The sequence below is a fragment of the Erythrobacter sp. NAP1 genome (assembly GCF_000152865.1).
Classification (GTDB): Bacteria; Pseudomonadota; Alphaproteobacteria; order Sphingomonadales; family Sphingomonadaceae; genus Erythrobacter.
In genome coordinates this window covers 2,087,468-2,139,713 of record NZ_CH672390.1, presented here as the reverse complement: position 1 = coordinate 2,139,713, position 52,246 = coordinate 2,087,468, and the positions used below count along the sequence as shown (strand labels likewise).

General features: G+C 61.1%; 61 protein-coding genes, 1 tRNA gene and 1 riboswitch (1 of these 63 only partly in view). Of the genes, 26 read left to right on the top strand and 36 right to left on the bottom strand.

Annotated elements, in window-relative coordinates; all coding sequences use genetic code 11:
- A protein-coding gene (locus tag NAP1_RS10155) for an acyl-CoA dehydrogenase family protein (RefSeq protein WP_007165199.1) crosses the window boundary here: on the bottom strand, positions 1 to 857 show its 5' portion. 289 nt of this gene lie to the left of the window's left edge; only the first 857 of its 1,146 coding nucleotides appear in the window; the start codon lies at positions 855 to 857; its stop codon lies beyond the left edge, outside the window.
- Between the two features lie 137 nt (positions 858 to 994).
- Between NAP1_RS10155 and NAP1_RS10150 the strand changes: the two genes are divergently transcribed.
- A complete protein-coding gene (locus tag NAP1_RS10150; protein WP_007165198.1) occupies positions 995 to 1,402 on the top strand; it encodes a hypothetical protein in 408 nt (135 codons plus the stop codon).
- A gap of 4 nt (positions 1,403 to 1,406) precedes the next feature.
- Here the strand turns inward: NAP1_RS10150 and NAP1_RS10145 are convergent, their stop codons facing one another.
- Genes NAP1_RS10145 through NAP1_RS10130 form a run of 4 tightly spaced genes read right to left on the bottom strand, consistent with a single transcriptional unit; the run spans position 1,407 to position 4,113 of the window.
- The gene (locus NAP1_RS10145) at positions 1,407 to 1,793 is read right to left on the bottom strand and encodes a RidA family protein (RefSeq protein WP_007165197.1); all 387 of its coding nucleotides are present in this window, start codon (positions 1,791 to 1,793) and stop codon (positions 1,407 to 1,409) included.
- Positions 1,794 to 1,803: 10 nt separating this feature from the next.
- On the bottom strand, positions 1,804 to 2,115 hold the full coding sequence (locus NAP1_RS10140) for an I78 family peptidase inhibitor (RefSeq protein WP_007165196.1): 312 nt from the start codon (positions 2,113 to 2,115) through the stop codon (positions 1,804 to 1,806).
- Between the two features lie 31 nt (positions 2,116 to 2,146).
- Complete coding sequence (locus tag NAP1_RS10135; RefSeq protein ID WP_156777244.1) at positions 2,147 to 2,614, bottom strand: hypothetical protein; 468 nt, start codon at positions 2,612 to 2,614, stop codon at positions 2,147 to 2,149.
- A 5-nt stretch (positions 2,615 to 2,619) separates the two neighbouring features.
- Positions 2,620 to 4,113, bottom strand: coding sequence for a CoA-acylating methylmalonate-semialdehyde dehydrogenase (locus tag NAP1_RS10130; RefSeq protein ID WP_007165194.1), 1,494 nt, complete (start codon positions 4,111 to 4,113; stop codon positions 2,620 to 2,622).
- A gap of 182 nt (positions 4,114 to 4,295) precedes the next feature.
- Between NAP1_RS10130 and eda the strand changes: the two genes are divergently transcribed.
- Together eda and NAP1_RS10120 are read left to right on the top strand one after the other, a co-directional pair.
- Positions 4,296 to 4,934 (top strand): bifunctional 4-hydroxy-2-oxoglutarate aldolase/2-dehydro-3-deoxy-phosphogluconate aldolase, encoded by a 639-nt coding sequence (gene eda / locus NAP1_RS10125; RefSeq protein ID WP_007165193.1) that lies wholly within the window; start codon positions 4,296 to 4,298, stop codon positions 4,932 to 4,934.
- Positions 4,935 to 4,996: 62 nt separating this feature from the next.
- Positions 4,997 to 5,070 (top strand) — tRNA-Gly (locus tag NAP1_RS10120).
- Positions 5,071 to 5,089: 19 nt separating this feature from the next.
- Here the strand turns inward: NAP1_RS10120 and NAP1_RS10115 are convergent.
- Positions 5,090 to 5,884 carry an SDR family oxidoreductase gene (locus NAP1_RS10115; RefSeq protein WP_007165192.1) on the bottom strand — a complete coding sequence of 265 codons (795 nt, stop codon included), beginning with the start codon at positions 5,882 to 5,884 and terminating at the stop codon, positions 5,090 to 5,092.
- 297 nt (positions 5,885 to 6,181) lie between these two features.
- Between NAP1_RS10115 and NAP1_RS10110 the strand changes: the two genes are divergently transcribed.
- The 4 genes from NAP1_RS10110 to NAP1_RS10095 all read left to right on the top strand — a co-directional run bounded on the left by NAP1_RS10110 (position 6,182) and on the right by NAP1_RS10095 (position 8,548).
- Complete coding sequence (locus NAP1_RS10110; RefSeq protein WP_007165191.1) at positions 6,182 to 6,745, top strand: hypothetical protein; 564 nt, start codon at positions 6,182 to 6,184, stop codon at positions 6,743 to 6,745.
- A gap of 129 nt (positions 6,746 to 6,874) precedes the next feature.
- A complete protein-coding gene (locus tag NAP1_RS10105; RefSeq protein WP_007165190.1) occupies positions 6,875 to 7,354 on the top strand; it encodes a Dps family protein in 480 nt (159 codons plus the stop codon).
- A gap of 70 nt (positions 7,355 to 7,424) precedes the next feature.
- Complete coding sequence (locus tag NAP1_RS10100; RefSeq protein WP_007165189.1) at positions 7,425 to 8,063, top strand: 6-phosphogluconolactonase; 639 nt, start codon at positions 7,425 to 7,427, stop codon at positions 8,061 to 8,063.
- Positions 8,051 to 8,548, top strand: coding sequence for an NUDIX domain-containing protein (locus NAP1_RS10095; RefSeq protein ID WP_007165188.1), 498 nt, complete (start codon positions 8,051 to 8,053; stop codon positions 8,546 to 8,548). Before NAP1_RS10100 ends, NAP1_RS10095 begins: the two co-directional genes overlap by 13 nt.
- A 3-nt stretch (positions 8,549 to 8,551) precedes the next feature.
- Here the strand turns inward: NAP1_RS10095 and dinB are convergent, their stop codons facing one another.
- Positions 8,552 to 9,703: a DNA polymerase IV gene (gene dinB / locus NAP1_RS10090; RefSeq protein WP_007165187.1), complete on the bottom strand. Its 1,152-nt coding sequence runs from the start codon at positions 9,701 to 9,703 to the stop codon at positions 8,552 to 8,554.
- A 128-nt stretch (positions 9,704 to 9,831) separates the two neighbouring features.
- Between dinB and NAP1_RS10085 the strand changes: the two genes are divergently transcribed.
- Positions 9,832 to 11,088, top strand: a complete 1,257-nt coding sequence (locus NAP1_RS10085; RefSeq protein WP_007165186.1) for a multidrug effflux MFS transporter — start codon at positions 9,832 to 9,834, stop codon at positions 11,086 to 11,088.
- Here NAP1_RS10085 and NAP1_RS10080 read toward each other — a convergent pair.
- From NAP1_RS10080 to crtY, 8 genes are all read right to left on the bottom strand, one after another.
- Positions 11,085 to 12,635 (bottom strand): acyl-CoA carboxylase subunit beta, encoded by a 1,551-nt coding sequence (locus NAP1_RS10080; RefSeq protein WP_040464922.1) that lies wholly within the window; start codon positions 12,633 to 12,635, stop codon positions 11,085 to 11,087. The two genes, NAP1_RS10085 and NAP1_RS10080, sit on opposite strands and share 4 nt — an antisense overlap.
- Before the next feature lie 142 nt (positions 12,636 to 12,777).
- Positions 12,778 to 14,646 carry an acetyl/propionyl/methylcrotonyl-CoA carboxylase subunit alpha gene (locus tag NAP1_RS10075; protein ID WP_007165184.1) on the bottom strand — a complete coding sequence of 623 codons (1,869 nt, stop codon included), beginning with the start codon at positions 14,644 to 14,646 and terminating at the stop codon, positions 12,778 to 12,780.
- A complete protein-coding gene (locus NAP1_RS10070; RefSeq protein ID WP_007165183.1) occupies positions 14,643 to 15,113 on the bottom strand; it encodes a hypothetical protein in 471 nt (156 codons plus the stop codon). Before NAP1_RS10070 ends, NAP1_RS10075 begins: the two co-directional genes overlap by 4 nt.
- A gap of 33 nt (positions 15,114 to 15,146) precedes the next feature.
- A complete protein-coding gene (locus tag NAP1_RS10065) occupies positions 15,147 to 16,157 on the bottom strand; it encodes a phytoene/squalene synthase family protein (protein WP_007165182.1) in 1,011 nt (336 codons plus the stop codon).
- Entirely contained in the window at positions 16,154 to 16,735 is a 582-nt protein-coding gene (locus tag NAP1_RS10060; protein WP_007165181.1) for a TIGR00730 family Rossman fold protein, read from the bottom strand. The genes NAP1_RS10065 and NAP1_RS10060 overlap by 4 nt, the downstream gene beginning before the upstream one ends.
- Position 16,736: 1 nt before the next feature.
- Positions 16,737 to 17,171: a hypothetical protein gene (locus tag NAP1_RS10055; RefSeq protein WP_007165180.1), complete on the bottom strand. Its 435-nt coding sequence runs from the start codon at positions 17,169 to 17,171 to the stop codon at positions 16,737 to 16,739.
- The gene (locus NAP1_RS10050) at positions 17,168 to 18,679 is read right to left on the bottom strand and encodes a phytoene desaturase (RefSeq protein WP_040464921.1); all 1,512 of its coding nucleotides are present in this window, start codon (positions 18,677 to 18,679) and stop codon (positions 17,168 to 17,170) included. The genes NAP1_RS10055 and NAP1_RS10050 overlap by 4 nt, the downstream gene beginning before the upstream one ends.
- 74 nt (positions 18,680 to 18,753) lie before the next feature.
- Positions 18,754 to 20,031 carry a lycopene beta-cyclase CrtY gene (gene crtY / locus NAP1_RS10045; protein ID WP_007165178.1) on the bottom strand — a complete coding sequence of 426 codons (1,278 nt, stop codon included), beginning with the start codon at positions 20,029 to 20,031 and terminating at the stop codon, positions 18,754 to 18,756.
- Positions 20,032 to 20,230: 199 nt separating this feature from the next.
- Between crtY and NAP1_RS10040 the strand changes: the two genes are divergently transcribed.
- A complete protein-coding gene (locus tag NAP1_RS10040) occupies positions 20,231 to 21,211 on the top strand; it encodes a MipA/OmpV family protein (protein WP_007165177.1) in 981 nt (326 codons plus the stop codon).
- Positions 21,212 to 21,306: 95 nt separating this feature from the next.
- Here NAP1_RS10040 and NAP1_RS10035 read toward each other — a convergent pair whose 3' ends face one another.
- On the bottom strand, positions 21,307 to 23,379 hold the full coding sequence (locus NAP1_RS10035; RefSeq protein WP_007165176.1) for a S9 family peptidase: 2,073 nt from the start codon (positions 23,377 to 23,379) through the stop codon (positions 21,307 to 21,309).
- A gap of 164 nt (positions 23,380 to 23,543) precedes the next feature.
- Here NAP1_RS10035 and NAP1_RS10030 point away from each other — a divergent pair, with 164 nt between their 5' ends.
- Together NAP1_RS10030 and NAP1_RS10025 are read left to right on the top strand one after the other, a co-directional pair.
- The gene (locus NAP1_RS10030; RefSeq protein ID WP_007165175.1) at positions 23,544 to 24,875 is read left to right on the top strand and encodes an amidohydrolase family protein; all 1,332 of its coding nucleotides are present in this window, start codon (positions 23,544 to 23,546) and stop codon (positions 24,873 to 24,875) included.
- Positions 24,872 to 25,858, top strand: a complete 987-nt coding sequence (locus tag NAP1_RS10025; RefSeq protein ID WP_007165174.1) for an MBL fold metallo-hydrolase — start codon at positions 24,872 to 24,874, stop codon at positions 25,856 to 25,858. The genes NAP1_RS10030 and NAP1_RS10025 overlap by 4 nt, the downstream gene beginning before the upstream one ends.
- A gap of 13 nt (positions 25,859 to 25,871) precedes the next feature.
- On the opposite strand, the gene NAP1_RS10020 is transcribed toward NAP1_RS10025, so the two are convergent.
- Entirely contained in the window at positions 25,872 to 27,446 is a 1,575-nt protein-coding gene (locus NAP1_RS10020) for a YadA-like family protein (protein WP_007165173.1), read from the bottom strand.
- A 175-nt stretch (positions 27,447 to 27,621) separates the two neighbouring features.
- On the opposite strand from NAP1_RS10020, the gene NAP1_RS15960 reads away from it, so the two are divergent.
- Positions 27,622 to 28,494: an MBL fold metallo-hydrolase gene (locus tag NAP1_RS15960; RefSeq protein WP_007165172.1), complete on the top strand. Its 873-nt coding sequence runs from the start codon at positions 27,622 to 27,624 to the stop codon at positions 28,492 to 28,494.
- A gap of 570 nt (positions 28,495 to 29,064) precedes the next feature.
- Here the strand turns inward: NAP1_RS15960 and NAP1_RS10005 are convergent.
- The 4 genes from NAP1_RS10005 to NAP1_RS09990 all read right to left on the bottom strand — a co-directional run bounded on the left by NAP1_RS10005 (position 29,065) and on the right by NAP1_RS09990 (position 31,537).
- On the bottom strand, positions 29,065 to 30,381 hold the full coding sequence (locus tag NAP1_RS10005; protein WP_007165170.1) for a hypothetical protein: 1,317 nt from the start codon (positions 30,379 to 30,381) through the stop codon (positions 29,065 to 29,067).
- A gap of 87 nt (positions 30,382 to 30,468) precedes the next feature.
- Positions 30,469 to 30,969: a RidA family protein gene (locus NAP1_RS10000; RefSeq protein ID WP_007165169.1), complete on the bottom strand. Its 501-nt coding sequence runs from the start codon at positions 30,967 to 30,969 to the stop codon at positions 30,469 to 30,471.
- Between the two features lie 53 nt (positions 30,970 to 31,022).
- Positions 31,023 to 31,238 (bottom strand): hypothetical protein, encoded by a 216-nt coding sequence (locus tag NAP1_RS09995; protein WP_007165168.1) that lies wholly within the window; start codon positions 31,236 to 31,238, stop codon positions 31,023 to 31,025.
- A gap of 83 nt (positions 31,239 to 31,321) precedes the next feature.
- Positions 31,322 to 31,537, bottom strand: coding sequence for a cold-shock protein (locus NAP1_RS09990; protein WP_007165167.1), 216 nt, complete (start codon positions 31,535 to 31,537; stop codon positions 31,322 to 31,324).
- A gap of 269 nt (positions 31,538 to 31,806) precedes the next feature.
- Between NAP1_RS09990 and NAP1_RS09985 the strand changes: the two genes are divergently transcribed.
- The 3 genes from NAP1_RS09985 (at position 31,807) to NAP1_RS09975 (ending at position 33,621) form a co-directional block, all read left to right on the top strand.
- Entirely contained in the window at positions 31,807 to 32,262 is a 456-nt protein-coding gene (locus NAP1_RS09985; RefSeq protein WP_007165166.1) for a YaiI/YqxD family protein, read from the top strand.
- 140 nt (positions 32,263 to 32,402) lie between these two features.
- Positions 32,403 to 33,053, top strand: a complete 651-nt coding sequence (locus tag NAP1_RS09980) for a DUF5343 domain-containing protein (RefSeq protein WP_040464912.1) — start codon at positions 32,403 to 32,405, stop codon at positions 33,051 to 33,053.
- A complete protein-coding gene (locus tag NAP1_RS09975; protein WP_007165164.1) occupies positions 33,037 to 33,621 on the top strand; it encodes a Swt1 family HEPN domain-containing protein in 585 nt (194 codons plus the stop codon). Before NAP1_RS09980 ends, NAP1_RS09975 begins: the two co-directional genes overlap by 17 nt.
- 19 nt (positions 33,622 to 33,640) lie before the next feature.
- Here NAP1_RS09975 and NAP1_RS09970 read toward each other — a convergent pair whose 3' ends face one another.
- Both NAP1_RS09970 and thiC read right to left on the bottom strand, forming a co-directional pair.
- Complete coding sequence (locus NAP1_RS09970; protein ID WP_007165163.1) at positions 33,641 to 34,207, bottom strand: hypothetical protein; 567 nt, start codon at positions 34,205 to 34,207, stop codon at positions 33,641 to 33,643.
- Positions 34,208 to 34,210: 3 nt separating this feature from the next.
- Positions 34,211 to 36,103: a phosphomethylpyrimidine synthase ThiC gene (gene thiC, locus NAP1_RS09965; RefSeq protein WP_007165162.1), complete on the bottom strand. Its 1,893-nt coding sequence runs from the start codon at positions 36,101 to 36,103 to the stop codon at positions 34,211 to 34,213.
- Positions 36,104 to 36,140: 37 nt separating this feature from the next.
- A riboswitch (TPP riboswitch) is annotated at positions 36,141 to 36,253 on the bottom strand.
- A 52-nt stretch (positions 36,254 to 36,305) separates the two neighbouring features.
- Between thiC and NAP1_RS09960 the strand changes: the two genes are divergently transcribed.
- Positions 36,306 to 37,283 carry a glutathione S-transferase family protein gene (locus tag NAP1_RS09960; protein WP_007165161.1) on the top strand — a complete coding sequence of 326 codons (978 nt, stop codon included), beginning with the start codon at positions 36,306 to 36,308 and terminating at the stop codon, positions 37,281 to 37,283.
- Between the two features lie 6 nt (positions 37,284 to 37,289).
- On the opposite strand, the gene NAP1_RS09955 is transcribed toward NAP1_RS09960, so the two are convergent.
- Positions 37,290 to 37,889 carry a hypothetical protein gene (locus NAP1_RS09955; protein ID WP_007165160.1) on the bottom strand — a complete coding sequence of 200 codons (600 nt, stop codon included), beginning with the start codon at positions 37,887 to 37,889 and terminating at the stop codon, positions 37,290 to 37,292.
- Positions 37,890 to 38,082: 193 nt separating this feature from the next.
- Between NAP1_RS09955 and NAP1_RS09950 the strand changes: the two genes are divergently transcribed.
- The 3 genes from NAP1_RS09950 to NAP1_RS09940 are packed head-to-tail and all read left to right on the top strand — an operon-like array spanning position 38,083 to position 39,448.
- Positions 38,083 to 38,427 (top strand): HPF/RaiA family ribosome-associated protein, encoded by a 345-nt coding sequence (locus tag NAP1_RS09950; protein ID WP_007165159.1) that lies wholly within the window; start codon positions 38,083 to 38,085, stop codon positions 38,425 to 38,427.
- Positions 38,428 to 38,429: 2 nt separating this feature from the next.
- On the top strand, positions 38,430 to 38,960 hold the full coding sequence (locus NAP1_RS09945) for a hypothetical protein (RefSeq protein WP_007165158.1): 531 nt from the start codon (positions 38,430 to 38,432) through the stop codon (positions 38,958 to 38,960).
- Between the two features lie 50 nt (positions 38,961 to 39,010).
- A complete protein-coding gene (locus NAP1_RS09940) occupies positions 39,011 to 39,448 on the top strand; it encodes a DUF6491 family protein (protein ID WP_007165157.1) in 438 nt (145 codons plus the stop codon).
- A 3-nt stretch (positions 39,449 to 39,451) separates the two neighbouring features.
- On the opposite strand, the gene NAP1_RS09935 is transcribed toward NAP1_RS09940, so the two are convergent.
- Together NAP1_RS09935 and NAP1_RS09930 are read right to left on the bottom strand one after the other, a co-directional pair.
- A complete protein-coding gene (locus tag NAP1_RS09935) occupies positions 39,452 to 40,420 on the bottom strand; it encodes a patatin-like phospholipase family protein (RefSeq protein WP_007165156.1) in 969 nt (322 codons plus the stop codon).
- A gap of 80 nt (positions 40,421 to 40,500) precedes the next feature.
- Positions 40,501 to 41,739, bottom strand: a complete 1,239-nt coding sequence (locus NAP1_RS09930) for an FAD-binding domain-containing protein (RefSeq protein WP_007165155.1) — start codon at positions 41,737 to 41,739, stop codon at positions 40,501 to 40,503.
- Between the two features lie 152 nt (positions 41,740 to 41,891).
- On the opposite strand from NAP1_RS09930, the gene NAP1_RS09925 reads away from it, so the two are divergent.
- The 4 genes from NAP1_RS09925 to NAP1_RS15955 all read left to right on the top strand — a co-directional run bounded on the left by NAP1_RS09925 (position 41,892) and on the right by NAP1_RS15955 (position 44,455).
- Positions 41,892 to 42,467 (top strand): fasciclin domain-containing protein, encoded by a 576-nt coding sequence (locus NAP1_RS09925; RefSeq protein ID WP_007165154.1) that lies wholly within the window; start codon positions 41,892 to 41,894, stop codon positions 42,465 to 42,467.
- A gap of 135 nt (positions 42,468 to 42,602) precedes the next feature.
- On the top strand, positions 42,603 to 43,052 hold the full coding sequence (locus tag NAP1_RS09920) for a COG3650 family protein (protein ID WP_007165153.1): 450 nt from the start codon (positions 42,603 to 42,605) through the stop codon (positions 43,050 to 43,052).
- 333 nt (positions 43,053 to 43,385) lie between these two features.
- Complete coding sequence (locus NAP1_RS09915) at positions 43,386 to 44,075, top strand: HWE histidine kinase domain-containing protein (RefSeq protein ID WP_050750426.1); 690 nt, start codon at positions 43,386 to 43,388, stop codon at positions 44,073 to 44,075.
- Positions 44,018 to 44,455, top strand: coding sequence for a response regulator (locus NAP1_RS15955; RefSeq protein ID WP_371170068.1), 438 nt, complete (start codon positions 44,018 to 44,020; stop codon positions 44,453 to 44,455). Before NAP1_RS09915 ends, NAP1_RS15955 begins: the two co-directional genes overlap by 58 nt.
- 16 nt (positions 44,456 to 44,471) lie before the next feature.
- Here the strand turns inward: NAP1_RS15955 and NAP1_RS09905 are convergent, their stop codons facing one another.
- Entirely contained in the window at positions 44,472 to 45,926 is a 1,455-nt protein-coding gene (locus NAP1_RS09905; protein ID WP_040464909.1) for a S41 family peptidase, read from the bottom strand.
- 267 nt (positions 45,927 to 46,193) lie between these two features.
- Between NAP1_RS09905 and NAP1_RS09900 the strand changes: the two genes are divergently transcribed.
- A complete protein-coding gene (locus NAP1_RS09900; RefSeq protein WP_007165149.1) occupies positions 46,194 to 46,784 on the top strand; it encodes a YbhB/YbcL family Raf kinase inhibitor-like protein in 591 nt (196 codons plus the stop codon).
- Between the two features lie 27 nt (positions 46,785 to 46,811).
- Entirely contained in the window at positions 46,812 to 47,063 is a 252-nt protein-coding gene (locus tag NAP1_RS09895; RefSeq protein ID WP_007165148.1) for an SWIB/MDM2 domain-containing protein, read from the top strand.
- A 16-nt stretch (positions 47,064 to 47,079) separates the two neighbouring features.
- On the opposite strand, the gene NAP1_RS09890 is transcribed toward NAP1_RS09895, so the two are convergent.
- From NAP1_RS09890 to NAP1_RS09880, 3 genes are read right to left on the bottom strand one after another with little or no spacing between them, the layout of a single operon-like run.
- Positions 47,080 to 47,340: a DUF3253 domain-containing protein gene (locus NAP1_RS09890; RefSeq protein WP_007165147.1), complete on the bottom strand. Its 261-nt coding sequence runs from the start codon at positions 47,338 to 47,340 to the stop codon at positions 47,080 to 47,082.
- The gene (locus tag NAP1_RS09885; RefSeq protein WP_007165146.1) at positions 47,327 to 47,767 is read right to left on the bottom strand and encodes a DoxX family protein; all 441 of its coding nucleotides are present in this window, start codon (positions 47,765 to 47,767) and stop codon (positions 47,327 to 47,329) included. The genes NAP1_RS09890 and NAP1_RS09885 overlap by 14 nt, the downstream gene beginning before the upstream one ends.
- Entirely contained in the window at positions 47,764 to 48,234 is a 471-nt protein-coding gene (locus NAP1_RS09880) for a cupin domain-containing protein (RefSeq protein WP_040464908.1), read from the bottom strand. Before NAP1_RS09880 ends, NAP1_RS09885 begins: the two co-directional genes overlap by 4 nt.
- A gap of 50 nt (positions 48,235 to 48,284) precedes the next feature.
- Here NAP1_RS09880 and NAP1_RS09875 point away from each other — a divergent pair, with 50 nt between their 5' ends.
- Positions 48,285 to 49,610 (top strand): dipeptidase, encoded by a 1,326-nt coding sequence (locus NAP1_RS09875; protein WP_007165144.1) that lies wholly within the window; start codon positions 48,285 to 48,287, stop codon positions 49,608 to 49,610.
- Between the two features lie 13 nt (positions 49,611 to 49,623).
- On the opposite strand, the gene NAP1_RS09870 is transcribed toward NAP1_RS09875, so the two are convergent.
- From NAP1_RS09870 to dapD, 6 genes are all read right to left on the bottom strand, one after another.
- Positions 49,624 to 49,806, bottom strand: coding sequence for a hypothetical protein (locus NAP1_RS09870; protein ID WP_040464395.1), 183 nt, complete (start codon positions 49,804 to 49,806; stop codon positions 49,624 to 49,626).
- 72 nt (positions 49,807 to 49,878) lie between these two features.
- A complete protein-coding gene (locus tag NAP1_RS09865) occupies positions 49,879 to 50,214 on the bottom strand; it encodes a DUF3140 domain-containing protein (protein WP_156777243.1) in 336 nt (111 codons plus the stop codon).
- A gap of 2 nt (positions 50,215 to 50,216) precedes the next feature.
- On the bottom strand, positions 50,217 to 50,414 hold the full coding sequence (locus NAP1_RS09860) for a DUF3008 family protein (protein WP_007165141.1): 198 nt from the start codon (positions 50,412 to 50,414) through the stop codon (positions 50,217 to 50,219).
- A 3-nt stretch (positions 50,415 to 50,417) separates the two neighbouring features.
- Positions 50,418 to 50,645: a DUF2945 domain-containing protein gene (locus NAP1_RS09855; protein WP_007165140.1), complete on the bottom strand. Its 228-nt coding sequence runs from the start codon at positions 50,643 to 50,645 to the stop codon at positions 50,418 to 50,420.
- A gap of 75 nt (positions 50,646 to 50,720) precedes the next feature.
- Positions 50,721 to 50,882: a hypothetical protein gene (locus NAP1_RS16585; protein WP_193353878.1), complete on the bottom strand. Its 162-nt coding sequence runs from the start codon at positions 50,880 to 50,882 to the stop codon at positions 50,721 to 50,723.
- Positions 50,883 to 50,990: 108 nt separating this feature from the next.
- Entirely contained in the window at positions 50,991 to 51,827 is an 837-nt protein-coding gene (gene dapD, locus NAP1_RS09845) for a 2,3,4,5-tetrahydropyridine-2,6-dicarboxylate N-succinyltransferase (RefSeq protein ID WP_007165138.1), read from the bottom strand.
- Positions 51,828 to 52,246 lie beyond the last annotated feature (419 nt).

Sequence of the window (52,246 nt, the reverse complement as noted above, 5' to 3'; positions counted from 1 at the left end):
GCGAGGGTGAACTGGGTGTTCTGGAATTCGGCCACCGGCTTGCCGAACTGCGAGCGTTCCTTTGTGTAACGGACCGCTTCATCCAGGCAGCGTTGTGCACCGCCGAGCGAGCACGCGCCGATGTTGAGGCGCCCACCGTCGAGGCCCATCATCGCAATGCGGAAGCCTTCGCCTTCGCCGCCGACGAGGTTTTCGACCGGCACACGAACGTCCTCAAGGATAAGCTGTGCCGTGGGCTGCGAGTGCCAGCCAAGCTTCTTCTCATTCGCTCCAAAGCTAACGCCTTCGAAGTCCTTCTCGATCACCATGCATGTGATGCCTTTCGGCCCGTCTTCGCCGGTGCGTACCATCGCGACATAGACCTCATTCGAGCCTGCGCCGGAAATAAACTGTTTGGTGCCGTTGAGAATGTAGTGGTCGCCGTCGCGCTTGGCCGTGGTCTTGAGCGCTGCTGCATCAGAGCCGCTCGACGGTTCGGTCAGACAGTAGCTTGCGATCTTGTCCATTCCCACGAGATCGGGAAGATACTTGTCCTTCACCGTCTGCGATCCGAAGCGGTCGATCATCCATGCGGCCATGTTGTGGATCGAGATGAAGGCACTGGTCGACGGGCAGCCATAGGCCATGGCTTCCATGATCAGAGCCGCCTCAAGGCGTCCAAGGCCAATTCCGCCGCTTTCCTCCGACACGTAGATCGCGCCAAAGCCGAGTTCGGCGCTCTGCTTGATTGTATCGATAGGGAAGATGTGCTTCTCGTCCCATTCGCCTGCATGCGGCGTGATGTTGTCGGCGGTGAAGCGCTGCGCCATTTCCTGGATCGCGAGCTGGTCGTCGGTGAGTGCAAATTGTCCTGTCATGGGAGGCCATTTAGCCCCTGAGCGCGGCTTAGAAAAGTGCGATCCGCGCAAGAGCTCAGAGTGGTTCTTTTCGCGCGCTCAGTGCAAAAATCACGCAATCATGTAACTAATTGTGCGATGGCGACGTATCTTTCCATATGACCCAAAAGCGAACTCGTCTGCTGCTCGTCTACAACGCTGACAGCGGCATCATAAACGCGCTTAAGGATGCGGTCTGGAAGATCGCTTCTCCCAAGACCTATCCGTGCTCGCTCTGCGCGATAACCTATGGTGCCGTCTTGATGCACAACGAATGGCGACGGTTCCTAGATAGCTTGCCGATGGAGGTGGTTTTTCATCACAAGGATGACTTCGAAGAAACCTTTTCCGGTCACCGGATTGCCTTGCCAACGATCGCAATCGATACGGGTGACGAGTATCCTGAGGTGATAATCTCAAACGAAGAACTCGTTCGTATCGAGACGACGACAGAGCTGATGGAACGGGTTCGGCAAGCGCTCGTCTCGGCGCATTTTCGGGCGCCTGAACTGAGGATCGTAGCCTAAGGCATCAATCAAGTAGCGCTTCGGCTTCGATCTCTACTTTCCATTCTTTCCGGCACAACCACGAAACGCCCGCCATGGTCGCAGCAGGCTTTGCATCTCCGAAGAAGCGCGCGTGAACCGCGCCCACAGCTTCCTGATCCTCGAAATCGGTAAGCAGCATCCGGGTACGGACAACGTCGCGTGCCGAACCGCCCAGTTCCTCGATTGCAGCAACAATCAGTTCGCAGCAACGCGCGGCCTGTTGAGCTGCGCCGCCTGGCGTTGTCGAGCCATCCTCTTCAATCGGACCGGTTCCTGCGACAATGATCCGGTTGCCTTGGCGCACCGCGCGGCAAAAACCGAATTGTGCTTCGTATGGTGATCCGGAAGTGGTGCGATGACGGGTCGGCATTGTCGACGCCCTATCCGCAGGTGATCGCTGTGATAACCATGTTCGTGTCGTAGCGAACATTCACACGGTCATCGCGGTAATCCATCGTCCAGGCACTGTCAGGCGGCCCCCAACGAAGGGCGCGCGCGCCGCTGGCAGATCGAATGGCAATGCCGCTTTGCTGGTTAGCCATCTCGCCCACATAGCTTTGCACAGCTGAGGCATCGCAATTCCCCGCAGGCGGGCGCAGCGGTTCCGGCGATGAAGCGGGCGGTTGCTCCGTCATTGTGGCGCAGCCGGAGAGCAGAGAGAAAAATCCAATCGCCGCGATCGTCTTTCTCATCACAATAACCCCTTCATGCCATGCAGTTTTACTATGGGCAGCGTTTGCTTGGATGCTCGTCAACGGTGGGAGGCAGATCGCCATCGGAAGTGAGCAGCCGCTCATCGCTTCCTTGACCCTCGATCATGAGCTGGGTGCGCTGCTGCCAGGTTTCGCCTTCGCCTTCCATAGCGAGATCGACGATGACCGCATCGCCTGCAGCTTCGGCTGCGGTGACGATCCCGACCGATTCGTAGAACAGAATCTCGCTGCCGCTGATCTCCATGCGCATGTCAGAGGCAAGGTCGCATGTGCCGCCGACGTAGTCCCATGCGCCATGAAAGCGCGTGGGGATGCGATTTGCGAGAACGTCCTCGGGTAGCGGACCGGCTCCATCGCCAATCCCTCCATCAGGTTCGACCGGCATCGGGGTTTCGACGGCTTCAGGTTCATTCGGGGCCGGATCGCTGCCGCAAGCAGCAAGCGCGAATGCACTGACCAAGACGAGAGCGGTCCGCATTGCCGTCATCCCATCGTCGGAATGATGAAGGCGTTCGATCCGTCGCCGCCGCCATCGGGCCAGCGTTGGGTGATCTTCTTCTTCTTGGTCCAGAATTGCAGGCCCTCGGTGCCGTACTGGTCGATGTCGCCAAAGCCCGAGCGTTTCCAGCCACCAAATGTGTGGTAGCTGACCGGCACCGGGATCGGAACGTTCACGCCGACCATCCCGACATTGACCCGGCTCGCGAACTCTCGCGCCGCGTGGCCGTTGCGCGTGAAGATGGCGACGCCGTTTCCGTATTGGTGCTCGCTCGGGAGGCGCACGGCCTCTTCGAAGTCCTTGGCGCGCACGATTTGCAAGACGGGTCCGAAAATCTCTTCCTTGTAGGACGACATGTTCGGCGTCACGTGGTCGATCAGGGTCGGGCCGACGAAGAAGCCATTCTCATGGCCCTGGAGCGAGAAACCGCGACCGTCGACTACGATTTCGCCGCCTTCACGCTCTGCCGTGGTGATCCACTGCTCGATCCGCTCCTTGTGCTGCGGCGTGACAACGGGACCATAGTGCGCATCGGGATCGGTAGAGACGCCGACGCGGAGTGCGTTGATTGCGGGGATCAGTTTTTCGCGCAGCTTGTCGGCGGTCTCATCGCCGACTGGAACGACGACAGGCAGAGCCATGCAACGCTCGCCGGCTGAACCAAACGCAGCACCGGACAGGTCGTTGACGACCTGGTCGAGGTCAGCGTCAGGCATCACGATGCCGTGGTTTTTGGCGCCGCCAAAGGCCTGAACGCGCTTGTGGAATTCGGCGCCGCGACGGTAGATGTAGTGTGCGATGTCCGAAGAGCCGACAAAGCTGATTGCGGGAATGTCGGGATGCTCAATCATGGCATCGACCATCTCCTTGTCGCCGTGGACTACCTGAAGCAGTCCTTCGGGAGCGCCTGCCTCGACAAACAGTTCGGCGAGGCGAACCGGAACGGACGGATCGCGCTCGGAGGGTTTCAGGATGAAGGCGTTGCCAGCGGCAATGGCCATGCCGAACATCCACATCGGGATCATCGCAGGAAAATTGAACGGTGTGATGCCCGCACCAATGCCAAGGGGTTGGCGCATCGAATAGACATCAATGCCGGGCCCAGCGCCCTGCGTGTATTCCCCTTTCAGGACCTGCGGGATGCCGCAGGCAAACTCGATGACTTCGAGCCCGCGTTGCACATCCCCTTTCGCGTCATCGACGACCTTGCCATGCTCGGAGGACAGGAGCTCTGCCAATTCCTGCATGTTCGCCTCGATCAGTTCCTTGAACCGGAACATGACGCGGGCGCGTTTTTGCGGATTGGTCGCCGCCCAGGCTGGCTGCACTTCCTTGGCGGTCGCAACCACGCGTTCGAGGAGGTCGCGGTCACCCAGTGCGACTTCGGCCTGAACTTCGCCGGTCGACGGGTTCCAGACATTTGCCTTGCGGGTAGGGGCTGGGCGCTCGCCTACGATAAAATGGTCAACCTGACGCATGGTTACTTGAAACTCCTCTCCAGTTGCGCCTCACATGACGCGGCGTTTGACGCGTTGCAAGAGCATGGTCGCGAGTATGCAAAATCGTGCGCGTAGAGCTTTCCTCGTGACGCATTCGTCGCGTGATTGCTGGCGCGGCCAAAACTTTCTATCGCGGGGCATAACACATCAGGAGACCGGCATTGAGCACTGACCTTACCACGCGACTTGAAGCGGCGCCTGTCGTGCCTCTCATTGCCGAGGATGACGCTGCAAAGGCGGTCGAGATCACGCGGGCCGTTGCCGCCGGTGGTCTTAGCGTGATCGAGGTGGTGATGCGCAGCGCGAATGCGCAGGCGGGTATGGAAGCCATCATTGACCAGACGGACGATCTTGTCGTCGGCGCGGGCACTGTGCTCACGCTTGATCAGGCGAAGTCGGTCCTCGCAAGCGGTGCCCAGTTCATCGTTTGCCCCGGTCTGGTCGACGAGATCGCAGAGTATTGCCTTGCCGAAGGGGTCCCGATCTTTCCCGGCACGATGACTGCTGGCGAGGTTCAGCGCGCTTATGCGATGGGCCTGAGAGAAGTGAAGTTCTTCCCGGCCAGCCTTGCAGGCGGGGTGCCTATGCTCAAGGCGTTCTCATCGGTGTTTCAGGCCATGCGTTTCATGCCGACCGGCGGCGTCTCGGCCAGCAACCTTGCCGAGTTCCTCGGTGTGCCTAGCGTCATCGCCTGCGGTGGGAGCTGGCTCACGCCCAAGGATGCTGTGGCTCAAGGCCGTTTCGATGAAGTGACCGCGCTCGCCGCTGAGGCTCTCGCGATCGCGAAAGGCGCGCGCTGATTTCCCATTGACGCGCAGCGATAGCGGGGACATTGGCACCACCGCGACAGCGTTCGAGACATGCGGGTGTAGCTCAATGGTAGAGCAGGAGCTTCCCAAGCTTAAGACGAGGGTTCGATTCCCTTCACCCGCTCCACGCCCTGTCAGCAGCGCTCCTATTTCGGCGGCATCCTGATGGCGCCATCAAGGCGGAACTGGTGACCGTTGATGTAGGAGTTGCGCGCAATCTCGCAGATCAGCGATGCAAACTCTTCAGGCTCGCCAAGCCGCTTGGGGAAAGGGACGCTCGCGTTGAGTTGGTCCCACATCTGCGGATTGCGATCCTTCATCCCGAGCATCAGCGGAGTCGCGAATATGCCGGGCATGACCGAGTTCACCCGGATGCCAAGGTCCATCAGGTCACGGGCCATCGGGAGCACCAAGCCGTTTACCCCGGATTTGCATGATCCATAGATGACTTGTCCGATCTGGCCATCCTGCGCCGCTACGCTGGCCGTCAGCGTGATCGACCCGCGCTCCCCATCGTCATTCAAAGGCTCTGAATTGGCCATCCCGAGAGCCGAGATGCTCGCGACCCGGTAGCTCGCGACCAGAATGCCTTCGGCGCCGAACGCGTAGTCTTCTGTCGGCAGGCGCTTATATCCACCCTTTTCCTTGTCCCAGCCAAGCGTCTTGCCACGCTTGGATGCCATGGCGCAGTGCACTGTCACCCGTTCCTGACCATTGGCTGCGCGAGCGGCTGCGAAACCGGCTTCGACGCTGTCCTCATCCATGATGTCGACATGGTGGAAAGTCCCGCCGATCGCGGCAGCGTGTTCTTCACCCGCCTCATCATTGATATCGAAGATCGCCACCTTGAGCCCGGCTTCGGCAAGTGCTGCAGCGCTCGCCCGGCCAAGTCCTGATGCGCCGCCCGTTACAACTGCTGCCATTCCCGTTTCGAGTTTCATCGCTCGCCTCTCCCTGTTGGTATCTGGCTTTGCCTACGCGCCATAGCCGGTCATGGCTAGCGGCATGAGATAGTGCAACATGGACCGCATGTTACACGGTCCTGGACGCAAAATACCCGCCTTCCCCAAGGCGAGTGACAGTCGGGCAAAATTGGCGGAAAACCAAGGCATAGCGAGACCCTTAACGCAATGTGGGCGAGTAGGAAAACGACGCTTTTCGTGGACCTTGTAAAGGAAGCGCGCACCGCGTCTTGCCAAGCGACTGGCGCACCCCGGCAACAATGCTAGAGCTCTCGCATGGACGCCTTTCTTCTAGCCATGATCCTCACTTTCGTGATAGCTTTCGGCGGGCGAGAGCAGAGCATTGTCGCGATCTTTTCGTCGCAGCTTGACCGAAACGTACCACTGCTCTTGATCGCCGGCGCATGCGCCATCGCGAGCGCTGCGGTGATGGCTTATGCGGGCGCGAGCATCGCTGCCATCCTGCCACGGCGCGCTGCGGAGATGCTGGTTGCTTTCGCGCTCGCGCTCGCGGCTTTCGAACTGGCGTGGCCGGTCAAGCTTAAGCGCATGAAAGAGCCGACCCGCTCCTATGTCGCAATCGGAGCGGTGCTTGTGTTTCGCCAGATTGGAGACGCTGCGCGGTTCGTGATCTTTGCGCTCGCTGCCTGGGCGATCTACCCGACGACCGCATTGCTTGGCGGAGCCGTTGGAGGAGTTGCGGCGGTTGGGCTTGGATGGGGTCTGGGCCTTGATCGACTGCAGAAGTTCCCTTTGCGGGCTCTGCGCATGGGGCTCGCTGTGTGTTCTTTTCTTGCAGCGCTCATGATCGGGTTGAATGCTCGTTACACATTCTTGTGATCGATTAAGGCGATCAGGCTGATTGCCGATTTCTCGAAACGATTTCGCAGTTCGCGGGTTGGTTGAGTGTAACATTCGGAAAGCGATGCTTTGCGAACAGTTCGCATTATAAATTAGGAGAAACCCCCGATGGCAGACACGAACGACAATTCGAAAACCGCACTCATCACCGAGCTCAATGGACTGCTGGCAGACCACTTTGCGCTCTACACCAAGTCGAAGAATTTCCACTGGCATATCAAGGGCCCGCGCTTCCGCGACCTGCACCTGCTGTTTGACGAACAGGCCATCGAAATCCGCGACCAGATCGATGGGATTGGTGAGCGCGTGCGCAAGATTGGCGGCGAAACGCTGACTTCGATCGGCTCGATCACCAAGCACACCAACATCAAGGATCAGGACTCAGCCAGCCTCGATCCCGACGCGATGGTTCGCGAACTTCGCGACGACAACAAGAAAATGGTCGACCGCCTCAAGGGCATGAAGCCGCTCGCGGAAGACGCCGGTGACAATGCAACCGATGGCCTCATCGACGACTGGACCGACATGGCCGAAGAGCGCGTGTGGTTCCTGAGCTCAATCCTGGGCGAAGAGCCGACGGCCGCGTAATTCTCGGCACTCATGCGAATACTGGGCCGTTTCCGCTTTGCGGGAGCGGCCCTTTTGCTATGCGGGTGCGATGAGCACGATCGACATCATCGAAGGCGCTGACAACCAAGCAATCGCCCAATGGCTTGGCGAGTGCATGGCTGCCGCTGAGGCCGCCCACGAGGGCGGCTATTTCATCACCATGCCTGGCGGATCGACGCCTTTTCCGATCCTCGAAGGGTTGATCGCGGCCGATCCGGGGCCGTCCTGGGAGCGCGCCAATTTCATTCCCAATGATGATCGCATCGTGCCGGAGGATCATGAGGCATCCAACACGGGCAAAATGCGCGCACTTCTCCAACCGACCGGCGCGGGCATCACTGCGCTCGGCGATCTTGAGAAGGTGCCTGAGTTTGCGTTGACCTGGCTCGGCATGGGAGCGGACGGCCATATCGCCTCGCTCTTCCCAAACACCGACCCGCAGGTGGACGATGCACAGGCCATCCGCCGCATCACGCCTGATCCGTTGCCAGCAAACGCGCCTTTCGACCGGATCACGCTGACACTGCCTGCGCTTCTCATGACGCGGCAAGTGGTGCTTACCCTTGGCGGATCTGCTGAGAAGGCTGCAGTCTTCCAAGCTGCGGTGGCGGGAGAAAACGACCTGCCGATCGCGCGCCTCCTTGGTGCAGCAAAGACCAGAGGTATTCCGGTGACATGCTTCACCTGATCGCGAGCATTGCAGAGCGCCTGCTACCTAAGCCACTGCACCGGGCCTTGCTCCCGATCGCTCATTCGGTTCGACACAGATGGCGCAAGTTTTCAGGCGCACCGATTGCCGGGACAAGCGTGATCGTCACCAACCTTTCCGGCGATATCCTGTTGCTCAAGCACTCTTATGGCCCTGACGTCTGGGCGCTTCCCGGTGGAGGGATCAAGCGCGGCGAAGACCCGGAGGAAGGCGCGCGCCGCGAAGTGATGGAAGAAGTCGGCATTGCGCTTGCCGAAATCGAGACGCTGGGTGCCTTGACCGAGAGCATCTCAGGTTCTCCTCACACCGCGTACCTGTTTCACGCGATCTGCGATACGCGGCCCAAGCCGGATGGAAGGGAAGTCGTTGATGCGCGCTTTTTCCCCTCCCACTCGCTTCCCGAGCCTCTAGGGCGAGTCACTCGCAGGCGGATCGAGCAGTGGAAGGCGGGCAACCGAAAGTGATCGCTATAGCAGGCTGAGCTGCGCGTCCTCGCGTTGCTCCTTGCCGCGATCCTGCGCGCCTTCAAGATTGCTCAGCGTCAGTCCCATCAACCGGATCGGCATCGGAAGTGGCAGCGCTTCTTCGAGCAGTTCGCGCGACAGGCGGGCAAACTCCTGCTTGTCCTCGATCCAGTGCGGGACTGACTTCGCGCGCGACATGATCTGGAAATCGGTGAACTTCACCTTGAGAGTGATTGTGCGCCCGCGAGTGGGCTTGTCGTCTTTGGAGGCATTCTCGATCCGGCCCCAGACGATCTCGATGATGTTCTCCAACGTGTCGCGCAGCGCCGCCCCGCTTGAGATATCCTCGCTGAAAGTGCGCTCCCCACCGACCGACTTGCGGACGCGGTGCGCGCGCACCGGGCGCAGGTCGATCCCACGCGCGGCGCGGTAGAGGTAGTCGGCGAAGGAGCCGAAATTGGCGCGCAGGAACTCGATGTCCTTTGCAGCAAGATCGGCGCCCGTTTCGATGCCTAGGCGTTTCATCTTCTCCTCGGCCTTTGGCCCCACGCCATGAAAACGCCGGATCGGCAGGCCGGCCACGAAGTCAGCGCCCTGACCCGGACGTATGACACACAATCCGTTCGGCTTGTTCTGGTCGCTAGCCAGTTTTGCGAGGAACTTGTTGTAGCTCACCCCCGCACTCGCCGTCAGCTTGGTCTTCGCGCGGATTTCCTGTCGGATGAGTTCAGCGATCCGGGTCGCGCTGCCGATGCCGAGCCGGTCTTCGGTCACGTCGAGATAGGCCTCGTCGAGGCTAAGCGGTTCGACATGCGGCGTGTGGTGCTCGAAGATGCGGCGGATCTGGCGGCTCGCTTCCTTGTAGGCATCGAAGCGGTGGCGCACGAAGATCAGGTCGGGGCACAGCCGCTTGGCCGTGACCGATGGCATGGCGCTGCGCACCCCGAACTTGCGGGCTTCATAACTTGCCGCAGCCACCACGCCGCGTCCGCCTGATCCTCCGACGGCCACCGGCTTTCCGCGCAATTCCGGATCGTCGCGCTGTTCGACGCTCGCGAAGAAGGCGTCCATGTCGACGTGAATGATCTTGCGCAGCCCTCCGCTGCCCGAGGCTTCGGCCTCGTCTTCTGCATCGTTGGAGGGGTCTTCGGACATGCCTCACGAAATAGTCGCTTCATTGCTGCGAAGAAAGCATTGCTGGAACTTTCCGCGAACACAGCGATTTTGTGCATATGCGAAAAGAACAGTGGTCATCGGGTGAGCCTCAGGGCAAGGGAGCGGCAATGGCAACCGCTGCCCCCATCTCTGCGCCCACCAAACGTCTCGGCGAGACCGAGATGATCTGGATGATGGCCCTGCTCATGGCGCTCCAGGCGTTCGGGATCGACGCGATCCTGCCTGCGCTTGACGAGCTTGCGGTGTCGCTGTCCGTCCAAGGCAATGATCGTCAGTTCGTGGTCGGCGTCTACCTGCTGACCGCGGGCATCGGGGCGCTAATCCCCGGCGCATTGGCGGACCGGTTTGGTCGCCGCCCGATCCTCCTTGGGTCGATCGCTGTCTATATTGTCCTTTCCATCGCAAGCGCACTTGTGACCACTTACGAGGCATTGATCGCCGTTCGTGCGGCGCAGGGCTTTTTCGGTGCGGGCATTGTCGCTCTGCCGCCGGCGATCATTCGCGACCGGGTGGGCGGCGACAAGATGGCGCGCATGATGAGCCTGATTTTCGTGATCTTCCTGATGGTCCCCGCCATCGCCCCCAGCATCGGTGAGGTTATCCTGCTTATCGGCGACTGGCGCATGATCTTCGGCGCGATGGCGCTTCAGGGGCTCATCATCGGAGCATGGGTCTATTTCCGCCTGCCGGAAAGCCTCACCGAAGAGAACCGTCAGGAAATCCGCCCCCGCGTGATCGGCGGCAACATGCTGCGCGCGGTGAGCATGCCGAGCATTATCGGTTACGTAATCGGATCTTCGCTCGTCTTCGGGGCACTGTTTGGCTTCATCAATTCCTCGCAGCAGCTCATCTCCGAAAGCTTCGGTGCGCCGGATCTTTTCCCGATCATATTCGGGATCTGCGCAGGCTCGATGGCATTCGCCAGCTGGTCGAACTCGCGCATTGTGGAGCGTTTCGGCGCGCGCCGCGTGAGCCATACCGCGCTGCTCACCTTCATCTTCGTTGCCAGCCTGCAGGTCTATTTCGCTTTCCAGCCAAACGAGACCCTGTGGCAATTCGTGCCGCTGATGGCGATCAACATGATGCTGCTCGGCTTTATCGGCAGTAATTTCGGTTCAATCGCGATGAACCCGTTTTTCGACATCGCAGGTGCGGCAAGCTCGGTTCACGGCTTTATCCGCCTGACTGTCGCGGCCCTGTTGGGCGCAGCGGTGGGCTACGCCTATGACGGCACACCGCAGCCACTCGCGCTTTCGCTACTGGCCGCCGGGCTCGCCTGCCTTGCGCTCGTCCTGTTCAGCGAAAAGGGCAAGCTGTTTGGTCCGCCCGAGCCTGAAATGGGACTGGGCGCGAAGGAAGCCTAGGCCTCCGCCTCAAGCTTGCGCCATGCAAGCTGCGCAAATTCGCACAGCAATGGCCGCGTATCGCGCGGGTCGATGATATCCTCGACATTGAAACGCTCGGCTGAGCGGAACGGCGAGGTGACTTTCGCCAGCCTTTCGCGGATCGCGGCGAGTTCGGCTTCGGGGTCTTGCGACGCTTCGAGCTCGGACTTGTAAGCGACCTCGATCCCGCCTGCGATGGGCAGGCTTCCCCAGTCTCCGCTCGGCCAGCAGAAGCGATATTGGAAGCGCTCGGCATTGCTCATCGCGCTGCCCGCAATGCCGTAGGCACGGCGCAAGACGATGCTCGCCAGTGGCACGCTCGCCTTGTAGATCGCGTTCATCGCCTGCACGCCGTAGCGGATTGTCCCCGCTACTTCCGCCTCGCGTCCGATCATGAACCCGGGATTGTCGACGAGGTGAACGATAGGCAGGCGGAATTGATCGGCGAGCTTAACGAAACGCTCGACCTTCTCGCTGGTCTTTGCCTCCCAAGAGCCGCCCAGATAGCTGGGATCACTCGCGACCACCGCAACCGGCCAGCCATCGAGCCGGGCAAAGGCGGTGATGGCGGCGCGTCCCCAGTTCTTGCCGATCTCGAAAACAGTGCCCTGGTCGAGCACCATCTCCATCGCCTGCCTCATGGAATAGACTTGGCGTGGATCGCGCGGGACAAGGCTGAGCAGCGCCTCTTCGCGGCGGTCCACCGGGTCGGTGTTCTCAGCGCGGCGGGCAAGCTGGCCGACATGTTCGGGCATGAAGGAGAGGAAGTAGCGCGCGCGGGCGAAAGCCTCGGCCTCGCTTGCGACTTCGTCATCGACCACGCCGTTGCGCGTGTGAATGTCGACGCCGCCAAGCTCTTCTTTTGCTTGCTGGTGGTCCTCGGCGCTCTTGTATGCTGCGCCGAGGCCGTCGACCACGGCAGGGCCAGCGGCAAACAATTGCGATAGTCCGCGCACCATGATCGAATAGTGGCTGGCGACCGTCCGCGCCGCGCCAAGGCCGGCCGTGGGCCCAAGAGCAAGCGCGACCACCGGCACTGTGTCGAGATTTTCAACCACGGCCCCCCAACCCGGGACCGCCGGAATGTAGGTCGCGCCGATTTGTTCGAGGGTCTTGACCGAACCCCCGCCGCCCGTGCCGTCGATCATGCGGATGATTGGCAGCTTGAGTTCGTTCGCCATGGTCTCGGCCTGCACCATCTTGCGCGCGATCCCGGCGTCTGCTGCGCCGCCGCGAATGGTGAAGTCGTCCGCGGTGGCGACCACCGGGCGACCATTGATCGTGGCCTTGCCGAAGAGGAACGGGGCAGGGGTGACGCCGGTCAGGTCGCCGTTTTCGTCGTAATGGCCCTTACCTGCGATCTTGCCGATTTCGCGGAAGGAACCCGGATCGCATATCGCATCGAGCCGCGCGCGCGCATCCATCTTGCCACGACCATGCTGCTTGGCGACCTTGTCCGTGCCGCCCATCTGATCGGCGAAGGCTTCGCGCTGGCGCAGTTCTTCGAGTTCTTTTTCCCAACCCATCTCTATCTCGTCATTGCGAGCGTAGCGAAGCAAGCCATGGACGACTCATCGCGGCCACAACAACGGCAATTGTGTCGGGCAAGAATTGGTCCATGGATTGCCGCGTCGCCTGCGCCTCCTCGCAATGACAAGGAAACCCGGATCACTCCGAAGGCTCCACCACACAGAGGACCGCTTCGACCTGCACCTGTCCGCCGACGCTCGCTTCGAGGCCGGTGACAGTCCCGTCGAAGGGCGCGGTGAGGGCGTGCTCCATCTTCATCGCCTCAAGCACCATCAGGCGCTGGCCAGCGGTGACTGCGTCGCCTTCGGAGACGTCAACCGCGATGACCTTGCCCGGCATCGGCGCCAGGATCGCGCCGTCTGCAGCGGAAGCGTGGCCTGAGCCTCTCACGGCGGTTTCAAATTCGAAGGCCTGTCCCGACGAAAACAGGAGCACACGCTCGCCATCGACAATGCCCGTTGCCTCGATATCCGCGTCTGCTCCGGTCACCGGGACATCACGGCCCTCGCCCTTATGGGCGAGGTGCACCGACAGACGCGGCGCAGCATTAAGACGCAGGCCAGTGGGCAGGTTTTCGTGGTCTTCGCTGGCGGCAAGAAGCGCAAACTCGCTCGCCGTCTGCCAGGCCGCATCGCTCGGCAAGGGATCGGGAACGAGCGTGTCCATCTTGCGCGCAATGAACCCGGTTTCGAGATTTGCGTCGACAAAATCATCGTCGAGCAGGGCGCGCGCGATAAAACCAGCATTGGTGCGCACCGGCCAGACCTCGACCTCTTCTGCAATGTCGGCGAGCAGGTCTATCGCTTCGTCCCGGTCCTCACCCCACGCGATCAGCTTGGCGACCATCGGGTCGTAAAATGGGGAAATCTCGTCGCCCTGTTCGACCCCGGTTTCGATCCGCCCCTCTTCGCCCAAGTCGAAATGGTCGAGCGGGCCGGTCGAGGGGAGGAAATCGGTCGCTGGGTCTTCTGCGTAGAGCCGCGCCTCAATGGCGTGGCCGTCGATGCTGAGTTCATCCTGTGTCAGCGGAATCGCCTCGCCGCTCGCCACGCGCAGCTGCCACTCCACCAGATCCACTCCGGTGATTTCTTCGGTCACCGGATGCTCCACCTGAAGGCGCGTGTTCATTTCCATGAAGAAGATGCGGTCGGCGCGCAGGCCTTCGCTGGCGTCGGCGATGAATTCGATCGTGCCTGCGCCCTCGTAATCGACCGCCTTCGCGGCGCGCACGGCGGCGGCGCAGATTTCCTCGCGGGTCGCCTCGTCCATGCCGGGGGCGGGGGCTTCCTCGATCACCTTCTGGTGACGGCGTTGGAGCGAGCAGTCGCGCTCGAAGAGGTGGACGACGTTGCCGTGGCTGTCGCCGAACACCTGCACTTCGATATGGCGGGGTGAGGTGATCCACTTTTCGAGCAGCACCTCGTCATTGGAGAAGCTCGCCTTGGCCTCGCGCCGACAGCTTTCGAGCGCGGCTTCGAAATCCGCCGCAGCATCGACCTTGCGCATCCCCTTGCCGCCGCCGCCCGCGACCGCCTTGATCAGCACAGGATAGCCGATGTCGCCCGCTTCTTTGGTGAGCCGTTCAACGGACTGGTCCTCGCCAAGATAGCCGGGTGTAACGGGCACACCGGCTGCGATCATGCGTTCCTTGGCGGCGTCCTTCAGGCCCATTGCCTCGATGCTTTCAGGCTTGGGGCCAACCCAGATCAGCCCGGCATCGATCACGGCCTGCGCGAACCCGGCGTTTTCCGACAGGAAGCCGTAGCCCGGATGGATCGCCTCAGCGCCCGTCTCCTTTGCCGCCGAGATGATCTTCTCGCCGACCAGATAGCTCTCGGCAGCAGGCGAGGCGCCGATATGCACCGCCTCGTCAGCCATGCGCACATGCAGCGCCTTGGCATCGGCGTCCGAATAGACCGCAACCGTTGCCACGCCCATTTCGCGGGCCGTGCGCATGATGCGACAGGCAATTTCGCCGCGATTGGCGATGAGAAGCTTGGAGATCATTGCGGCGCTCCTTCGCAGCCTTCTTCACGGTGCGAATAAGCAATCCCGGCGATTTTCCACACGCCTTCGACCCGCACGAGGTTGAGGATGTTGGTCCCGCAATGCGAGCGCTCTCCATCGACGAGGAATTCGTAATCGGCGAGCACGGTCGCAACCGGGCCGTCTTCGACCGAGCGCAAATTCCAAATCGGCTCTGCTAGATCGTTTTGCGAAGCTGCGATGGTTGCAACCAGGCCGTCGAGCGGGACGGCGCGCACGCGGTCCTCACCTTCACGTTCTTCGATCACGGTGACGCTTGTGCCCTCGATGATATGAGCGCGCATTGCCTCTGCATCCTGCGCGTCAAAAGCGGTCATGAATGCGGTGACGGCGGCCTCGGGACCCGCGGCTTCGTCATGAGCTTCGGCAAGCGCCGGAGTGGCGACGAGCGCAAGTGCACTGGCAGCGATTGTGTGAAATCCTCTCATGCCTCGCAGCGCTACGCCGCAAGCGCGCGCGCTTCAAGCCGGATCGGGTCGATAATCCGCGATACCCCAGTCGATTGGCTGATCAGGCTCGTGCGGGCGATTGATGACAGCCGAGACGAAACCGCGCACGCCGTACCACGCCTTTTCCCAGCGCGGGACGTATGTGCGCGAATTCCAAGCCTCGATACCGCGCTTCCTGACCTTGCGCCCGATCGCGCCGTAAATACGCGCTGCCGAGAGTACCGCCCAGCGGCTGCGAAAAGGTAAGCGTGCTGCGCCAACGCGGGCGGCGGCCTCGTGCTTTTCGACAAGATCGACGAGGCGCGCTGCCATTTCGGCAAGTTCCTCGCGGTGGTGCGGCTTCGTGTGCTGGCCGGGTTCGATGTCCTGCTCCACCAGCCACATTTCAGGGAGGTAACAGCGGCCCGCGGCATCATCCTCGACAATATCGCGGGCGATGTTCGAGAGCTGAAACGCCAGGCCCAGATCGTTGGCCCGGTCGAGCGTGTCCTTGTCCTTGGGGTCCACCCCCATAACAACCGCCATCATCACCCCGACCGCGCCAGCCACGTGGTAGCAATAGCGCATCATGTCGGCCTCGGTGCGAGGCCGCCAGTCTGCGGCATCGAGCTGAAAGCCTGCGATGACGTCTTCGGCCATCTGTTCGGTCAGGCCAACTTCGGCAGCGACCAAGCCGAAAGCATCAAAAGCAGGATCGGCGGTGGGAAGGCCATCGAGTGCGCGGCGTGTCAGCAGACGGATGGACTTGAGGCGATCTTCGGCGTTTGACTGATCGCCGAGCTCACCGCCCATGTGCTGATTGTCGGCAATGTCATCGCATCTGCGGCACCATGCGTAGAGCAGCCATGCGCGTTCACGCGTGGTCTTGTCGAACAGGCGCGCGGCCGCATGAAAGCTGTGCGAGCCTTCGCGAATTGCGATCCGGGACTTTTCGACCAATGCCTCGCGTTTGCGCCCGCCGCCGGGGACGTTGGGCGTATCCCGCCGGTCCTTCAGGAAAAGCGGGCGCGGCTTGGTGCTCACAAATCTTCGGCTTTCATCTTGAAGATCGGGGTGTGCGGTTTGTAGGCCGCCATCTTGTCGAGCAGATCGGGCAGGCGATCTGCATGGATCAGGATATTCTGGTGGGCAGGGCGGACGAAGCCGACGTCCGCCATGCGAGCGTTGAACTTGATGAGGTCGTCGTAAAAGCCGAAGGCGTTGAGCAGACCAACAGGGTCCTGATGATAGCCAAGCTGCGCCCAGCTCATTGCTTCCCAGAGCTCGTCCATCGTTCCCACTCCGCCCGGGATCGTGACGAAGCCGTCCGAGAGGTCGGTGAACTTCTGCTTGCGCTCATGCATGCCGCGAACGGTGTGAAGCTCGGTGCAGTCGTTGTTGGCAACTTCGGAATTGGCGAGCGCCTCAGGTATCACCCCGATCACCTCGCCGCCCTCCTGCAAGGCGCCCTTGGCCACCGCGCCCATCAGCCCGAGCCTTCCGCCACCATAGACAACCCCGATCCCGCGCTGGGCGAGGGCAGCGCCGACATCTTCGGCGAGTTCGATATAGCGCGGATCGGCAGGGGTGGCGGAGCCGCAATAGATGGCGAGGCGTTTCATGTCAGTCGGTCACTTCCAATTCCACCTGCGCTCCGTCTGGCAGGTCGCTTATCTGACGAGCCACGTCGCCGGTCACACGGATCAGCTCTTCGAGTGGCCAAGTCCACATGTTTTCTGGCGAGTAACGCCCTTCGATCATGGCAGGCAATTCCAGATTGAGAACATAGCCTTGCGGCGGTTCGCCCAATCGCTCGAGCGCCTTCGAGTATAGCTCGCCACCGAACCAAAGCTCCTTGGCCTCATCAGTGCGGAGATGTGTTTGGGCTTGGTCGTTGCTACCGAGCGCGATCACCGCCATTCCATCGGGATCGAGATAGAAGAACTGCTCCTCGCGATCAGAGACAACGAGATGACCCATCGGACTTTGGGCGCGGATTCGGTTGATCGAGATACCCGTCCAGGCCCAGCTATCATTCACTGCATTGACAAGGTTCATGCGGTCGCTTTAGCGGCCAAGTCCTCCAGCACAATACCTGCCGTAGCCTTCGCGCTGCCGACCACGCCCGGAATGCCTGCGCCTGGATGGGTGCCTGCGCCGACGAGATAGAAATTCTCGATCACGTCGTCGCGGTTGTGGCCGCGCAAGTAAGCGCTCTGCCACAGGACCGGTTCAAGGCTGAAGGCGCTGCCCATATGGGCGGAAAGGTCCTGCTTGAAATCCTTGGGTGCGTAGCTGAACTTGGTGACGATCCGGTCGTGGATGTCAGGGATCAGGCGGCGCCCGATTTCATCGAGGATCGCCTTTTCAAGCTGCGGGCCAACCGCGTCCCAATCAACCGCAAGCTTGCCCATGTGAGCGACGGGGACAAGCGCGTAGAACGTGCTCTTGCCCTGCGGTGCCATGCTCGGGTCGGTGACGGTCGGGTGGTGCAGATAGATCGAGAAATCCTGCGGCAGCACACCGTGCTTGTAGATGTCGTCGACAAGCCCGTGATAGCGCGGGCCGAACAGGATCATGTGGTGCGGGATGCCCGGCCACGTTCCCTCAAGCCCGAAATGCACCACGAACAACGACGGGCTGTAGCTCTTGCGCGCGAGCGACTTTGCGTATTTGGGGCCACGCTCCGAACCTGAGAGCAGGTCCTTGTAGGAGTGCATGATGTCGGCGTTCGAGGCGACCGCATCGAAGCGTTCCTTCCACCCCGACTTGGTTTCGACCTCGCTCGCGCGAGTGCCGATCGTGTGAACCTGAACCACCGGATCGCCGACGCGCATTGTGCCGCCGAGGCGCTCGAAGTGTCGCACCATGCCGGCGATCAGGCGGTTGGTCCCGCCGCGTGCCCACCAGACGCCCCCATCTTTCTCAAGCTTGTGGATCAGCGCATAAATGCTCGACGTCTTCATCGGGCTTCCGCCGACAAGCAGCGTGTGGAAGCTGAATGCTTCGCGCAGCTTTTCGCTTTTGATGTATTTCGACACCATGTCGTAGACGCTGCGCCAGGCCTGCTTCTTGATGAGGGCAGGCGCGGCTTTCAGCATCGACTTGAAATCGAGGAACGGCACAGTGCCAAGCTTGAGATAGCCTTCTTCGTAGACTTCCGCCGAATATTCGAGGAAGCGCTGATAGCCGACCACGTCATCGGGGTTCAGCTTGGCGATTTCAGCGGCGAGCTGTTCCTCGTCGTTCGAATAATCGAAGTTTGTGCCGTCCGGCCAGTTGAGGCGATAGAAGGGCATGACCTTCATCAGCTCGACATCTTCGGCAATGTCGTGGCCGGTCAGTTCCCACAGCTCCTTCAGGCACGGCGGGTCGGTGATGACGGTCGGGCCAGCGTCGAAGGTGAAGCCTTCTTTGTCCCAGAAATAGGCGCGGCCACCGGGCTTATCGCGCGCTTCCACGACCGTTGTCTCGATACCATGCGATTGCAGCCGGATCGCAAGCGCCATCCCGCCAAAGCCCGCACCGATGACGCAGGCGCGCTTGCCTGCATACTTTTCGGCCATAGCCGGATTGATGCCTTTTTCGCGGCCCGATGGCGGGTTGAGGTCAAGCCCGCCCTGGATAGTCGAATTGACGTTCATGCCTCATTCTCCGCTGGAATTTCGTTTTGTGCAAACTCAGAGTGTCCAAACTCCGTTTGCGCATCTGTTTTGAGAGGCGCGCCGCGTTTAAACATGGCGGTGATCGCGCTTGGGATAGGTACGGGAGGCTCGCCCCACAGGACGCGGACCTTGTCAAAAGGATTTGAGCGGGCCGCGTAAAAGCGTTCGATCAGCCCTTCGCGCAGCCGGTAGAAGCGCTGAAAGACCTTGACCCGCCGCTCTGGCCGGGCGGCGAAGAACAGGAAGCGGGCGAGCAGGCGATAATAGCCGGTCTTGCGCCAGTGGCGGCGTGCGCGAACCTCGAACAAAGCTGCGAGTTGCTCACCCGAAAGATCGGCGTTGTCAGCAACTGCGAGCGCATTTTCAACCGCGACACACATCGTGTAGCTGGTCAGCGGGTGAGTGAAGCCGCCGCGAGCGCCCGCAACTGCGACGCCAGGAATGCGGATAGTATCCTGATAGGCTGAGAAATCACCGCCGGTCAGGACCGGGAGCACGCCTGCCTCGTGTCCAACGATTGCGCCATCCTGCCAACCGTGTTTGCTGGCATATTGATCGATCCGGCCCGACAGCGCGCTGCGATCGAGCATCGGATCGTCGGCGTAATAGGTATCTTCGAGGAAGACGTCGTGCGCGCCCAATGGCAGGACATAGACGAACCGATAGGCCGAACCGTTGCCATGCGGCGCATGCTGGTCGACCGTCGCATCCATGATTACCGGACGCTCCTGCCCGTGCGGTTCGCTCAAACGGATGTGGCGGCCAAGAAAGACCTGCCAGCCACCATTGAGATGCGGGCTCGGCTTGAAGCTGCGGCAGTCGATCACGCTGCGCGCATTGAGTCGCTCGGGTTCTCCGAATTCTGGCGCCGCAAGATCGACGCCGCTCGCATCGAGACCCACCGCCTTGCGACCAAGATAAAGCGCGCTTTCAGGCAGTTCGCGCAAAAGCCCTTCATGGAAATCGGCCGATGCCATTGAACGGTAGGCCGTCTTGAGCTTGCGGCGATACTTTGGAAAGCGGACCTCATATCCGTCGTCCCAGCCGGTTTGACGAAAGGCGGAGAGCAATTCGCGGCCCTTCGCGGAAAGGTCGCTGTCGAACCAGCTCCAGCGATGGTTGCCGCCCACCACGCGACCCGCTTCGACGAGGGCGATGCGATAATTGGGCCGCGCCTTGTGCAGCGCAAGCGCGATCAGCCCGCCAGCAAGGCCTCCGCCAACAATGACGCAATCGAATTGTGAGTCGCTCATCTGTTTCAAGGCCCTAGGCGCTGGTGAGGGCAGGGGCAATGACGCGCTGGATTTTGATCCCGGCAGGCCTTGCGCACGGTGTGCTCGGGGTGTCATGCAACCGGAACCGCTCGCCTCTAAGTGCATTGTGTGCATCAATTCTCGCGCGCACTCTACACCCTATCCCCGACTGGAGACACCCTTGTACCCCGCTCCCCGAATGCTCGCTGTACCCGCTCTCGCGCTTTCGGCCCTCTTTGCGGCCCCTGCGGCGGCCGAAACTGGCGATGATCTGACCGGTTTCGACCTTGCCGATGCTGCCAGCGAGCCAGAAGATACCGCACCAGAAAGCGCTGAGGGTGTTCCCCAGCAGGAGCGTCCACCCCAGGGGCCAGTGACGAGCGGCCCGCCGTCGGGCGTTGCGCCATTCAAGTTCGTATTCGACGAAACATGGGCGACCGTGGGGATCGGGGCAGGGCTTGTTCCAAGCTATTCGGGATCGGACGATTACGTCGTTTTCCCGCTACCGCTGATTGTCGGGCGCGTGGCCGGTGTCGGGATCAGCCCGAACGGTCCCGGCTTCAATCTCGACCTGCTTTCACAGGGCCCTTCGCTGATGCCGCCCGAGACAAGCTTCTCGTTCGGCCCGTCCTTCCGTTTTCGCAATGACCGGGCAAACCAGATCGAAGACGAGGTGGTCGAGCTTGCAACCGAGCTCGATGTGGCAATCGAAGTGGGCGTCAATGGCGGCGTGAGCTTTCCCGGGATCTTCGCAGAGCGCGACAGTATCACCCTCAACGCGCAGGTTCGCTGGGATGTTCTCGATGCACATAACGGCATGCTGTTCGAACCCGGTATCAGCTATTTCAGGCCGTTCGGGAACAGCGCCGCCCTGCAATTGAGCGTCAATGCAAGCTTCGTCGACGATGACTTTGCCGACTATTATTACACCGTCACGCCCGCCGATGCGGCAGCGACGGGGCTTGCCGAGTTTACCGCCGATGGCGGGCTGAACAGCGTCGGTTCAATCGCGATCCTCACCTTCGACCTCGATGGCAATGCTTTGAACGGCGGCCTGAACATTTACACCGTCGCTGGCTACACGCGGCTTGTAGGCGATGCCGCTGACACCCCGTTCACCGTAGACCGTGGCAGCGCCAACCAGTTCATCGGCGGCATCGGGCTTGGGTACACGTTCTAATCTGTGAGCGCCCTTCCGGGCCGATTTGCTTGAGCTCAAAAGGCGAAAGGGCCGCCTAGCCGGGCGGCCCTTCCTTTATCTGACTTCGACGGCGATCAGTCCTCGCTGTCGTCCTCTTCAGCACTAGCGCCCTTGGCGCCTTCGGCCAGTTGCGGGCGCGCAGGCGGCATTTCAGCGTCGCGGTCGCCGGTCTTCAGATAGGTGTCGAACCATTCCATCATGCGCAGGTTATAGTCATAGCGGTGCGAAGCCATCCGGTTGCCGTGCCCTTCGCCAGGGAAGAACACGAGACGCAGCGGCGTGTCGGGCTTACGCACCTTGATGAAGCGATAAAGCTCCATCGACTGAGACGGATCGACGCGCGTGTCTTCTTCGCCGTGCATGATCAGCAGCGGGGTTTCAGCACGGTCGGTGTAGTAGATCGGCGAAACCTCAAGCATCTTCTGCCAGTTGTCCCACGGCCATGCGAGACTGTGAACGTTGTACATCTCGTAAGGGATGTCGGTGGTGCCGAACTTGCTGATCTGGTCCGAGATGCCGACGAACATGACGCTCGCTGCGAACTCAGCCGAATAGTAGGTCGCACCCCAGGCGCTTGCATAACCGCCATACGATCCGCCGGTGATGCCGGTGCGATCGGGATCGGTGATGCCGTCAGCGGCAAGCGCATTCTTCGCATCGACGATGTCGCGGAATTCCGGGTCGGTGTAGCGGCCCTGGTGCTGCTTCGAGAAAGCGGTGCCATAGCCGGTCGAGCCGCGATAGTTCGGCAGGAACACGGCATAGCCCTGACCCGCGGCAACATGGCCCGGCTTCGAATAGGCGGTCTGCCAGCCGTTCGAATCGTGCGCTTCCGGCCCGCCATGGACATTCATGATCGTCGGGGCGCCGCCTTCGGGAACGCCGCCGACCGGCAGGATCAGCACGCCTTCGACTTCCTGGCCGTCGGTCGCGGTGAAGGTGTAGGCGCGCTGTTCGCCGAAGGTGATCTCGGACAGCCACTCATTATGCTCGGTCCAGCGTTCGAAAGCGCCGTTGTTCCAGACGAAGAGCTCGGTCGGATGTTGCGGGGCATTGGCGGTGAAGGCGACGTGGTCGCCTGCTGCTTCGACCCCGGTGAGGATCAGCTCGCCCGGATCGATGACTTCAGCGAGGGTGCCATCGGCATTGTGGACGTGCACCTCGGACTGAACACCGCGGTGCACGACCGTCATCAGTCGTCCGTCGGACAGCCATTCAGCATCGACAGTGGCAAGCGGCTCGCCCGCGTTGATTGCGCGAAAATCGCCAGTGGCTGTATCGACGAGGTGCAGCGTCGTTGCAGCCGGATCGTTCATGTCGACCCCAGCAATCAGCGAAAGCTGCGACCCATCCGGCGAAATCTCGACGTCGCCGAGCTTGCCCGGCGTTTCTACAACCGCGCGCACATCGCCGCTTGCAAGGTCGATGACGTTCACCCGCTTTGAGGTGTAGCTGTCGTCGACCAGCGGGGTCGGCGTTGTCTCGATGATGCCGAACGATCCGTCAGGCGCGATGTCGAATGCCGAGACGTAGCCAGGCAGCGCGATCTCACGCGGCTCCTCGTCGATCTCGCCATCCATCATGATGTTTGCGGCGAACATGCGAGCAGGGCGGAATTCTTCCTCGTAAACCTTGCTCGTGAAGCCGCCCTTGGCTTGCGCCTCGCGCTGTTCGTCCTTGGCCGGGCCGACCATCATGTAGATCGTGCGGCCATCCGGGCTGAAGCGGTAATCGCGAACGCCGCTGTCCTTGACCGCAGCGAGTTTCATGTAGGTGCCGCCATCGACAGGCACGCCCCAAACGGCGGTGTCCTCGTCATCCTTCGACCAGGTGAAGGTGAGCATCCGGCCATCGGGCGAGAACGAAACATCGCCCGGCGACACGTCTTCGGGCAGGAATTGGCGCGCGATATCGGGGCCGGTGGCAATGCTGAGCTGCGACTTGAATCCACCATTGTCCTCGCCTTCGGTGACGTCGGGCAGGCTGCCGGTGGTGTAGGCGATGCGCGTGCCGTCGGGCGAAATGGCGATGGCGCCAACGCTTTCGATCTTAGCGACGTCTTCGGGAGTCATCGGGCGGGCATGTGCGGTGGCGGTCAGCGAAGCGGTCGCGAACAGCGCGGCGGTAGCAACGGTCAGTCGGTTCATGGGTTTGTCGTACAGTCCTCTCAAATTCCAGACAATGCGCGCCGTAATAGCGACCACCGGATGAATCGCAAATGTCGAGCGCGCTTAACGGGCAGGGGTTGTCAGCACGGCTGGACAGCGGCATCACCTGCATTTCGGGGATCAAGAGAAGCAGGGAGAGAGATATGGGACTGCTCAAGACCATTCGGAGCGCGCTTGTAGGAACCGCCGTGGGCCTCGCGACGATGGCCGCGTCGCCGGCCTTTGCCGAAACGCTGATCGATGCTGGCAGCGTCATCACCGATGCGGCGAGCGAGCCGTCAGGGCCCAGCTATATTATCGTGAAGGACGGTCGCATCCACGACATCGTTGCTTCGGACAGCGATCAGGCGCGCGGCTACGAAGCAGCAGCCACGAATGAGGCGGGCGAATGGGTGTGGGACTATGTCGATCTGTCCGACAAGACCGTGTTGCCCGGCCTGATCGACCTGCACACTCACCTTTCTGGCGATCCGTCGGGTGAATTCTGGCGGGCAGCGACGACCCCGCCTGAATACTTCACACTGATCGCTGCCAAGAATGCGCGCATCACCGCGCTCGCGGGCTTTACCACCGTGCGCGATCTCGGTTCGCGCACCGATCAAGTGACACAGATGCTTCGCCGTGCAACCGCAGAGGGGCTTGCGCCCGGACCGCGCGTCGTCACCAGCGCTCGCACCATCTCGATCATCGGCGGGCATGGCGACACCAATGGCTTTGTCGAGCATGTGAATGATGTGCTCGATTCAGGCTTTACCTGCACCGGTCCGGTCGAGTGCGCATCAAAGGTCCGGCTCGCCTCGCAGTACGGTGCCGATCTCATCAAGATCACCGCGACCGGCGGCGTCCTCTCGCAACAGGGGCGCGGGCTCGAAGCGCATTTCTCGGACGAGGAGATGAAGGCGATCGTCGATACGGCAGAGAGCCTCGGCCTGAAAGTCGCGGCGCACGCACACGGCGCTCGCGGGATTGAGGCTGCAGCCCGCGCCGGTGTTCATACGATCGAGCACGGAACCTATATCGACGATGCCGCCGCTCAGGCGATGAATGAGAGCGGCACCACGCTCGTGCCGACCCTGATGGCCTTTGACGGCATCCGCCAGAACCTTGGCAAGGGCTTCTACACTCCGGTGGTCGAAGCCAAGATCCGCGAGGTCGCCAAGGTCGCCGACACTATCATCGAGCGCGCCCGTGCAAACGGCGTGAGGATCGCATTCGGGACCGATGCGGGCGTTTTCCCGCACGGTCTCAACGCTGGCGAGTTCGGCCTCATGATGCGCGGCGGAATGTCGAGCCGCGAAGCTCTTGCCAGCGCCACCACCGTCGCTGCCGACATTCTCGGGATGAGCGACCAGATCGGTCAGCTGACACCAGGCTATTCAGCCGACATCATCGCGGTCGATGGCAATCCGATTGCCGATGCAACGGTGCTTGAAAATGTCGACTGGGTGATGGTGCGCGGTCGCGTGATCGAATGATCCTGCGTCCGCTGGCGGCGCTCGCCGCAATTGTCAGCGCGGCATCGGCCACTTCATCGGCAACCGTTTCTGATGGGCATCAGGAACCGACATGTGCTCTCGAACTGGTGGTGCTGGGCGCGGGACAGGATGCAGGGGCGCCTCAGCTTGGCAATCCTTTGGATGAGGCTCCGCCCTTGTTGCCGACCGCGCTTGGCATAGTCGACCGGGCTGCGGGCCAGCGATACCTCTTCGAGGCAACGCCTGCCATTACGGAGCAGGTTCATGCGCTGGACCGGATCGAGGCAGGCGACGCCAGCACGCCGGGCAGTCTGGGGCTTGATGCAGTGTTCGTGACGCACGCTCACATCGGGCACTATCTTGGCCTTGCGCAGTTCGGCGTTGAAAGCGCAGGCGCCGATGGGCAGCGTGTATTCGCGATGCCTCGTATGGCGCAGTTCCTTCGCGTGAACGGCCCTTGGAGCCAGCTCGTAGAGTTCGGTAACATCGATCTGGTCGAGCTCGCCGATGAGCAGCCCGTCAAACTGTCCGACAACTTCAGCGTCACGCCCATGCGCGTTCCGCACCGCGATGAATACTCAGAGACGGTTGGCTTTCAGATGTCCAGCACCGGCAAGCGCGTCGTTTTCATACCCGATCTCGACAGCTGGGACGAGTGGGAGGAGATGAGCGGGGACAGCCTCGAGGCCTTGATCGCGCGGGTCGATTTCGCTTTCGTCGATGCGACCTTCTTCGACGATAACGAACTGCCCGGAAGGGATATGAGCGCCATTCCGCACCCGCGCGTCAGCTCAACCATGGAGCGACTGGCCCATCTGCCCGAGGCCGAGCGCGCCAAGGTTCACTTCATCCACTACAATCACACCAACCCCATCCGTGAGCCGCAAAGCGCCGAAAGCGCGCTTGTCGCCGAGCGCGGCTTTCACGTCGCGCGTCGAGGCGACCGTCATTGCCTCGTCGATGGCGTTGTAGCGGACCGCTAGGGTGCACAAGCCCTCAGAATCCGAACGCCACCCCGACACGGCCACCAGTGCTGTCTGGCGCGCTCGACCCGGCGATGGCGGCCGAGACGTAGAGCCGCTCGCCTAGCCGCGCGGAGACTGCGCCTGAGAAGCCCTCTTCGCCCTGATAGGTCGAGACATTTGCGCTGAGCGAGATGGTGGAATCGGGCACTACCATTGCACCACCCATCGCCATCGCAGCGGCTATCCCTCCGCTGGTGCGCTCGTCCAGATCCTCGAGCGCGAATTCTAGGCCTGCAACGCGCGAGGTTAGCGCCTCGAACTGGCGATCCGAGACCATGGCGAGCGAGTTCACCGCAACCCGTACGTTCTCGACCGCGAGAGGGCTGACCACCTCTTCTCGGCCAAGCGTGCCATTTGCATCCACCGTCACGACATCGACCGGTCCGACCTGCGCTGCGGTGCTTGCCGCGATGTCACCCAGCTTGACCGAGGTGCTCACGCCGCCGAGCACGACCTGGTTGTCCGCTGTCGTCACCGCTCCCTGACCTACGGCGGTGGAACCAGCGTTGGCCGCCACTGCTCCTTGCCCGATGGCCGTCGCGCGCGCTGCGCTGGCCGAAGCGTTGGCGCCGAGCGCCGTCGCCTGATCGCCCACCGCGCTTGCAAGCACACCGTAAGCCGCGCTCGACAGTCCCGCCGCGACCGAGGCAGTGCCCGTGGTGGTCGAGAAGGTGCCGGTCGCCTGAGCTTCCTGTCCGAACGCACCCGAGCTGGTCCCGGTGGCCCGCGCCCTGTTCCCGAAGGCAGTAGAGTTGAGCGCTGTCGATTGTGCGCCCGTCCCGATCGCGACGTTGTTGAAGTCGAATGCGACGGCTCCCGTTCCGATAGCGAGCGCCTCTGCGCGGATGGCCTGCGCGCCGGTGCCGATGGCGGTGGTGTTGAGCCCTTGCGCAATCGCGCCTGCGCCAAGGGCCACGCCGCCATCTCCTTGAGCGTTGGCAAGGTCGCCGATCGCAACGGCTCTCGCCCCGGCGACGCTGGTCCCCGAGCCAAGCGCAATCGCAGCCAATCCCGATGCGTTCGACGACTTGCCGATCGCGATGGCTTCCGCCGCGCTTGCCTGAGCAAGCCGTCCCGCTGCGACCGTGTCACTGGCGCTGGCGACCGAGAGGATGCCGATCGCGATCGCATTGCTCGCCGTCGCATCCGAGCCTGCGCCCAAAGCGGTCGCCCCGCTGGCGGTGGCCTGTGCCGACTGGCCGAAGGCGCTGGCGCTTGCATCGGTGCTCACGCTGCCTGCCTGCGCGAACTGGCCCACGGCCGTCCCGCGGTCCCCTGCTGCGCTGGCGCTATCGCCCACCGCAAGGCTGAGGTCCCCGCTGGCGACCGCGTCGTTCCCGGCGGCTGTCGCATTCGCCCCGTCGGCATCCGCGTTCTCCCCGCATTCGAGACTGTCGTCGCTGGTGAGGAGGATGAAGTCCGCCCCCCTTGCAACGTTGCACGATGCGGTGGCGTCCGCCTTGGCGGGCGCATGAAGAGCGGTGCCGGCGGCGAGCGCTGCGAGCGCAAAGCCAAGGCGGCGGTGAGAGTTGCAAGGCTGGACCATGCGCGCTCACCTGCCACACGCCGCCACAGCAGACCCGTGCAACTGCCTCCACTTCCGAGCCAGTTGGCAGCCGCGCCCGCTGTGCTAGGCTCGCAACCTACCCCGCCCGTCTGCGAAGGAGCCGTTCATTCGTGCATCACAGCTACTCCTTTCCGCCCTGCCGCTCGCCGCCATCATGGCGCTCCCTTCCTGCGCCGAGGCACCCAATGACACCGTCGCCCCACCGACCGAGCTCGCCACCGGCCCCAATCCCAACACCGCCACCGCGATCCTCAACGCAGGCGTCATGGCCGAGCTTGGCGGCGACCTTGAACGCGGGGACACCGCAGGCACCCGCCCGGTCAAGCTCCTGTTCGACCCGCTCTATGACGACCACTGGGGCACCTTCGAAGTGCCGCCGCCCGAGTTGGTCGAGGCGCTCGTCACCGGAGCGCCCCCCTACGATGGCGTCGCCGCCGTCTTCGTCAGCCACGCCCACGGCGACCACTTCTCCGAGGAGCAGCTGACCGCCATGCTCGCCGCCCAGGCCGACCTCGTCATGGTCGCACCCGCACAGGCGCTTGACCGCATGCGCGAGGCGCCCGGCTGGGACGAAGCGCTCGCCGAGCGCATCCGCACCATCGAGCTTGCCAATGGCGAGGCGGCCGAGGCCATCGCAATCGCGGGCGCCACCATCGAGGCCTTCCGCTCCCCGCATTCCGGCTGGCCCGACCGGCACGCAGAGGTCCACAACATCACCTTCCGCGTCTCCGCTCCGGCTGGCGAGGGCCTGTCGGCACGCGTCATGCACCTTGGCGACGCGGACCCGGCTTCCGAGCACTACGAGGCCCTCACCGCCTTCCTTCAGGCCCGGCGCACCAGCCTCGCCATGGTCCCCTACTGGCACTATGCGCAAGGCGGCTTCGACGCGCTGCTGGACGAGACCTTCAACGCCCATGCCGCCGTCGCCATGCACGTGCCAATCGAGGCGCCCGGCTACCTTGCTAGGGGCGAGCGCCCCTTCTTCACCGAGGTCGGCCAGATGGTGGAGATCGTGCCTGTCGAGTGAGCGTTTTCCTCACGAAGTGGACCGCATGTTACACGGTCCAGGGGCAAAAACGGCCCATGTGTCACCGTGCCCCGCCAAAAGTGTGACCTTGGCCGCCAAAGCGTCACCAAGGGGCCGCAAAGTGTCACCCATCGGCGGCAAAGTGTCGCGCTGAGGCGGGCCAGAGTGTCACCCATGGGGCGCATAACTGTCATCCTCCCGCATGGCACCCGCAGCAAGATCGACCGGCGCGCGCGAGAGCAGCGGATGCACGCGCTTGGGCTTTCGCGCCGAAGCCCTGCGCTGCGCCGCCTCCTCCATCGCCAAGTCCCAGAACTTCGCAAACCCCGGAGCCCGCGCCCGCAACGGATAAGCCGCCTGCCGGCTCATCCCCACGCTGCGAGCCGCAGGCGCAACCTTCCCGCTGCGAGCAAGCGCCTTGAGGAACGCGGCAGCCTTGGCGCCGGTCCAGCGGGTGGTGTCAGGTTGAAGCGAGGGCGAGTGGGGAGGGGGGGGGAGGATGCCATCTGCGAGGTTAAGGCAGAAATTGGCGGTGTAGGAAAGTGGGGTATTGGCAGGCGGGTTAAAGGCTTAAACTGAGAAACGGATTGGCACGCTAGAGCTTATCAACACCTTCTGAGCCAAAAATTCGAGTAGAAGGTTATCGAACTCTAAGGTCTCCGCCTCCTCACTGAATGGTAATATCATGCCCCGACCATCTGGATGATCATCATCTTTTGTATGAACAATTTTGCATCTAATATCGTATATACGCGTCGCTACGTCATTCCTGAGGTCGAGGTTTGTGTTTGCGGTGGGTACTTTGTGAATATTCATCTTCTTGCTTTTTGAGCTCAGGTGATCTTGCAAGCCACTAGTTGAAGCTATGAACTCTCTCAACTCATCGGGATCAATACATGCATCGAAGACGGCGCGTAGTTGAGAACGTTCGTCGCCAAAGCCATTTCTACTCAGCTTCATCGCCGTTAAGAGCCGGGCGAGATCACTATCTCTATCGGTTCTGAATGATGGATCCTTCAAAATCAGACCAAGCCGTCTTTTGGCCTCCGACTCAGAATAGGTCGGAAAGAAATACTCAATACACTGATAGAGGCCAAGGAAGCGAAGCAGCGGCAGTCCGCGCGCGTCTCTAGCGTACCAGTAAAGCGACATGGGGGCCGCTTCGTACTCGTGGGTCGGAAACTTAATCTTCGCGTCACGATCAGGCCTTCGACGCCTGGAAATAAACCTCCTGTTCCTTTCTTGGATAAGACTGAAGCCAGTGCCATACTGAAGGTCCATTTGAAAACCTATGCTATCAGCAAGCTTTCTTAGTAGAGCTCGCGCCTCCTCCTGATTGGTGAAGCCTCCACCTTGAATTTTAAGGCTAATTGAACGCGAAAGGTATCTTGCCCCAAGAAGGACTGCTAGGTCGTTAGAAACTCTTCCAAGAGATGCGACCGGTGCTCCTGATGGGGCGTCCCCTTCGAGGACGATTGCGGACGACTTGTCATCTTCTTGCGAAGCTAGCTCGATGAATCTGTTCAATGCGGCAGGGATCGGATAGCCTCTGACTAAGGCTTCAATAGTCTGCTCATTGTAACAACAAACTGCATCGAACCCTTCTAAGAAAACATACTTTTCAAATTTGATTTCTAGGAGTTTATCGGCACGCCCCCCGCTCGCAGGGACTGCCCGAGTATTTCTGCCGCGGGGCAGCAAGATACTGAGGAGCTTCTCTCCATCTTCGAATTCTCGCTCGCGCACTTCAATGTCCGCAGCGTCGCAACGTTCTTTGAGTTGGCCTATCGCGCCTCGCTCTATTTCGTCATTCGCAAAATCAATCTCGATTTCGCCGACAATGTCGTCATCAAGATCTAGTTCTTCTCGATCGCCCTGTTCAATCAAACAACATCTCCGCAGCAGAAATCAGGCTTCTTTACTTGTGAGTATTAGATTTGCCGTCAATCCCTTTAACTCTTTGATCGACAAGCTTCAGTCTGATCTGCGAGCCGTAATCTTGATCTCCACCACGCCCTCGGGCGCATAGAGGCGGTCCACGTCGATCGCGGTCCAGGCGGGGAAGGGGGCTTTGACGTAGCGGTTCTTCACCGCGGCGAGCGCGGGCATCGAGGCGTCTATGTCGGTGTGGTAGGTGGTGATGTCGAGCACGTCGCCCCAGCTCGATCCGGCGCGCTCGAGGATGCCGCCGATATACTGAAACGTGCGGTCGAACGCCTCTTCCTGCGTCTCGCCCTCTTGCGGGGGACCGAGGATCACGCCGGATAGGTAGACGGTGTCGCCGTGGATCACCGCTTCGGAAAAGCCGAACTGCTCAAGAAAAGCGCGCGCGCCCGGGTCCTCGGGCATGATGGTGCGCTTTTCGGATGAGGTCGCCTCGGCGCCTGCCTCGACATGCGCATCGGCGAGCGCGGGGCTGGTGGTGGCTGCGCTCAAAGCCGCGGCTGCGGCGAGCAAAGTGACTGATCTGAGCATGGCTGGTCCTCCCTGTTGTCGGGAAGGGACCATACATGCTCACCGCATGGGTGTCAGTTCCTGAGGGCGGCTTCCGCCTCGCGCTTGGCCATGCGTGCAGCGTCGGCCTTTTCGCGGGCGATCTTGCCTGCGCGGGTACGCTCGGCAAGGCCGAGCCAATGCTGCTCAGAGCGCAGTTCCCGCTCGCGCACATTCTGCAGAACCGCTTCCTTCGCAGCCTTCGCGGATTCGCCCGCACGCTCGATATAGAATTCGTAAGTCTGCGCCATGTGGTCTGCCTTTCGGTATCGGGAAAAGTACTGAGCGGTTAAAACGCAGCGCGGAGCATGATGTTCCGCGCTGCGCATGTTCGTCAGTCCGCTGCCGAAAGGTTTACGGCGCTTTCCTTGCCATTGCGGCCGGTCTCGACTTCGTAGTTGAGACGCTGTTCCTTATCGAGCGTCTGCATGCCGGCGGCCTGCACCGCGCTGATGTGCACGAAGCTGTCGGCCGAACCGTCGTCGGGCTGGATGAAGCCATAGCCCTTGTCGGCGTTGAAGAATTTTACGGAGCCAGTTTTGCTGGACATAATATCGTTCCTTTCAAGAACGTTGGGGTTGCCTCACCGCGACATGCGGCAAGGTCGTGCGTCAATTCGTTCAGATGAAAGGAAGTCGTCGTCCGGTTAACGCCGGGGGTTCGAAGAACCAGACGGCGGAGCGCAAATTTCAAGTTCCGTCGCAAATTCCGACGTCAGCGCGGAGGCTGTAGCATGGAATTGCGCGGATAGCTAATTATTGTTCGCGGGGCAGCTGCGTTTCTGGATTCCGGCATGCCCGTGGGTTAAGGCGTGCTCCCATGACGATCACCATCCTTGTTGATGCCGACGCCTGCCCGGTGAAGGACGAAGTGTACCGCGTGGCGGACAGGTTCAAGGCCGAGGTCCGCGTGGTGAGCAACTCGCCCCTCCGCGTGCCGGTGAGCGAGCGGGTGAAGCGGGTGGTGGTGAGCGACGGCTTCGACGCGGCGGATGACTGGATCGCGGAGCATGCCGACGACCGCAGCGTGGTGGTGACCGGCGACATCCTGCTGGCCGAGCGCTGCCTCAAAGCAGGCGCGCGCGTGCTGAAACACGACGGCCGCGAATTCGACGCCGCCAGCATCGGCAGCGCCATCGCAACCCGCGCGATAATGGAAGACCTGCGCGCCGGGATGGACGGGGTCGGTGGAGGCCCGCCGCCGTTTAGGAAGGCGGATCGGTCGAACTTCCTGCAGGCGCTGGACCGGGTGATGGTGGGGATGGGGCGGGGTTAGCTCACGCGACTGCACCATCCGTTTCTGCCGGCAAACTTGGAAGGGCAAGATGAGTTGTGGAGGACCAGCGCCAGCCCATTGACGTCAGGCCAAATGAAGGCGCTTACTAGCAATCTTGGCTAAGATGAATGGAGGGCAAAATGGCTCTGCCGCCATATATGAATTCCACCGGGCTTATTTCGAAAATCTTCGCCAAGATTCAAGAGGCGAAGGTTCCGGATCGCTACACACAAGATTTCCAATCGACAGTGCTGGGTTACGGTTCTGGCAGCGCGAAACCCTTCATTCCATTTCTAAAAAGAATGGGATTCTTAGAATCTGACGGACGTCCCACAGATTTATATCGCCGTTTTCGCAATGCCGACAGCAGTGGTGCTGCAATGGCAGATGCGATGAAGCACGGTTTCGCAGAGATATTCAAGCGCAATGAATACGCCTACGAGCTAACTCCTGATAAACTGAAAAACTTGATCGTCGAAGTCACTGGCAAGGAAAAAAGCGATTCCTCGGTTAAAGGGATTACGGGAAGTTTCACCGCTTGCAACTCGCTGGCTGACTTCGACTCGTCTCAGACCTCTGATCCTGATTCACACAGTGAGCATAGAGAAGAACCGGCTTCAATGGGTTCGCCACAAGCGCTTGTTGAATATCGTCGGACGGGCAATGCCCGAAAAGCGTTGGGCCTTTCCTACACGATCAATCTGAATCTGCCCGAAACCGACAATATTGACGTGTTCAATGCTATCTTCAAATCTCTCAGAGAGAACCTGCTAGATGCCTTCGACGAATAGAAACGTCCGTCTCTTTGGTCTGAACAATCTCGCGATAGAAGCATCCGTACGCCACTTGGAAAAGCTGCATGAAGTAGATTTGGGACACGGCGAAGATAGCGTGTCCCAGCCTGACGAGACTTATTACCCCCAGTTCGACGCGACCATCCGTTCAGAGGCGGCGGCTATGGCTGTCCACTATCGGGTTTTTTATTGTCTCGAGAATTCGATCCGCACTCTGATCTCGGACATATTGCTGGAGCAGCACGGAACAGATTGGTGGAACCTAGCTGTCCCGCCGAATGTGAAAGATCATGCTGAAGCGACGCATAAGAGAGAGCTAGAGTCCGGGATCAGCGTAAGGTCCGAAGAACTCATCGATTATACAACTTTTGGCGAGCTAGGGGAGATAATCAAAACCAACTGGGAGACATTTTCAGACATCTTTCAGAACATTAAAGCTCTTGAGAAGGTGATCTCAACTTTAAACACACTTCGCGGTCCAATCGCGCATTGCAAAACTTTGGCAGAAGACGAGGTCGTGAGGCTCCATCTGGCGCTACGGGATTGGTTCAGGGCGATGGGTTAATTCGGAATCAAATTCAGAATTAGTCAATTGCGACCTCAAAACCTAAACCACGAAGCACCGCTGTAGATATTCGCTCATCAAGTTGCGGCTTTCCTTTTTTGCTGGTGACCCCCTGCAACTTCCCAAAAGGCCGAAAACCAACTTTTGCTTCAAACTCGTCGTTAAGAAGCTTCGCGTATTGCAGGCAACGTAGGATAGCTTTCTCGATTTCTGCTGATGTTTCATAGCGGCCGTGCATGATCGCGTCCCTGACTTTTTCAGCGGGCGCAATCAATTGACGACTTCTCTTGCTCAGTGACTTCCCAGAAATCCGGTGAAAATGCTTAGGATATTCAGCCCGGTCAATCTTCATCTGATCAACTGCGTCCCAAGCCATATCGCTGTTGGTACGGTACTCTCGCATAAGCAAAGCGTAAAGCGCGATACGCTGACCCGCTTCAAGTTGCTGAAATGTGTAAGCTAACGCAGGATTCCGACTAGAAATCTTTTCCAGCAATTCCGGCAGGACAAGAAAGTACCATTGGAACCCTTCATCTTGCTCATCTAGAAAGTCTTCTATCTTTTGTCGGTTAGACTTTCTCGGCACCTCCTAATTCTCCTCGGGCAAATACAACCGCTCACCCTTCTCCTTGTACACCCGGCTCATCTCTTCCATGCCAGCCTCGTTCTCGGCGCGCTCGGCGGGGGAGTTTTCGCCCTTGAGGTCCTCGCTTGCAAGGAAGCTGTCGGGGTCCGAATTCTGCTTCGCCGCAAACTCGCGCACTTCCTGTGAAATCTTCATCGAGCAGAACTTGGGCCCGCACATGGAGCAGAAGTGGGCGGTCTTCGCGCCTTCTGCGGGGAGCGTCTGGTCGTGGTACTGCTCCGCGGTGTCGGGATCGAGCGACAGATTGAACTGGTCGCGCCAGCGGAATTCAAAGCGCGCTTTTGACAGCGCATCGTCGCGCACTTTCGATGCCGGGTGGCCCTTCGCAAGGTCCGCTGCGTGGGCGGCGAGCTTGTAGGTCACAACGCCCACTTTCACATCGTCGCGGTCGGGCAGGCCAAGGTGTTCCTTGGGCGTGACGTAGCAGAGCATCGCGGTGCCGTACCAACCGATCTGTGCAGCCCCGATGCCGCTGGTGATGTGGTCGTAGCCCGGCGCAATGTCGGTGACGAGCGGCCCAAGCGTGTAGAACGGCGCTTCGCCGCACGCTTCGAGCTGCTTTTCCATGTTCTCCTTGATCTTGTGCATGGGCACGTGGCCCGGCCCTTCGATCATGACCTGAACGTCCTGCGCCCACGCCTTCTTGGTCAGCTCGCCCAGAGTGTAGAGCTCGGCGAATTGCGCTTCGTCATTGGCGTCGGCGATCGAGCCGGGGCGTAGGCCATCGCCCAGCGAATAGGCGATGTCGTAGGCCTTCATGATCTCGGTGATGTCGTCGAAGTGTTCGTAAAGGAAGCTTTCCTTGTGATGCGCGAGGCACCATTTCGCCATGATCGATCCGCCGCGCGACACGATCCCGGTGACGCGCTTGGCGGCGAGCGGGACGTATGGCAGGCGCACCCCTGCATGGATGGTGAAGTAGTCGACGCCCTGCTCGGCCTGTTCGATCAGCGTGTCTCGGAAAATCTCCCACGTCAGCTCCTCGGCGATGCCGCCGACCTTTTCGAGCGCCTGGTAGATTGGCACGGTGCCAACCGGCACGGCGGAATTGCGGATGATCCATTCGCGCGTGTCGTGGATGTTGCGCCCGGTGGAAAGGTCCATGATCGTGTCCGCGCCCCAGCGGGTCGCCCAGACCATCTTGTCGACTTCCTGCGCCACGTCCGAAGCGACGGCGGAATTGCCGATATTGGCGTTGATCTTGACGAGGAAGTTGCGCCCGATGGCCATCGGCTCGGTTTCGGGGTGGTTGATGTTGTTGGGAATGATCGCGCGGCCACGGGCGACTTCGCTGCGAACGAATTCCGGCGTGATCACATCGGGGATTTCCGCGCCCCAATCCTCGCCATCGCGCACGAAATCGGCAGCGATTTCGCGGCCAAGGTTCTCGCGCTCGGCGACATATTCCATTTCAGGCGTGATGATGCCTTTGCGCGCATAGTGCATCTGGCTGACATTCATGCCTGCCTTGGCGCGAAGGGGGCGCTTTACCGTGTTGGGGAATTGCGGGACGCCGCCCGAGCGATCCGGGCCAAGCTGGCCGTTATCTTCAGGCTTCACCTCGCGCGCATCGTAATCCTCGACGTCCCCGCGAGCCATGATCCAGTCGCGGCGCAAGGCGGGAAGGCCTGAATTGATGTCGATATTGGCGTCGGGGTCGGTGTAGGGGCCCGACGTGTCGTATACGCGCACCGGAGCCTCGCCGCCTTCGAGGTCGATCTCGCGCATGGCGACCTGGACGCCGCTGCCGGTACGTGCGCCGACATGGATCTTGCGGCTGCCACGGATAGGCCCGGTGGTTACGCCAATTTCTACGGGGGAATTGATGTCGGCCATGCGAAGTCTCTCCTTGCGAGGACGGAGCGCGGACTTCTGGCAATCAGCCGCCCACTCCCTCCGCCGATGCTAATCGGTTCAGGTTCAACGGGTCGTGGGCCGCAACACCCACCTCTCAGCCAAGACTTGCTGGCTCCCCGGGGATGACTTGCGTCTATAACAGCGGCACAAAAGAATCCAGCACAGTTGGTGGAGAGAATGGATGTATACGCTCTATGGCGCGCTCGCCTCGCCCTATTCGGTCAAGATGCGCAGCCTGCTGCGCTATCGGCGCATTCCCTTCGTCTGGAAAAGCGGCGCAGCGACCCGCGAGGCGCAGCGCCATGTGCGCGCGCCGGTTATCCCGGTGCTGGAATTTCCCGACGGCGGCTACGCCAACGATTCCACCCCGCTCATCTATCGGCTTGAGGAAGAGCATAGCGAACGCTCGGTCATTCCGGGCGATCCAGCTATGGCCTTCGCCGCGCATGTGATCGAGGATTTCGCCGATGAATGGCTGACCAAGGCGATGTTCGGATATCGCTGGCTTGATCCAGTCGATCAGGAGCAGATGAGCAAGTGGCTGGCCTTCGACCTGCTCGAAGGGGGCGGCCTTGCAAAAAGCACCGCCTATGCCGCCGAGTTCCGAGAACGGCAGGTGGGGCGGATGCCGCTGGTCGGCTGCACGCGCGAGAACTTCGCGCTGATCGAGGCATCGACGAAGCAGGTCCTGAGCGCGCTAGAGGATCACGTCACCGACAGCTTCTTCCTGTTCGGATCGCGCCCGAGCCTTGCGGAGTTCGGACTGCTTGGACAGCTCTCGCAATTGGCGGTCGATCCCACACCGCAAGCGATGATGCGCAGCGAGTATCCTTATACCTATCGCTGGCTGATGCACCTCGAGGACGTGTCAGGGATCGAGGGCGAGTGGTCGGACGGGCCTAGCGATGCGGCGCTTGCGATCCTGAAAATGGCTGGAGAGGTCTACGCGCCTTTCCTTGCCGCCAATGCGAAGGCGCTGGCAGCAGGTGAAGAGCAGTTGTCTTTCTCAGCGATGGGACACGAGTTCGCCCAGCCGGTCTTCAAGTACCAGGCTAAATGCCTTGCCGATCTGCGCACGCGCTTCGAAGCGCTCGCGCCTGCGGATCGCGACACGGCTGGCGGCTGGCTGGGCGAGGACTGGATGCGCATCCTCGCGTGACCGGCATCAATCACTCTTGCGCAGCGTGAAGAGGCACAGCGCCAGCAGCACCGTAGCAAGCACGCCCGAACCGCCTGCAATCGGAAGCTCGCCCGAAAAGTCGCGGCCCAGGGCGAGGCTCAAAGCGTTGCTCACAAGCGCGACCGCACCAACCAGCGCTGTAACGCCGCCAAGTGCTTTTGATTCGGCGCTCAAATGGCCAACGCCAAATACCACTGCAGCGAGCGCGAGGAGCACCTTGGCCGCGTTGTAGACCATGAAGGAATAGTCGACGATCGCGCCTGCAACGGGAGCAAGCTCGGGAACAGCCTCTGCCGCTTCGAAGAAGGGGCCGAAAAGCGTAAGTCCTATGCCGACCTGCACAACGTTAAGCACTGCAGCGGCCGTGATCGCAGACCAGCCGACCTGCCATTCGCTCGCACGCACCATCGCAGCGCCCGCATAAGCGGCGAGGATCGTGAACAGCACGCCCTCGCTGCCCCACAGGAGCTGACGCGGCACGTCCATCTCGGCGATGTAGAGCGCGGTGTAGATCGCCTGCGTGATAGCCGCGATGAGCAGGAGCGATGCAACGATGGTCACGTTGCGATTGAAGGTTGCGTGCATGATGTGAAGGTTCCCCTGGAAAACTGTTCGATTGCCTTACGTGGGCGTGCGCCGGATGGTTACGCCCGATTGGCCGATATTCCCCGGGGCAGGCAGATTTAGCCGCCGGAACGGAACCGATTTTGCTCGCAATTGTAGAGCGTCACACCCATATTCAGTCCCAACAGGGGCAAGAAAGAGAGGAGAAACTTTCATGCAGTTCCAGTTCAATTCCGACAGCAGCGTAATGGGCACCGAGAACGTCTCGGAGCGGATCGAGGCCATGGTGCGCGAAAAGCTTACCCGCTTCGAGGATCGTCTCACCCGGGTCGAAGTGCACGTGTCGGACGTCAACGGCTCCAAGCACGGTGCCGACGACAAACACTGCGTGATCGAAGCGCGCCCGCGCGGCGGGAAGCCCATCGGCGTCACAGGCAAGGCCGACAAGGTCGATGATGCTGCGCGCAAGGCTGCCAATACCCTCTCGCAGCGGCTCGAACGCCACTTCGGCAAGGAATCGCGCCACAAGCACGACGCGCGTCCCGACAAGGTGATGTAATCATGACATCCGCCAGCGATGTGCGCAGACAGCTGCGCGCGCGGCTGGCGGAGTATGACGGGCAATCCGTGACGCTGCTCGGCGAGGCGGAGGCGGCATGTTCCCGCGATCCTGACTATTTCGACGCGCTCATTGAGCTTGCAGGTTCGCGCAAAGGCCATGTGCCTGCCGGTGCAACCTGGCTCATCAAGAGCGCGCTTGAGGCAGGACACAAGGCGAGCGCCTCGCAGGCCGATGCTCTGGTCGCATCTCTACCCGCCATCACTGGTTGGGCGGCGCAGCTTCACCTTTGTCAGTCGATCGGTTTTTTGGATATCCCGCCGCGCCACACCGGATTTGTTGCGCACTGGCTTGAGCCGCTGCTGGAGCATGAGCGACCCTTTGTGCGAGCCTGGTCGCTTGATGCACTTGGCCATCTGGCGCGTGCTGATGAGAGCCTTGCCGACCGTTTCGAAACCGCGCTCGCAGCCGGAGCCAAGGACGATCGGGCTTCAGTCCGGGCGAGGGCCCGCAATCTCGCCGCCAGGCGATGACCACGCAGCATCCATCTTAGGTTCAGCCGCTTCGGCCAACGATATGAGGCATGGCTGTCACCGATCCCAAACTTCCGCTGGCCATTGGCCTTGTATCCGCTCTCGCAGTAGGCGTCCCCGCGCTCGCGCAAGGCGACGATGCGGATGAGCCGACTGCGCGCGAACGGGGTGGGCGCGAGTGTTTCTATCAGCGCCAGATTACCGGCTACCGCACTGCCAAGGACGAAGGAGGCAAGCGCAGCGATACGAGCATTCTCGTCGATGTGCGCGCGGGCGAGACGTTCCTCGTTACTTTTGCGCAGCGTTGCCCCGATGTGCGCTGGGCGCAGACAGTTCGCTTCACGCGCACAGGCGTCGGGCGGATTTGCGACGGGCTTGATATCGACGTCATCGTGCCGGACGTAACCGGACCGCAGCGCTGCACGATCCAGTCGATCCGCAGGCTGACCGCTGGTGAACCCGGAGCGCGGGCGGGCGCTCGCGAATAGGCGCTATTCCGGCACCCCTAGAAACGCGGCGATCTCGCTCCAGCGCGAGCGCACTTCGTTGCGGCCGCGCTCGATATTCTGGGCGATAAGCTCCGGAATGAAGTCGAGCGTTTCGTAAAGGTCGGTCGGCGGCTGAAGCACCATGGTCGGGATCAGGAAATACTGGTCGATCCGCGCCTTGATCGGAGCCATCGCCTGTTCGACCTGCTCGGGGGAAAGGGGCAGGCCTTCGAGCACGCGGCGCTGTTCCATCTCGGCGCGCAGCAGGTCGTTGATCAGCTCGATGCTGCCAAGGTCGCTGTCGGCAACCTCTCGCGTCAGCAGCTCGACCGAGCGAAGGCCGATGTCGATGATGCTGTCATATTCGTTGTGCGTCTTGGGCAAGGGCGCTTCGGCGCGGACCACCAGGATCGCGCGCGGGCGCAGCCGGATGGCGGAATCATAAGGCGTGATGTCCCTCACCCCGCCATCGACCCACTGTTCCAGCTTGCCGCCCGCATCGCGCGTTTCGAAGGGCGGGAAGAAGGGTGGCTGGGCCGAGCTTGCATAGACCCAGTCGGCGATGTTGTTGGCGTTCTCAGCGACGGTGATGAGATCGCCGGTGGTGATGTTGACGACCGCGAGACGCAGGTTCTTGCCGGTTGCGCGAATGTCCTCGTCCTTGAAGGCATCGTTCAAGAGCTTGCGCAATGGCCCGGTGCTGTAGACCGAGTTTTTGCCGGTGATGACCGCCCAGATCGGGCCGCCCCGGCTCTTGTAGATGTCGTCGGGCCCCTTGAGCCCGGTCCAGAAGTCGACGAGTTCGGGGATCGTGTCCTGCGCCACACCCGCCGCTTGGATCGCGCCGGTCGATGTGCCGACCACCGTTTCGAAATCAACGCCTTTTACGCGGATCAATTCATCCAGCACGCCGACTTGATACGCGCCCTTTGCGCCGCCACCGCTAAGCGCCAATCCCAGTCCACCAGCCATGCGTTTCGCTCCCCTTGTCGTGTTTCAAAGGGTTATCGCGTGAAGAGTGCCAGCGATAGGATCAATGCGGCAAGGCGGCTCTAGTCACCGGGCGCCAGCCCCAATTCGCCGAGAATGCCGGGAATTTCCTTCTTCACCCGGAAAAACCCGGCGCGCGCGTGTGGCCAGGTCAGGCGGTCGAGGTCGCCTAGCAGGGTGATGGTGCTGCCCGCTTCGGCGAGCGGCGCGATGCCTGGCATCAACGCATCTCTGGTCCATCCGGTCGGAAGGTAAGGCACCGCGAGCCGCTCCACTCCAACCTCGCTGATCAGGTCCTTGAGATTTGCACCTGCTTCCCAAGTGAGGGCAGGGCAGTCGAACGCGCTCGCCGCCTCGGCCGCACCGTTTTCGACCGCGCCCGTAGCGAACTTCGCCGCAAGCTCGCCCACTTCTCCGGTAGAGCGAGCCTTCGGGCGGGCTGCACCAATCACCGCAGCAGGAGCCTTGGGCAGGTCTAGCGGCACATGGCTCGCCGCTTCGTCGTGCAAGAGCAGCGCGAAGGGCGCGTCGAACGCGTCTTCGGGCGGTGCTTCCGGCAGGTCGAGCTTCTGGCGCTGGTGCTCGGTCTCCTCGCTCAGCGGTTCGGGGTCTTCGTTCAGCCCTTCGGCAGACAGTGGCCCACCATCGCGGCGCTCGGTGTAGCGTTTGATGTTGGATGCGCGCGCGGCGTAGTTCTTGCCTTTGGTATGGAGCCCCGCGACCCAGCGCCACGAAAGCGTGTTCGAGGCCGCATCGCCGTCCATCAGGTGCCGCAGGAAGAAGTCTGCGCCAAGTTGCCAGTCGAGCTTTAGCGTAAATATCCAGACGCTCGCAAACCACATGCGCGCGTGGTTGTGGAGGTAGCCGGTCTGCACCAGCTCGCGCACCCACTGGTCGAATGCCTCGATCCCGGTGCGGCCTGCGACGGCTTCCTCGTACACCTTGGCGAGGCCCGAATTGTTCTCGACCGCGATCAGAGCGCCGTCGCGGCCCTGTTTGTAGGCGTCCCATACGCTCGGGCGCTGTTCGAGGTAGCCCTTGAAGTAAACCCGCCAGAAAACTTCGGCGATGAACTTTTCCGCCTTGCCGGGGCCATGCTCGTTCAGCGCGGCGAGGATAACCTCGCGTTCGCTCAAAAGGCCGGCGTGGAGCCAGGGCGACAATTGCGAGACGTTGGAAAGCATCCCGTCTTCGGGAACGCCATCATCGTAATTGCGGTTGCTGGCATAGGCGCTGCCGGATCGGGGCGCGAATTCGGCAAGGCGGTCAAGACCAGCCTTGCGGTCAGGGGTAAAGGTCATCGAAGCTTTCCGGATTGTGTGTCATATTCCAAATGATCTCAAAAGAATTTGGATCCAACCGAAGCCTTCATGCGTATCTTGCCACAGAGCCGCCACAATTCTTGCGGCTTTGTAAATCACTCCCCCACCTCAATCACTAGAGGAAGATCCCAATGAAATTCATCAAGCTTAGCCTCGTTGCAGGCACCGCGCTTGCTCTTGCCGCCTGTGCTTCGGAAACCGAAACCGAAGATTCGATGATGGCCGACGAAACCGCCATGGCCGAAGAAGCAACCGCTCCGGGCACCATCGTTGAAGTTGCACAGGGCGACGAAGCCACCTTCTCGACCCTCGTTGCAGCCGTTACCGCAGCCGGTCTTGGTGACGCGCTTTCGGGTGAAGGCCCGCTGACCGTGTTCGCACCGACCAACGACGCATTCGGCGCACTGCCCGAAGGCACCGTCGAAGAGCTCACCACCAACGACACCGAAACGCTCGGCGCCATTCTGCAGTACCACGTGGTCGAAGGCCGCGTTGATGCCGCAACGCTGATCGGCATGATCGAAGCAGCTGGCGAAGAAGGCCACCCGGTCCCGACGCTTGGTGGCGGCGAACTGACTGCAACGCTAGTCGATGGCGGCGTTGTTCTCACCGATGCCACCGGCGCGACCGTGAACGTCACCGCAACCGACGTTGAAGCATCGAACGGCCTGATCCACGTGATCGACGGCGTGCTGATGCCGCAGTAATCTGCGCCGCATATTGCGAAACGCAAATGAGGGCGGGTCGCTGCACAGTGCAGCGGCCCGCTTTTTTTGCGCAACCAGCCACCCGTCGCCGGCAGGCGGTTTCGCACTTCAAATCCCTGCGGTATAGCGCCCGCCATGATTGCCCGGCCCATTCAGCTCGCCGTTCTGGCATTGCCGCTCGCGCTCGCCGCATGCAGCGATGTGCCCGGCGAAATCACCCGCGATACCGAGCCCTTTGCCGGGATCGCTCCTGAAGAAACGCTCACCGCGCTCGGGAACGAACCGTTCTGGAACGTGAAAGTCGAGCCAGCCGGCGAGGGCGGGTTCATTGCCACCTATTCGACGCCCGAGAACATCGAGGGCAGAGAATTCGCCGTATCGCGATTTGCAGGCAATAACGGGATCGGGATGAGCGGTGAGCTTGATGGCGCTCCGGCAAGCCTTGCCCTCACGCCGGGCGAATGCAGCGACACGATGAGCGACCGCATCTACCCCTACACCGCCACCTTTGCCCTTGGCGATGAGACCTATTTCGGCTGCGCATATACAAGCGCACAACCATACATTGGCGAGCAAATGCCCTGACCGGTCAATGCGTAATAACCGGGTAAATAGCCGACTTCTCTAAGAAAACCTTAAAATTTGCCACTGGCAAACTGGTGCCAAGAGGTCCCATGAAGGGGCCGACAGTGATTTCGGCAAGCTATTGAAAACCAATAGTCATTCCCATTGCGATCAGCGGTTGACAGTAGACTGCTGAGTCCGGCGATCTGCAAAAGCAGAATTTTCCTCCATTTTCGATTGGTGACGGCGGGAACCCTGCGTCAATCCTCGCGTTGAAGGCGAAATACTAACCTCTTTGGGATCAGGCATCGCAGTCACGATTGCACGCCGACAATTTACGGAAGAAACAACCAAGTGACGACTCCAAGCTCACCTCAAGACAGCGCAGCTGGCGCCGCCGGGTCCAAACCCGGCGACGCCTCGCATTACGCGCTGGACATGGAGCGGGAGCTTTCGCACCGGGTCAAAAACATGTTCGCTGTTATCAATGCGATCGTCAGCATCACCGGACGCGTCAAAGGCATCCCGACCGAAGCGGCGGATATCAACGCCCGCATTCAGGCCTTGGGCCGCGCTTACGAAACAACGTTCGAAGGATCGCACACTGGCGCTTTTGATATAGGCGAAGCGATCGAAGCTGTCCTTCGTCCCTATGCGCGCTCGACCGCAAGGCTTAGCCTCGAAGGCGATAAGATACGCGCTCCAAGTGCTACCATCTCGCTCGTTGGCATGGTGCTTCACGAATTTGCAATCAACGCGAAGAGACACGGCGCCTGGAAGGGCGACGGTTCGGTTTCGGTCAAACTGAAATCGGGTTGCTGCGATGGTTTGTCATGCGACACCGGCGGGGGCCAATCCGAAGCGATCACTCTTATCTGGAGTGAGAGCGGCGGCCCAGCCACCAACGGCGATGAGATTACCGCTGGCGGCGGAACCGAAATCGTCGACCGTTTGCTTGCAACAGCGCGCGGCACGATTGAGCGCGAGTGGACCGATCAGGGGCTGGAGGCGAAGATCTGCATTCCGGTTGCAAGGGTCGGGTGAGCACCCCTTGCTCCATATTACTTGTTGAGGACGAGCCGCTTGTCCTCATGGGCCTTGAATTGGCCGCACAGGAGCTCGGGCACGATGTCGCCACAGCGCTAAGCGTAGAAGAGGCGCTTGACCTGATTAGCAGAGGTCTCACTCCTGACGTTGCCGTGCTCGACGTAAACCTGGGCGTCGGCAAGACCTGCGCGCCCGTGGCGCGCGAATTGGCGAAGCGCGATGTTCCTTTCGTGATCTACTCCGGTGCTATCGATCGCAAGACCACGATTGGGCGAGCCGCAGGCGTGCCATTCATTCCAAAGCCCGCTTTACCCGCAGACGTAATCGAACTCGCGCTTCAGCAGCGCGAATTGCCATGCGGTGCAGACGCGGCTTGAACGCAGGCGTTCGCCTTTAGAACAGTCCTGGAATTTCGAACTGCGCTGCGTTGGGACGCTCGGGTTGCAGTGTTTCGAGCCCGCCAACGCTCTGCGCGCCTTGCGCTCCGCTGCCGCTGATCGGCGTGCAGCTTTGCCCTGACAGGAAATCGAGCGCGGTCGCGATCGAGGCCTCTGCCGGATCGCCGAGCTGGACCGAGATGTCGTCGCCCGCGCGGCAGGTGTTGGGAACGGTGCTCGCAAGACCGGTGAAGTACTCGCCCTCGTCATTGGCATTCAGCGTCTGGAAGGTGACGGCGCGGATGCGCAGGTCACATTCCTCGAAGTCGAAGCCGAACTGGCCGACGGGCTTGCCGTTGGTGTTGCGCCCGACAATCGCGACATTGGCCGGGTCGAGATACGGGACCATCGAATTGATCACCAGCTCGCTTGCCGAGGCGGTGTTGCCGGTGGTGATGAACGCGACCTTGGAAGCCTGAAGCGATTGCACTTCGTTCTGGAACAGTCGCGTTTCGTTTTCCGAGGATTTGGATTCGCGCAAAACCGTGCGGCTCCACACCTGTCCCACGCGGTTTTCGCCCAGAAGGTCACCGATCACATTGGCAAGGAACACCAGCCCGCCGCCATTGTAGCGGAAGTCGATGATGAGCTCGTCGACATTGTTCGAATTGAACAGCTGGAAGGCATCGCGCAGCTGCGCATCGGCGGTCTGCGGGAAGAAGGTGCGGAAGTTGAGATAGCCGACCGACTTGCCGCCATCGTTGATGATGAGCGCGCCGTAGCGGTCGGAAATGGGATCGAGATTGAAGTCGGCCTTGACGATGCTGGCTTCGATCACCGTGCCATCGACCTGCGCAAAGCGGATCACGCGAGTGACGCCCGGATCGCTCGGCCCAAGCGCGTTGATGACTGCCGGCGGACCGCCCGATGCCATCAGCGAGTTGACCGAGACGAGGTTGTTGGCGGTCGTCCCGATGGCGAGCAATTCGGTCCCGCGGTCCATTCCGGCGGCAAAGCCGGGCGCGTTCTCGAAGGCTTCGAACAGGAACACCCTGTCGTTCACCGTGTCATAGGAAAGACGAATACCGAAGCCTGCGCTTGAGCCGGAATTGATCAGCTCGTTTTCGGCTTCGATCGAGGTCGCAAAGGTAAAGCCCTTGTCGCGCGACTGTGCGCGGGCCGGCGCGACGCGCGCATCGAGGAAGCTCTGCACATCGTTGAAGTCTGCCGCGTTGACCGTGTTGTCGAGCAGGTCCGGGAACAGGTACCATTCGTTCAGAACGTCATTGGCAAAGGCGATCTGGTTCTGCACCGCGCAGGTCGCGACGCTTGGCGTCGGGGTTGGCGTAGGGCCGCCGGTTGGTGGCGGCGAAGACCCACCGCCTCCACAGGCAGCTAGCGCCAGCGCGAGAGTTGCAGAAAGTGCGTTGCGCCCGACAGGAAGGGACGCGGTGTTTGCATCAGATTTCATGGAATGAAGGCGACTCCGGACCGAAAAGTTGTAGCAATTGATGTTTACGCCTGAGCGCAGAGCATGCATGAGCAGCCCGCCAACGGCAAGTTCGCAAAGCGTTTTCGACACGCAAATCGCACTTGTCCACCGCTACAAAACGGGCCCTTGCTTTGAAAATGCTCAATATTTTGCAAGTTTTCCTCAGAAACCGGGGCAAATCCACGCCCGCTCCCTCGTTTTGACCCCCTTATCCTACTAGCAACCTAGACATGGAAAGACAGAATCATGACCGATCTGCCTGATTGGCTGACCGCCAAATTGCCGCCTGCAGCGCGCCACGCCGGACTTGCGATCGCAAGCCTGGGCGATGCCAAGACGCTTGAGCGCGGCGGCTTTGCCCTGACCAGCCCGGCCTTCAAGTCGGGCGACGAACTCGACCCATGCTTCACCGCGAAGGAAGAAGACGCGGTTGCGCCCCCGCTGGAATGGTCCGCGCCGCCTCCGGGTTCGCAGGAATTGATCGTCATCGTCGAAGATGCCTCCTCAGACAGCGCAGAGCCTGCGTGCCACTGGGTCGTCTGGGGCTTGGCCGGACAGCGCGGCAAGCTGCTTGAAGGCGAAGTGCCGCCTCGCACCGGCAAGAACGCCTTTGGCAATTCCGAATGGCTGCTGCCCGACCCGCCGGTCGGAGAGACGCGCCACTATGTATTTCAGATTTTCGCGACCGACCTGCCGCTGACCATCATGCCAGGGGCAAGCCGCGAAGAAGTGATGGCCGCCATCAAGGGCTTCATAACCGGCTGCGCCGTGCTCTATGCACCGTTCACCGGGATTGAGGCGGATGACGGTTTCATTGACGACGACGATTTCGAATAACCTGCCAAAATATTAGGGAGAACAACCATGGCTGGCAAAACCAACGCACTGCAGAAACCAGTGAACCTTTCAGGCGAACTGGAAAACGTGGTCGGCAAGGGTCCGATGACCCGCGCACAGGTCACCTCGAAGGTGTGGGAATACATCAAGGCGAATGACCTTCAAGATTCGAAGGACAAGCGTCAGATCAATCCCGACGCGAAGCTTGGCGCGGTGATCGGCAACGACCAGATCTCGATGTTCAAGATGACGGCTGCTGTTTCGAAGCACCTCAGCTAAGACGCGTCTTCGCTTCTTATTCAGGCGGCTCGCCGGGCAATGCGATGCGATAAGCACCGCTGCGCCGGGCGAGCCGTTTGCCTTTCCAGCTCAGAGTGATTTCGCCCGCTTCGTGCATCGCATCGACTGCTGCGTGAACCGGCTCCATCAGCGCGCGCCATTCTCCGCCGGGACCAGCGATCAGGCGCGCGGCTTCGCTGGGGCAGACCGTCGCTACTTTGCGCCTTTGGCTCAGCAGTGTTCGGATCGCTGCCGCGGCTTCGCTATTTCTTCTCATATTTGCGGCGGCGCCAAGGCAGGTCCTTGCGGTGCGGTATCCGCACATCGCCGACCCACAGCGCCCACAGAATGATGATCGGCTGCGCGATCATGCGCGGGATGTGGTATTCGAGGCCCAAGCCCCCATCAGCGCGCGCCATGTCCATCGCGAAGTGGTTGATGTTGGCGGGCCACACGAACAGCGCGTAAAGCGCAAGACCGATCCCGCCGATACGCCTCAGGCGTGCATTGAACGGCTGGATCAGCGCAATCGCGCCAAGGATTTCAGCAATCCCGGTCCAGAACACGATCTGTTCGGGATAAGGGATCATTTCTGGCATGATCGCAAGGAACGGCTCGGGCTTCACGATGTGCATGTAGCCCGCAAAGGCATAGAACGCGGCGAGGATGATGCGGGCGAGCGCCTTGATGAAACCCATGATCATGCGCGCGCCTCCTTGTCGAGCTCTTGGCCGGGAGCCCATCCGGGCGGCGCAAGCTCGAAGCCTGCGAACTCGAAACCGGGCACGACGACGCAGGAGACGAGCGCATAGCCCGCCGGACCTTCGACCGGGCGCGCGGCTTGCCATGCACCCGTGGGGACAAGGCCTTGCAGCTTCTCACCGCCCGCCACGTCGCTGCCCAATCGCAGCCAGTGCGCAGGCCCTTCGTCACCGCCTGCAATGCCCAGTTCAAGCGGGTCGCCGCCCTGCCACAACCACATCTCGTCTGCATCGACGCGGTGCCAGTGCGAGGCCTCTCCCGCTTTTAGCAAGAAGTGGATCGCCGTGCCTCGCGCGCGGCCTGAGCCATCGCTATCGGCGCGCCACGTCTCTGCGTACCACCCGCCCTCGGGATGCGGCTGCATCTGCAATTGTTCGATCAGCGCGTCCGCGCTATTCGCCTGTGTCATGAGTTTGCGCCCCTCAAGGAAGCGCACAAGTATCGGGAGTTTTACGCCTCATGCAACACAAAGCGCTTAACCACGTCGCCGCCTGCGCTGCCATCGCCTTTATCTGGAGCGCGCCCGCCCAAGCTCAGGATGTCGAAGGCAGCGTTGCCGAGGACATCGCTCCCGTGATCGAGAACGACATGGCGCTCGAAGCCGCCGAGGCAGCGCTCGCAATTGCGCCGGTGTTTGACGGGCACAACGACGTGCCCATCCAGCTGCGCCGCCGCTTCGACAATCAGATCAACACGTTCGACTTCGCCGATACCACCGACACCGGACCGGAAGTCGATGGAAACCCGATGCACACCGACATTGCCCGCCTCGCCGAAGGGCGCGTGGGCGCGCAGTACTGGTCGGTCTACGTGCCAGCGAGCCTGCCCGAGCCGCAGGCGGTGCAGATGACGATGGAGCAGATCGACGTGATGAAGCGTCTGATCGCGCGCTATCCCGGCGAGCTAGCCTTCGCCGAGACCGCCGACGATATCGAGAACGCGATTGCCGAGGGGCGCATCGCTTCGATGCTGGGCATGGAAGGTGGGCACTCGATCGGGTCGAGCCTCGCGGTGCTTCGCCAGATGTATGACCTCGGCGCGCGCTACATGACGCTCACTCACGGCGCGAACACGCCATGGGCCGACAGCGCGACCGATGATCCCGAGCATGACGGCCTCACCGATTTCGGCAGGGACGTGGTGCGCGAGATGAACCGACTGGGCATGCTGGTCGACCTCAGCCATGTGAGCGAGAAAACTATGCATGACGCGCTCGACGTGACGCGCGTGCCGGTGATCTTCAGCCACTCGGGCGTGCGCGCGGTAAATGGCCATGCGCGCAACGTTCCCGACAGCGTGCTCCAGCGCCTGCCTGACAATGGGGGGGTTGTAATGGTGGTGGGTTTGCCCGGCTTCCTCAACAACGCACAGCGCGAATGGTTCGCCGAGCGCGAAGCTGAATTGGCCCGCCAGAATTCGCTGTTCCGCGGGCAGCCCGACGTCGTCGCCCGCGCAATGGCGGAATGGGACGCAGCGAACGAGATGCCGCCGACCATGATCAGCCACATGGCCGATCATATCGACCACATTCGCGATCTCATCGGGGTCGAATATATCGGGATTGGCGGCGATTTCGACGGGATGCCGACCGGCCCCGAAGGCTTCGAGGACGTCAGCGGCTACCCGCAGCTCTTCGCCGAATTGTCACGTCGCGGCTATTCGCAGGTCGAGCTTGAGCTGATCTCAAGCCGCAACGCCATGCGCGTCCTGCGCGAAGCGGAACGCTATGCCGCGCGCGCGTCGGGCCAGCCACCGATCGAGACCTTGATTCCGACCGACGACTGATCCGAGCAGCGGATTAGAGGTAAAGCGCGGGCACAACCCAGGCGAGGCTCATCAGGAAGATCGCCAGCGCCAGGCTGACCATCAGAACGGTGAGCGTCGCTGGATTGTCCTGCGCCGCGCGTGCAGCGAGAGCGGTGATGCGCGCCGGCTTGCGAAGAGCGGCGCGCGGCATGGTGAGGGCAGGGGCGTTATTCATCGTATTCTCCTATCAATAAGGAGCAATTCGATTGAACTAGTCGATTGGTTACGACCCTGCCGCTGAAAGGGCTCAATCGTCCTTGAGCGGATCATGGCCCCAATTCATCAGGCTATAGCGCCAGTCTGTCTCCTCGACACCGCCATCGGGGCGCTGCGAGAGGTGGCGTTTGATGTAGTTGCCGACCTTGTTCATATGCTCGAACTGGCTCTCGGTGAGATCGTCCTTGTTCGTGCGCTTGATCTCGACGATGCGGCGACCGGACCTGTGCCCGGTGCTTTCGCCGTCATCATTGTCACCGACCGACTTCGATTCCTCGGTCTCGAGCCATTCCTCGAGTTCCTTGGGTTGCATGTTCACCCGGTCGTAAAACGTGTCGAAAATCTCGTCCTTTTCATCCTGCTCCACGATCAATCGTCCTCATCATCGGCCGTGTCGGGCAGGTTTTCGCGAGCCGTCGAGGCCATTTCCTCGAGCTCTTCCTCCGTCATGCTCTCGTACATCTCTTCCGATGCACCCTGGAGGTCGGACTTGTCGGTTTCACCGCGCTTGGCAGAAAGCGCGGCGCCCGCAGCCTGTTGCTGCGCCTTGCTGTTTGCCTTGGGCATGGATCAATCCTGTGCTTCGAGTTCGCTACCGCGCTTGAGGACTTCGTCGCCGTCTTCCTGCTTGATGAGGTAAGCCGGGTTGTCCTCGTCGCCGTCCTTGGTGACTTCGGTACCTTGAAGGGTACGCGTCACCTCGCGCTCGAAGCGTTCCTTGATCTGGCCTTTGCCTTCGCCGTTGCCCCAGTTCCACTTGACGTACTGGTCGGTCTGGAAGCTGTTAGAATTGCTCATTGTTTGTCTCCGATTGGGGGTTCGGAAGACTTACGAGCAAGGGGGGCTTTAGGTTCCACAGAACCCGCTGGATTGTCAGACTCCGGTGATCGCCGGGATGATCCAGATGATGCTCATCGCGATGATGGCAAGCAGCAGTCCGATGCCGAGCACATAGCGCATGTAGCCGGTGGTGTGCGCACCGCGTGCGTCGTCATCTTCGATGTGAATGCGGCCGTCTTTGTCGACTTCGCTCATGAAAAACTCCGTAATCCCAAATTCGTGTTTGCGTTCGGCTTCTAGGACATATCGGCGCGCGGCGAAAGCCCGCACGCGATCCTTTGCAGCAATGATGTGTTGGCGAGATCAGTCGCGCAGCAGCTCGTTGATCCCGGTTTTCGAGCGCGTTTGCGCATCGACGGTCTTCACGATCACCGCGCAATAAAGCGAAGGACCGGGCGTTCCGTCGGAAAGTGGCTTGCCCGGAAGCGATCCGGGCACGACCACGGCATAGGGCGGCACTTCGCCGCGATGCACTTCGCCGGTGGCGCGGTCGATGATCTTGGTCGATGCGCCGAGATAAACACCCATGGAAAGCACCGCGCCTTCGCCCACGCGCACGCCTTCTGCAACCTCTGCACGAGCGCCGATAAATGCGCCGTCACCGATGATGACCGGTTCGGCCTGAAGCGGTTCGAGCACGCCGCCGATGCCGGCGCCGCCTGACAGGTGCACGTTCTTGCCGATCTGCGCGCACGAGCCCACGGTTGCCCAGGTGTCGACCATGGTGCCTTCGCCGACATAGGCGCCGATATTGACGAAGCTCGGCATCAGCACCGCGCCTTTGCCAATATGGCTGCCGCGGCGAACGATTGCGCCCGGGACCACACGGAAACCGGCTTCCTTGAAGCGGTTCGCGCCCCATCCGGCGAATTTGAGCGGCACCTTGTCGAACGCGGCCTCACCAGCGGAGCCATGCTCCATGACGCGGTTGTCCTGCAGGCGGAAGGAAAGCAGAACCGCTTTCTTAAGCCACTGGTTCACCGACCATGTGCCATCTTCGCCAGGCTGTGCGACGCGCACTTCGCCGCTGTCGAGCAGCGCGAGCGCTTCGCCAACCGCATGACGAACATCGCTACCGGGAGTGACGGTGTCGCGTTCTTCCCAGGCGGCTTCGATCTGGCTGATGAGGGTGTCGTTCATGATGTCTCCGGCTCGCGCCCTCTTTCAAAAAAGGGGACGCCTTGCATTGGAAGGCTAACGCGTAAGAGCAGCGTTGGTTTCGCCTTAAGGTTTCGGCCAAGCTGCTAGCTTGCCCTGAGGCGAGCGGCAAGGTGCGAGCGTGCCAGACGGCAGAATGGGCCAATTCGGCGCTTCTTCGCGTTGAAGTCCAGACCGCGCTTGCCGAGAGGTAAGGCATGTGCCTATGCTCACTCGCGTTAGGGGGCCGGCAGTTTAGGATGAGACCAATGCCTCGCACTACCGCTCTAACACCGTCTTCAGCCACGTCTTCGCCCGTCCGCATCACGCGGATTCCAGTCGCGCCGCGTCCCGACCGAAGGGCGCCTGTGGTCTGGAAAGTCGCTGCCGCAGCGCTTGCCTGTACGGCGCTCGCTGCTTGT

What these genes read in the sequence shown, in the direction of transcription:
- NAP1_RS10150 (WP_007165198.1), top strand. Translation starts at nt 995, where the DNA reads ATGACCCAAAAGCGAACTCGTCTGCTGCTCGTCTACAACGCTGACAGC.
- NAP1_RS10145 (WP_007165197.1), bottom strand. Translation starts at nt 1,793, where the DNA reads ATGCCGACCCGTCATCGCACCACTTCCGGATCACCATACGAAGCACAA.
- NAP1_RS10140 (WP_007165196.1), bottom strand. Translation starts at nt 2,115, where the DNA reads ATGAGAAAGACGATCGCGGCGATTGGATTTTTCTCTCTGCTCTCCGGC.
- NAP1_RS10135 (WP_156777244.1), bottom strand. Translation starts at nt 2,614, where the DNA reads ATGCGGACCGCTCTCGTCTTGGTCAGTGCATTCGCGCTTGCTGCTTGC.
- NAP1_RS10130 (WP_007165194.1), bottom strand. Translation starts at nt 4,113, where the DNA reads ATGCGTCAGGTTGACCATTTTATCGTAGGCGAGCGCCCAGCCCCTACC.
- NAP1_RS10115 (WP_007165192.1), bottom strand. Translation starts at nt 5,884, where the DNA reads ATGAAACTCGAAACGGGAATGGCAGCAGTTGTAACGGGCGGCGCATCA.
- NAP1_RS10110 (WP_007165191.1), top strand. Translation starts at nt 6,182, where the DNA reads ATGGACGCCTTTCTTCTAGCCATGATCCTCACTTTCGTGATAGCTTTC.
- NAP1_RS10105 (WP_007165190.1), top strand. Translation starts at nt 6,875, where the DNA reads ATGGCAGACACGAACGACAATTCGAAAACCGCACTCATCACCGAGCTC.
- NAP1_RS10100 (WP_007165189.1), top strand. Translation starts at nt 7,425, where the DNA reads ATGAGCACGATCGACATCATCGAAGGCGCTGACAACCAAGCAATCGCC.
- NAP1_RS10095 (WP_007165188.1), top strand. Translation starts at nt 8,051, where the DNA reads ATGCTTCACCTGATCGCGAGCATTGCAGAGCGCCTGCTACCTAAGCCA.
- dinB (WP_007165187.1), bottom strand. Translation starts at nt 9,703, where the DNA reads ATGTCCGAAGACCCCTCCAACGATGCAGAAGACGAGGCCGAAGCCTCG.
- NAP1_RS10085 (WP_007165186.1), top strand. Translation starts at nt 9,832, where the DNA reads ATGGCAACCGCTGCCCCCATCTCTGCGCCCACCAAACGTCTCGGCGAG.
- NAP1_RS10080 (WP_040464922.1), bottom strand. Translation starts at nt 12,635, where the DNA reads ATGGGTTGGGAAAAAGAACTCGAAGAACTGCGCCAGCGCGAAGCCTTC.
- NAP1_RS10075 (WP_007165184.1), bottom strand. Translation starts at nt 14,646, where the DNA reads ATGATCTCCAAGCTTCTCATCGCCAATCGCGGCGAAATTGCCTGTCGC.
- NAP1_RS10070 (WP_007165183.1), bottom strand. Translation starts at nt 15,113, where the DNA reads ATGAGAGGATTTCACACAATCGCTGCCAGTGCACTTGCGCTCGTCGCC.
- NAP1_RS10060 (WP_007165181.1), bottom strand. Translation starts at nt 16,735, where the DNA reads ATGAAACGCCTCGCCATCTATTGCGGCTCCGCCACCCCTGCCGATCCG.
- NAP1_RS10055 (WP_007165180.1), bottom strand. Translation starts at nt 17,171, where the DNA reads ATGAACCTTGTCAATGCAGTGAATGATAGCTGGGCCTGGACGGGTATC.
- NAP1_RS10050 (WP_040464921.1), bottom strand. Translation starts at nt 18,679, where the DNA reads ATGGCCGAAAAGTATGCAGGCAAGCGCGCCTGCGTCATCGGTGCGGGC.
- crtY (WP_007165178.1), bottom strand. Translation starts at nt 20,031, where the DNA reads ATGAGCGACTCACAATTCGATTGCGTCATTGTTGGCGGAGGCCTTGCT.
- NAP1_RS10040 (WP_007165177.1), top strand. Translation starts at nt 20,231, where the DNA reads ATGCTCGCTGTACCCGCTCTCGCGCTTTCGGCCCTCTTTGCGGCCCCT.
- NAP1_RS10035 (WP_007165176.1), bottom strand. Translation starts at nt 23,379, where the DNA reads ATGAACCGACTGACCGTTGCTACCGCCGCGCTGTTCGCGACCGCTTCG.
- NAP1_RS10030 (WP_007165175.1), top strand. Translation starts at nt 23,544, where the DNA reads ATGGGACTGCTCAAGACCATTCGGAGCGCGCTTGTAGGAACCGCCGTG.
- NAP1_RS10025 (WP_007165174.1), top strand. Translation starts at nt 24,872, where the DNA reads ATGATCCTGCGTCCGCTGGCGGCGCTCGCCGCAATTGTCAGCGCGGCA.
- NAP1_RS10020 (WP_007165173.1), bottom strand. Translation starts at nt 27,446, where the DNA reads ATGGTCCAGCCTTGCAACTCTCACCGCCGCCTTGGCTTTGCGCTCGCA.
- NAP1_RS15960 (WP_007165172.1), top strand. Translation starts at nt 27,622, where the DNA reads ATGGCGCTCCCTTCCTGCGCCGAGGCACCCAATGACACCGTCGCCCCA.
- NAP1_RS10000 (WP_007165169.1), bottom strand. Translation starts at nt 30,969, where the DNA reads ATGCTCAGATCAGTCACTTTGCTCGCCGCAGCCGCGGCTTTGAGCGCA.
- NAP1_RS09995 (WP_007165168.1), bottom strand. Translation starts at nt 31,238, where the DNA reads ATGGCGCAGACTTACGAATTCTATATCGAGCGTGCGGGCGAATCCGCG.
- NAP1_RS09990 (WP_007165167.1), bottom strand. Translation starts at nt 31,537, where the DNA reads ATGTCCAGCAAAACTGGCTCCGTAAAATTCTTCAACGCCGACAAGGGC.
- NAP1_RS09985 (WP_007165166.1), top strand. Translation starts at nt 31,807, where the DNA reads ATGACGATCACCATCCTTGTTGATGCCGACGCCTGCCCGGTGAAGGAC.
- NAP1_RS09980 (WP_040464912.1), top strand. Translation starts at nt 32,403, where the DNA reads ATGGCTCTGCCGCCATATATGAATTCCACCGGGCTTATTTCGAAAATC.
- NAP1_RS09975 (WP_007165164.1), top strand. Translation starts at nt 33,037, where the DNA reads ATGCCTTCGACGAATAGAAACGTCCGTCTCTTTGGTCTGAACAATCTC.
- thiC (WP_007165162.1), bottom strand. Translation starts at nt 36,103, where the DNA reads ATGGCCGACATCAATTCCCCCGTAGAAATTGGCGTAACCACCGGGCCT.
- NAP1_RS09960 (WP_007165161.1), top strand. Translation starts at nt 36,306, where the DNA reads ATGTATACGCTCTATGGCGCGCTCGCCTCGCCCTATTCGGTCAAGATG.
- NAP1_RS09955 (WP_007165160.1), bottom strand. Translation starts at nt 37,889, where the DNA reads ATGCACGCAACCTTCAATCGCAACGTGACCATCGTTGCATCGCTCCTG.
- NAP1_RS09950 (WP_007165159.1), top strand. Translation starts at nt 38,083, where the DNA reads ATGCAGTTCCAGTTCAATTCCGACAGCAGCGTAATGGGCACCGAGAAC.
- NAP1_RS09945 (WP_007165158.1), top strand. Translation starts at nt 38,430, where the DNA reads ATGACATCCGCCAGCGATGTGCGCAGACAGCTGCGCGCGCGGCTGGCG.
- NAP1_RS09940 (WP_007165157.1), top strand. Translation starts at nt 39,011, where the DNA reads ATGGCTGTCACCGATCCCAAACTTCCGCTGGCCATTGGCCTTGTATCC.
- NAP1_RS09935 (WP_007165156.1), bottom strand. Translation starts at nt 40,420, where the DNA reads ATGGCTGGTGGACTGGGATTGGCGCTTAGCGGTGGCGGCGCAAAGGGC.
- NAP1_RS09930 (WP_007165155.1), bottom strand. Translation starts at nt 41,739, where the DNA reads ATGACCTTTACCCCTGACCGCAAGGCTGGTCTTGACCGCCTTGCCGAA.
- NAP1_RS09925 (WP_007165154.1), top strand. Translation starts at nt 41,892, where the DNA reads ATGAAATTCATCAAGCTTAGCCTCGTTGCAGGCACCGCGCTTGCTCTT.
- NAP1_RS09920 (WP_007165153.1), top strand. Translation starts at nt 42,603, where the DNA reads ATGATTGCCCGGCCCATTCAGCTCGCCGTTCTGGCATTGCCGCTCGCG.
- NAP1_RS09905 (WP_040464909.1), bottom strand. Translation starts at nt 45,926, where the DNA reads ATGAAATCTGATGCAAACACCGCGTCCCTTCCTGTCGGGCGCAACGCA.
- NAP1_RS09900 (WP_007165149.1), top strand. Translation starts at nt 46,194, where the DNA reads ATGACCGATCTGCCTGATTGGCTGACCGCCAAATTGCCGCCTGCAGCG.
- NAP1_RS09895 (WP_007165148.1), top strand. Translation starts at nt 46,812, where the DNA reads ATGGCTGGCAAAACCAACGCACTGCAGAAACCAGTGAACCTTTCAGGC.
- NAP1_RS09890 (WP_007165147.1), bottom strand. Translation starts at nt 47,340, where the DNA reads ATGAGAAGAAATAGCGAAGCCGCGGCAGCGATCCGAACACTGCTGAGC.
- NAP1_RS09885 (WP_007165146.1), bottom strand. Translation starts at nt 47,767, where the DNA reads ATGATCATGGGTTTCATCAAGGCGCTCGCCCGCATCATCCTCGCCGCG.
- NAP1_RS09880 (WP_040464908.1), bottom strand. Translation starts at nt 48,234, where the DNA reads ATGACACAGGCGAATAGCGCGGACGCGCTGATCGAACAATTGCAGATG.
- NAP1_RS09875 (WP_007165144.1), top strand. Translation starts at nt 48,285, where the DNA reads ATGCAACACAAAGCGCTTAACCACGTCGCCGCCTGCGCTGCCATCGCC.
- NAP1_RS09870 (WP_040464395.1), bottom strand. Translation starts at nt 49,806, where the DNA reads ATGAATAACGCCCCTGCCCTCACCATGCCGCGCGCCGCTCTTCGCAAG.
- NAP1_RS09860 (WP_007165141.1), bottom strand. Translation starts at nt 50,414, where the DNA reads ATGCCCAAGGCAAACAGCAAGGCGCAGCAACAGGCTGCGGGCGCCGCG.
- NAP1_RS09855 (WP_007165140.1), bottom strand. Translation starts at nt 50,645, where the DNA reads ATGAGCAATTCTAACAGCTTCCAGACCGACCAGTACGTCAAGTGGAAC.
- NAP1_RS16585 (WP_193353878.1), bottom strand. Translation starts at nt 50,882, where the DNA reads ATGAGCGAAGTCGACAAAGACGGCCGCATTCACATCGAAGATGACGAC.
- dapD (WP_007165138.1), bottom strand. Translation starts at nt 51,827, where the DNA reads ATGAACGACACCCTCATCAGCCAGATCGAAGCCGCCTGGGAAGAACGC.